The sequence below is a fragment of the Variovorax sp. MPBD4-3 genome, assembly GCF_058809745.1.
In genome coordinates, this window is the sequence record NZ_JBXASW010000050.1 from 1 (window position 1) to 45,756 (window position 45,756).

At 67.9% G+C, this 45,756-nt stretch carries 37 protein-coding genes; 5 read left to right on the plus strand and 32 right to left on the minus strand.

Annotated features, from left to right (window positions below; translation table 11 throughout):
• Both tagH and AC1RVW_RS23500 read left to right on the plus strand, forming a co-directional pair.
• The coding region (gene tagH, locus AC1RVW_RS23495; RefSeq protein ID WP_493202844.1) for a type VI secretion system-associated FHA domain protein TagH at window positions 1-704 on the plus strand (704 nt) is incomplete at its 5' end.
• Window positions 697-1,500 carry a PP2C family protein-serine/threonine phosphatase gene (locus AC1RVW_RS23500; RefSeq protein ID WP_106936128.1) on the plus strand — a complete coding sequence of 268 codons (804 nt, stop codon included), beginning with the start codon at window positions 697-699 and terminating at the stop codon, window positions 1,498-1,500. The genes tagH and AC1RVW_RS23500, both read left to right, overlap by 8 nt.
• 12 nt (window positions 1,501-1,512) lie before the next feature.
• Here the strand turns inward: AC1RVW_RS23500 and AC1RVW_RS23505 are convergent, their stop codons facing one another.
• The 28 genes from AC1RVW_RS23505 to AC1RVW_RS23640 form a co-directional block, all read right to left on the minus strand.
• Complete coding sequence (locus AC1RVW_RS23505; protein ID WP_106936129.1) at window positions 1,513-1,893, minus strand: DUF4150 domain-containing protein; 381 nt, start codon at window positions 1,891-1,893, stop codon at window positions 1,513-1,515.
• Window positions 1,894-1,908: 15 nt separating this feature from the next.
• On the minus strand, window positions 1,909-2,553 hold the full coding sequence (locus AC1RVW_RS23510) for a DUF3540 domain-containing protein (protein ID WP_493202847.1): 645 nt from the start codon (window positions 2,551-2,553) through the stop codon (window positions 1,909-1,911).
• A 52-nt stretch (window positions 2,554-2,605) separates the two neighbouring features.
• Entirely contained in the window at window positions 2,606-3,655 is a 1,050-nt protein-coding gene (locus AC1RVW_RS23515) for a pentapeptide repeat-containing protein (RefSeq protein WP_493202848.1), read from the minus strand.
• Complete coding sequence (locus tag AC1RVW_RS23520; RefSeq protein WP_493202850.1) at window positions 3,652-6,363, minus strand: DUF2169 domain-containing protein; 2,712 nt, start codon at window positions 6,361-6,363, stop codon at window positions 3,652-3,654. Before AC1RVW_RS23520 ends, AC1RVW_RS23515 begins: the two co-directional genes overlap by 4 nt.
• A gap of 18 nt (window positions 6,364-6,381) precedes the next feature.
• Window positions 6,382-6,813, minus strand: a complete 432-nt coding sequence (locus AC1RVW_RS23525) for a hypothetical protein (RefSeq protein ID WP_159053675.1) — start codon at window positions 6,811-6,813, stop codon at window positions 6,382-6,384.
• An 11-nt stretch (window positions 6,814-6,824) separates the two neighbouring features.
• Window positions 6,825-9,194: a type VI secretion system Vgr family protein gene (locus AC1RVW_RS23530; protein WP_493202852.1), complete on the minus strand. Its 2,370-nt coding sequence runs from the start codon at window positions 9,192-9,194 to the stop codon at window positions 6,825-6,827.
• A gap of 20 nt (window positions 9,195-9,214) precedes the next feature.
• On the minus strand, window positions 9,215-11,932 hold the full coding sequence (gene tssH / locus AC1RVW_RS23535) for a type VI secretion system ATPase TssH (protein WP_285411676.1): 2,718 nt from the start codon (window positions 11,930-11,932) through the stop codon (window positions 9,215-9,217).
• Window positions 11,929-13,101, minus strand: a complete 1,173-nt coding sequence (tssG, locus tag AC1RVW_RS23540) for a type VI secretion system baseplate subunit TssG (RefSeq protein ID WP_106936136.1) — start codon at window positions 13,099-13,101, stop codon at window positions 11,929-11,931. The genes tssH and tssG overlap by 4 nt, the downstream gene beginning before the upstream one ends.
• On the minus strand, window positions 13,098-14,969 hold the full coding sequence (tssF, locus tag AC1RVW_RS23545) for a type VI secretion system baseplate subunit TssF (RefSeq protein WP_081268114.1): 1,872 nt from the start codon (window positions 14,967-14,969) through the stop codon (window positions 13,098-13,100). Before tssF ends, tssG begins: the two co-directional genes overlap by 4 nt.
• A 127-nt stretch (window positions 14,970-15,096) precedes the next feature.
• Complete coding sequence (tssE, locus tag AC1RVW_RS23550; RefSeq protein WP_106936137.1) at window positions 15,097-15,642, minus strand: type VI secretion system baseplate subunit TssE; 546 nt, start codon at window positions 15,640-15,642, stop codon at window positions 15,097-15,099.
• A complete protein-coding gene (locus AC1RVW_RS23555) occupies window positions 15,639-16,502 on the minus strand; it encodes a type VI secretion system accessory protein TagJ (protein WP_409194625.1) in 864 nt (287 codons plus the stop codon). Before AC1RVW_RS23555 ends, tssE begins: the two co-directional genes overlap by 4 nt.
• Before the next feature lie 97 nt (window positions 16,503-16,599).
• Window positions 16,600-17,082, minus strand: a complete 483-nt coding sequence (locus AC1RVW_RS23560) for an Hcp family type VI secretion system effector (protein WP_081268111.1) — start codon at window positions 17,080-17,082, stop codon at window positions 16,600-16,602.
• Between the two features lie 47 nt (window positions 17,083-17,129).
• The gene (gene tssC / locus AC1RVW_RS23565; protein WP_081268110.1) at window positions 17,130-18,638 is read right to left on the minus strand and encodes a type VI secretion system contractile sheath large subunit; all 1,509 of its coding nucleotides are present in this window, start codon (window positions 18,636-18,638) and stop codon (window positions 17,130-17,132) included.
• A 26-nt stretch (window positions 18,639-18,664) separates the two neighbouring features.
• A complete protein-coding gene (gene tssB / locus AC1RVW_RS23570; RefSeq protein ID WP_081268109.1) occupies window positions 18,665-19,240 on the minus strand; it encodes a type VI secretion system contractile sheath small subunit in 576 nt (191 codons plus the stop codon).
• An 87-nt stretch (window positions 19,241-19,327) separates the two neighbouring features.
• The gene (gene tssA, locus AC1RVW_RS23575; RefSeq protein ID WP_106936139.1) at window positions 19,328-20,419 is read right to left on the minus strand and encodes a type VI secretion system protein TssA; all 1,092 of its coding nucleotides are present in this window, start codon (window positions 20,417-20,419) and stop codon (window positions 19,328-19,330) included.
• A gap of 132 nt (window positions 20,420-20,551) precedes the next feature.
• On the minus strand, window positions 20,552-21,745 hold the full coding sequence (locus AC1RVW_RS23580) for a fumarylacetoacetate hydrolase family protein (protein ID WP_081268107.1): 1,194 nt from the start codon (window positions 21,743-21,745) through the stop codon (window positions 20,552-20,554).
• A 74-nt stretch (window positions 21,746-21,819) separates the two neighbouring features.
• Window positions 21,820-25,590 carry a molybdopterin cofactor-binding domain-containing protein gene (locus tag AC1RVW_RS23585; protein WP_493202858.1) on the minus strand — a complete coding sequence of 1,257 codons (3,771 nt, stop codon included), beginning with the start codon at window positions 25,588-25,590 and terminating at the stop codon, window positions 21,820-21,822.
• Window positions 25,587-26,087: a (2Fe-2S)-binding protein gene (locus tag AC1RVW_RS23590; RefSeq protein WP_493202860.1), complete on the minus strand. Its 501-nt coding sequence runs from the start codon at window positions 26,085-26,087 to the stop codon at window positions 25,587-25,589. Before AC1RVW_RS23590 ends, AC1RVW_RS23585 begins: the two co-directional genes overlap by 4 nt.
• Window positions 26,065-27,234, minus strand: a complete 1,170-nt coding sequence (locus tag AC1RVW_RS23595) for an ABC transporter substrate-binding protein (RefSeq protein ID WP_493202862.1) — start codon at window positions 27,232-27,234, stop codon at window positions 26,065-26,067. Before AC1RVW_RS23595 ends, AC1RVW_RS23590 begins: the two co-directional genes overlap by 23 nt.
• A 43-nt stretch (window positions 27,235-27,277) precedes the next feature.
• Complete coding sequence (gene pncA, locus AC1RVW_RS23600) at window positions 27,278-28,003, minus strand: bifunctional nicotinamidase/pyrazinamidase (protein ID WP_081268103.1); 726 nt, start codon at window positions 28,001-28,003, stop codon at window positions 27,278-27,280.
• A 28-nt stretch (window positions 28,004-28,031) separates the two neighbouring features.
• Entirely contained in the window at window positions 28,032-28,766 is a 735-nt protein-coding gene (locus AC1RVW_RS23605) for an ABC transporter ATP-binding protein (protein WP_493202864.1), read from the minus strand.
• Window positions 28,763-29,545 (minus strand): ABC transporter ATP-binding protein, encoded by a 783-nt coding sequence (locus tag AC1RVW_RS23610; RefSeq protein WP_081268101.1) that lies wholly within the window; start codon window positions 29,543-29,545, stop codon window positions 28,763-28,765. The genes AC1RVW_RS23605 and AC1RVW_RS23610 overlap by 4 nt, the downstream gene beginning before the upstream one ends.
• Window positions 29,542-31,473, minus strand: coding sequence for an ABC transporter permease (locus AC1RVW_RS23615; protein ID WP_081268100.1), 1,932 nt, complete (start codon window positions 31,471-31,473; stop codon window positions 29,542-29,544). Before AC1RVW_RS23615 ends, AC1RVW_RS23610 begins: the two co-directional genes overlap by 4 nt.
• Window positions 31,474-31,554: 81 nt before the next feature.
• Window positions 31,555-32,760, minus strand: a complete 1,206-nt coding sequence (locus tag AC1RVW_RS23620; protein ID WP_081268099.1) for an ABC transporter substrate-binding protein — start codon at window positions 32,758-32,760, stop codon at window positions 31,555-31,557.
• Between the two features lie 139 nt (window positions 32,761-32,899).
• Window positions 32,900-33,484 carry an amino acid synthesis family protein gene (locus AC1RVW_RS23625; protein ID WP_493202868.1) on the minus strand — a complete coding sequence of 195 codons (585 nt, stop codon included), beginning with the start codon at window positions 33,482-33,484 and terminating at the stop codon, window positions 32,900-32,902.
• Window positions 33,485-33,525: 41 nt separating this feature from the next.
• Window positions 33,526-34,167 (minus strand): amino acid synthesis family protein, encoded by a 642-nt coding sequence (locus tag AC1RVW_RS23630; RefSeq protein WP_081268097.1) that lies wholly within the window; start codon window positions 34,165-34,167, stop codon window positions 33,526-33,528.
• 21 nt (window positions 34,168-34,188) lie between these two features.
• Window positions 34,189-35,106 carry a UPF0280 family protein gene (locus AC1RVW_RS23635; protein ID WP_106936147.1) on the minus strand — a complete coding sequence of 306 codons (918 nt, stop codon included), beginning with the start codon at window positions 35,104-35,106 and terminating at the stop codon, window positions 34,189-34,191.
• 8 nt (window positions 35,107-35,114) lie between these two features.
• Window positions 35,115-36,734, minus strand: coding sequence for a 6-hydroxynicotinate reductase (locus tag AC1RVW_RS23640; RefSeq protein WP_493202870.1), 1,620 nt, complete (start codon window positions 36,732-36,734; stop codon window positions 35,115-35,117).
• Between the two features lie 324 nt (window positions 36,735-37,058).
• Between AC1RVW_RS23640 and AC1RVW_RS23645 the strand changes: the two genes are divergently transcribed.
• The 3 genes from AC1RVW_RS23645 to AC1RVW_RS23655 are packed head-to-tail and all read left to right on the plus strand — an operon-like array spanning window position 37,059 to window position 39,761.
• Complete coding sequence (locus AC1RVW_RS23645) at window positions 37,059-37,832, plus strand: ferredoxin--NADP reductase (protein WP_081268094.1); 774 nt, start codon at window positions 37,059-37,061, stop codon at window positions 37,830-37,832.
• A 19-nt stretch (window positions 37,833-37,851) separates the two neighbouring features.
• Window positions 37,852-38,607, plus strand: a complete 756-nt coding sequence (locus AC1RVW_RS23650; RefSeq protein WP_081268093.1) for a TetR/AcrR family transcriptional regulator — start codon at window positions 37,852-37,854, stop codon at window positions 38,605-38,607.
• Complete coding sequence (locus AC1RVW_RS23655; protein WP_285411664.1) at window positions 38,562-39,761, plus strand: amidohydrolase family protein; 1,200 nt, start codon at window positions 38,562-38,564, stop codon at window positions 39,759-39,761. Before AC1RVW_RS23650 ends, AC1RVW_RS23655 begins: the two co-directional genes overlap by 46 nt.
• A 9-nt stretch (window positions 39,762-39,770) precedes the next feature.
• On the opposite strand, the gene AC1RVW_RS23660 is transcribed toward AC1RVW_RS23655, so the two are convergent.
• Genes AC1RVW_RS23660 through metH form a run of 4 tightly spaced genes read right to left on the minus strand, consistent with a single transcriptional unit; the run spans window position 39,771 to window position 45,738 of the window.
• The gene (locus AC1RVW_RS23660) at window positions 39,771-40,172 is read right to left on the minus strand and encodes a GtrA family protein (RefSeq protein ID WP_081268091.1); all 402 of its coding nucleotides are present in this window, start codon (window positions 40,170-40,172) and stop codon (window positions 39,771-39,773) included.
• Window positions 40,169-41,143 carry a glycosyltransferase gene (locus tag AC1RVW_RS23665; protein ID WP_493202873.1) on the minus strand — a complete coding sequence of 325 codons (975 nt, stop codon included), beginning with the start codon at window positions 41,141-41,143 and terminating at the stop codon, window positions 40,169-40,171. Before AC1RVW_RS23665 ends, AC1RVW_RS23660 begins: the two co-directional genes overlap by 4 nt.
• Window positions 41,140-42,969 (minus strand): ArnT family glycosyltransferase, encoded by a 1,830-nt coding sequence (locus AC1RVW_RS23670; protein WP_493202875.1) that lies wholly within the window; start codon window positions 42,967-42,969, stop codon window positions 41,140-41,142. Before AC1RVW_RS23670 ends, AC1RVW_RS23665 begins: the two co-directional genes overlap by 4 nt.
• 54 nt (window positions 42,970-43,023) lie before the next feature.
• Window positions 43,024-45,738 carry a methionine synthase gene (gene metH, locus AC1RVW_RS23675; protein ID WP_253819856.1) on the minus strand — a complete coding sequence of 905 codons (2,715 nt, stop codon included), beginning with the start codon at window positions 45,736-45,738 and terminating at the stop codon, window positions 43,024-43,026.
• Between the last annotated feature and the right edge of the window lie 18 nt (window positions 45,739-45,756).

Here is a 45,756-nt window from a genome sequence, read left to right on the forward strand (position 1 = left end):
CTCCACCGCCTCCCGCGCCACCGCCAGTGGTCGCCGCACCGGCCACGCCACCACCGCAGCCGCAACCCCCTGCACCCACTGCACCCACTGCCGACTCTTCGTCCGAAGCCCTCTTCAAGGCTTTCCTCGAAGGCGCGGGCGTGCCCGAGATCGCCGGCCAGCAGCCGCTCGACATCGAGGCCATGCAGCGCCTGGGCCGCATCATGCGGGCCTTCACCGACGGCACCATCGAGCTGCTGTCATCGCGCGCCATGCTCAAGCGCGAGGTCCGCGCCGAGATCACGATGATCGTGGACGAGGAGAACAACCCGTTCAAGATCCTGCCCAACGGCCGCGCGGTGCTGATGCAGATGTTCGGCGCGCGCATGCCCGGCTTCCTGCCGCCCGAGGCCGCCGTGCACGACGCGCTCGGCGACCTGCAGTCGCACCAGCTCGGCATGGTCGCCGGCATGCGTGCCGCGCTGCTCACGCTGCTGCAGCGCTTCGATCCCGCGGCGCTCAGCCGCGACACGCCGCACGACGGCGGCATCGGCGAGAAGTTGCTGCCCGGCGGCCGCGAGGCGCGCCTGTGGCGCCAGCTGCAGGCGCTGCATGCCGAGACCACGTCGGCCGTGGAGGACGATTTCCAGGCCGTGTTCGGCCGCGCCTTCCAGCAGGCCTACGACAAGGAGATGGAACGGCTGAAGGAGGCGCGCCGTGGTTGAAGCCGCCCGCTCTTCCTCGTCGTCCTTCGCCGTGCCGATCTCGACCTCGCAGTTCTCCTGCGTGGGCGAGCGCAGCGGCAACCAGGACGCCATCGGCTACCACCTCGACGAGCGCAACGGCTGCTTCGTGGTGAGCGACGGCGTGGGCGGCAACGCGGGCGGCGAGCTGGCCTCGCGCATCGCGGTCGACACCGCGCTCGACACCTTCGTCGACGACCCTTCTTTGGCCGCCGGCAACATCCAGCGCTGCGTGAAGGCGGCGAACGACGCCATCCTCGCGAAGCAGCGCGAACTGGCCGACCGCAGCCGCATGAGCGCGACCTTCGTTTCGCTGTTCGTCGACCGCGCGAGCAACCAGGCCTGCTGGGCCCACGTGGGCGACAGCCGCCTCTACTGGTTCCGCCGCGGCGCGCTGATGCAGCGCACCGAAGACCACAGCCTGTCGGAACGCTCGGGCGACGCCGCCGCGAGCCAGCACCACGGCGGCGAGCGCCTGGTGAAGACCAATCTGCTGTACCGCGCGCTCGGCGCGCGCGCCGCGGCCGAGGCCACCATCACCGCGACGCAGCGCCTGGCCGACGGCGACGCGTTCCTGCTGTGCACCGACGGGCTCTGGCAGCTGATCTCCCAGCAGGTGATGGAGCGCTCGCTGCAACTGGCCGACAGCGCCGAAGAATGGCTCGCGCTGCTGCGCCGCGCGGCCGAGGCCAAGGCCGACGAGACGCAGGACAACTACTCCGCGCTGGCCGTGTGGGTGGGCTTTCCGCAGCAGGTCACGCTGGCGGGGCCGGTCTGAATCGATGCGCCTTCAGGGCGCCAGCATCAGCACCTTGAACTGGCTCGGCACGACGCGCATGCCGACGATGTTGCAACGGTTCTGCACCGTGATGCTGGTGACCCGCGTGGCCGGCGTACCCTTGAGAAGCACCGTGAATGCGCCCGTCACATGCCGCGATTGCTGCATGAACGTCTGGGACACGACCCCGCCCAGCACCCCGGGCTGGTCCCCCAGGGTGATCGGCGTGGTCGTCGCCATGTTGTGCGCCGGCATCGCCATGAAGAGGATGTTCCAGGCATTCGGAATGGCCATCGGCCCCAATGCCATGTTCGGGTATGGAATGGGCACCGGCGACTTGCAGACGTCGGGGAACGCCATGTCCATCCCCATGAGCTGACAGTTGGCAAACATCTGGTACCTCCTTGCCTAGCCCATGTGGATCTGGGCCGCGTCCACTTTCACCAGCTCCTGGCCGGTGACCACCGTGTGGTGGCCGTGGATGCGCACCGTCTCGCCGGCCTTGTAGTCCATGTGGCCGGCTCGCACCTGGTCGACTTCATCCGTCAGGCGCAGCGTCTGGCGCGCCATTTGCACGATGCGGTCGGCCACGGTCTCGAAGACCTTGCCGACCAGCCGGACGCTTCCGGCCGCCGCCTGCACAGAGCGCGTGACCAGCCGCAGTTCGCCGATTTCGCACTCGCCCTCCTCCGTCTTGAGCACGAAGCGTTTCTCCGCGCGAAGCCTGAGCTCCGAAGCGCTCGCGATGGTCACACGGCCGTTGCCGCTGGGCGCGAAGGTGACATCGCCCGCCGCCTCGATGCAGCTCGATGACGCGTCGGCCTGCTCGATCACGGCGATCAGGTAGGCGCGCGCGCTGTCGGGACCGGACACCAGCACGGTGTCGCCGCTGGCCGGCTTGAGCAGGCAGCTGGCCGCGCGACGGCAGATCCAGGCGGCACCGTCCTCGTCGTCGACGGTGACGCGCCCGTCCGGCAGCAATGCGGTGACCACCCCCTGGAAATGGACCGGAGCCGTCAGCTTCGAGGCTTTGCGCAGTGAGACAACTGGCATGGAGATCTCCTTGTTTGATGGATGAACAGTGGAACGTGCAGGCTTGGCGACATCAGCCCGGATGCTGGATCTCCTGAGCCCTGAACAGCTCCGGATCGTTTTCGACGATGCCGCCGCTGCCCGAGAAACGCGCACCCGTGCGCTCTGCGCGATGAAAGCGGGTGCGCAGAAAGCGCGCATCGCGCAGATCCGCGCCGTGCAGATCGGCATAGGAAAAATCGGCGTCATGCAGGTCCGCCTCGCGGAAGCCGGCATTGCCTGCCTTTGCGCGATGGAACACGCTCAGTGGCAGGCGCGAGCGGCTGAAATCGGCTCCCTCGAGCTTGGCGTCGGCCCAGATCGACTGATCGAACACGGCGTCGCTGCAATTCGCTTCACGCAGATCGGCCTCGGGGAACATGGCCTGGGCGGCATCCGCGCCGCTGAAGTTCGCCCTGGTCAGCGTGGCGCCCTTGAAGTTGCTCTGCGTGAGCACGGCGCGGCTGAAATCGACGGCCGCCATCGCGCTGTCGGTGAACTGGCAGCGCAGGAAGGCCGTGTGCTGCAGGCGCTGACCTTCGAGATTGCACTCCATCAGGATCGAACCGTCGCATTGGGCCTGGGCGAACTGCACCGTGCGCAGATCCATGCGGAAGAACATCAGGTGCAACAGCCGTGCCCCACGGCAGTCGAGCTGGTCGACCGTTGATTCGGTGACGACGATCTGATCGCAGATGCTCGGCTTCAGCACAGCATGCCCGAGCTCGCACCGGGTGAAAGCCACGCGCTCCAGTTGCGCGTTCCCGAAATCCGCGCGGCCCAGCGAGGATTCGAAGAAGTTGGTGTCCTGCATGAACACGCGCCCGAGCTGCGCGGCCTCCAGCCGGCACCGGAACACGCGCGCGCCCTTCAGGCTGGCGGCCGACAGGTCGGCCTGGTCGAGATTGCATTGCGTCAGCGCACTGTCGTCGAGGCTGGCACCGCGCAGATTCGCGCGGCTCAGGTCGACACGCTCCAGCTGGGCGCCCGACAAGTCGATGCCGCCGAGATCCTGGCCCGCGAAACTCGCCCCCACCACCGGTTCGCCATGCCGGATCTTGTCCAGAAGTTCCTCGACTTTCATCGAACCGGCTCAGTCTTTCTCGCGGGCAAGGTCTTGGCGCCCTGGGTGTAGGCGCCGATGAAGGTGGTCGAGCCGTCGATGGCGGCCTGCGACACGTCGGCGCGGAACAGATTGGCGTCCTGCAGGCTGGCAAAGCGCAGATCGGCCTTCGAAAGATTGGCGTCGATGAGGCTGGCACCGCGCAGCGAGGCTTCGCGCAGGTCCGCGCGAATGAACAGGCTCTCGCCGGCATGCAATGCCTCCAGCCGCGCGCGCCGCAGGTCGCATTCGGAGAAGTCGCAGCCTTCGAGCCGCGCCCCCGCGAGATCGGCGCCGACCAATATGGCGCCGCGCAGGCCGCACTGCCGCAGCGAAGCGGCGCGGAACACGGCCTGCACCAGGCTGCAGCCATGCACGAAGGAACAGGTGACGAAGCTGGCCTCGGTGAAATCGACGCCCTCGTGCGCATCGACGGTGACGAAAGCACAGGCCTCCAGCGAGGCTCGCACGAAGGATGCCCCCTTGAAGCGGCACTCGATCCAGCTCACCTGCTTGAACGCGGCGTCGTCGAAAGCGATGTCTTCCAGTGCCAGCTTGACCATCGCCATCTGCTCCCACCGGGAGCCGCGCGCATCGCAGCGCGCCCATTCGCTTTCAAACAGGTCGGCCTGGTCGAACGCGGCACGCGCAAGCACGCAGGAGCGAAAAACGGTCTTGTTGCATCGCGTGTTCACGAAGCTCGCGCCCGTGAAGTTCACGCCTTCGCATTGCGCCCCACCCAGGTTGGCCTCGTCCAGCCGCGCATCGGTGAGCGAAGCCCGGACCAGCCGCGCGCGCGCGAGCACCGCGCGCGTGAAGTTGCAGCCATCGAGCCGCGCGTCGCTGAAGTCGACGTCTTCGAGGTTCGCTCCGGTGAAGTCGGCGCCTCGCAGATCCATGCCCGAGAGATTGGCGCCGACGAAGTTCATGCCCGCGAAACGACGCTCGCCGCTGGCCGCGGCCTCGAGGCGCCGCCGCAGCCGCCTGGAGCGCAAGCTGCTGGCCGGCGGCGCCGGCTCGAGCAGGTGCGCGCCATGGAGGTGGCCCAGGCGCACGCTGCGCCCGGCCTGTTCGCGCAGCCGCGCGCTTTCGGCGGCTTCCTCGGCGGTACGGGGTGTCGGGCGCTCGCGCGCCGCGTCTTCCTCCATGCGCGCGAGGTCGCGCAGCAGGCTGTCCGGGTCGAATCGGCGCTGCACAGGCTTGCCGGTCCGCGAAGCCACCTCGGCCATGGCCTTGTCGATGCTCGCCTTGATCTCGCCGGACAGCTCGCGCGGATCCATCTGCGACAGCGGCGGGATGTCGACATCGGGATGGGCGGCAGCCGGCATGCCCTGCGCGACGGCCTGGGCGCGGCCCTCGGCGCCGCGGGCGAGCGCCGTCTGGCGCATCTGCTCGAAGGCCCGATCGGCTTTTTCGGCGAAATCGGGCAGATCGTCGATGGAGGCCGGTGGCTGCAGGTCCGGCTCGGCCAGGGGCGGCAGATAGCGTTCGGGATCCAGGCCCTGTTCCAGCAGACGGGCGCGCAGGCGTTCGCGCTCGCGCTGACGGCCCGCGCGCAGGTTGCGCACCATCGGGAGCGAGGCGATATCGGGCATCTGCTCGCCTGCCCACGGCCCCATGACCTCCTTGGGCACCAGGTCGCTGTCGCGCAGGACCAGCACCGCCTTGGCTGGGTCGATGCGCTGCTGCAGCACCTGCTGGTAGTGGGCGACCGGCCGCGGCTGTCCGCGCAACTCGAGCGCGGGCATGATGTGCTTGACGTCGGCCGCGTCGTCTTCCGCGATGGGCGATGCGCCGTGCCAGACCAGGATGACCCGCTCGGCGTGCGGAAAAAACCAGGCCGTGCTCAGGCGCAGCGCGATCTCCGACAGCGCACCGCCGTCTTTCTGGAAGCTGGCGAAACAGCGCGCCTGCCAATCGGGCAGCTGGCCGCGCATCACCGGCTGCCGCGGGTGCATGTTCCACAGTTCGTAGGCGGCGCCCGGCGGCAGTTCGCTCTGGCCGGGCAAGCGCTGGTCGGCGGGCGCGGCATTGAAGTAGCGCCAGTCCATGTCATCGGCGAAACCGGGGTAGTCGTGCTGCAGCCACTGCTGGTCGTAGGCGCGCCCCATCAGCCCGAGCCGCTGCGGCCGATCGGGGGGCACCGCGCCGAAGCCCGCGGCCGCTACGCGCCGCCCGGGTGTGTCCTGGCGCGCGCCGGGCAACTCGACATTGGGAAGCCGGCGCGTACGGACGCCGTTGATCACTTCATCGAAGCTGCCGATGCCTTCCGGGTTTTCGGCCTCGCCCGGTCCGCCATAGGCGTGTGCCCAATCCAGCCTCAGGCGCTCGAACGGCTGTGCGGCGGTCGCCCGGCCGTCGAGCCAGTAGCGGTCACCGCTCACCAGCAGCGACTTGGCCTGGCCATGGAAGACGGCCTGGGCCGCGCACAGAGTCTTGTCGTCCTGGTGCGCCGTGTACGCATAGCCGCTGACCAGCCACTCGGGCTCGATCTTCGGCACGCCCATGTCCAGCACGTTGCCCGGCCCGATCTCGTCGGCCGCCAGCTTCCAGAGATCCTGGTCGGGCATCAGCAAAGGCTCCGGCGCCAGGCTGGCCATGGCGAAGACCGATACGCCCAGGAAGTCCCGCCGCTGCCGTCGGAAGGGCCGCGTGATGATGCTCAGTCGGAAGGGCTTGATGGTCTTCATGGCGGCAGCGCACCCGCTTCAGCGCACCGGCTGGTCGATGGCGATCTCGCGCGAGACCGGGTCGAAGCGCAGCTTCACGGAGCGCCCCGGCGCGAAGTCGGCAATCTTCACCGGGCTGATCGGGGCGACCAGTTCGGTCTCGTAGGCGGGCGATCCATCCCCGGGCTGCACCTGCAGCTTGAGCCGCACGAGGATGTAGATGCGCTCGACCCGCGTGGCGGTGTCATGGCTCTCGAGCACCACGCCCACGGCCGGCTGGCCGGTACGAAGCACCCGCTCGGCGCGATCGGTGCCCATCACCTGGCGGTTGACCGTGCTCTGCGTGCCCATCACGCGAAAGACCTGGCGCTTGGCCACCGTGGTCAGCACGAACACGATCAGCGCGATGACGGCGATGGGAACGATCAGGTACCAGTACTTGGTGAACCACACGGCGAGAAGATCCAACACGTGCCCCGGTTTCAGAGATAGACGGTGATTCCCCTGGGGTTCACCTTGATCTGCGACAAGTCGATCTTCATCGCCCTGTTGTCCGCCGTGAAAACCGTCTGGGTGGTGGTGAACAGGCCCATCGCACCACTGGAGGAATACACGTCGAACTTGTTGATGGCGCCCGTGAGCGAGTAGGCATTGAACCCCAGGTTCAGCCCGGCAATGCTGGTCACCAGCCCGTTCACGAACAGCGAAGTGCCGTTGAGGCTCACGTTGATCCCGTTGATCCCCATGTTGAAGCCCTTGAAGGCAATGCCCCAGTCCGTGAAGGTCACCTTCTTGGAGGACTTGTCCTCGACATGGGGCGCATCCAGCACGATCTTGGTCGGCGACTTGACCGTGATGTCCGCCGCGGTGCTCTCCAGGTTCATGGGGCCATCGGTCGTCGCTTTCAGCGAGGTGGTCGCATGCACCTTCTGCGCGCCCTTGACGAGATAGTCCTCGTCGCCGTCGACCGTCACCTTCTTGCCCTTGGTTTCCTCGGTGTACAGGCCGACCACCTTGGTGGTCTGGGGACCGGCGATGTCTTCCTTGAGCGAGGTACCGATGATCCGCTCTTCACCGCTGTCGACCGTGTCCTTGCGCTTTCCGGTGACATGGATGGTCTGGTTGCCGATGACGTCGACCTGCTGGTCGCCGCCATCCACCTTGATGAACTGGTTGCCGCCGTTGACGGTGATCGTCTGCGGCCCGCCCTTGTTCACCGTCAGCGTGTGCGGCCCGTTGACCGTCTCGTCGAGCGAGGTGTTGGTCGTGTAGGTGTCCGCGCCTTCGATCAGCGTGTCGCGCGTGCCGTCCACGGTGTGGGTTTCGTTGTTCTCCACGCTGAGGCTGAAGTCCTTCTGCGCGTGCATCTTGATCGACTCGCTGCCGGGGTCGTCGTCGATCACGAAATGGTTGGCCAGCTCGCCGTCGCCCTTGATGGTGCGGCTGATGAAGCCGCTGACCGTCGCCTTGGCCGGCAGTTCGAGCGGCGGCATCTGGTCGGCGTTGTAGACACGGCCGATGATGATCGGCCGGTCGGGGCAACCGGCGATGAAGTCGACGATCACTTCCTGCCCCACGCGCGGGTGGTTCACCGCGCCGAAGTTCGAACCGGCCCAGGCGCTGGACACGCGCACCCAGCATGAGCTGTCCTCGTTGCGCTGGCCGTAGCGGTCCCAGCGGAACTGCACCTTCACGCGGCCGTACTTGTCGATCCAGATGTCTTCACCGGGCGGGCCCACGACCGTGGCGGTCTGCGGGCCATGCGTGGTCGGCATCCGCGTGACGCGCGGCGCGCGGAACGGAAACGACGTGGGCTGCACGTCGAAGTCGAAGCTGTAGAAACCGTCGGGACTGCCCGTCGCATAGCCGCCCTCGCGCAGGTTGTACGTGACCGAGACGATCAGGTATTCCTTGTTGTCCTCGTCACGCGGCGCGTTCTGCATGTCGAAGCGGTAGCCGGGCGCCATGCCGCGCACGTTGCAGTGGCCGGTGTCGACTTCGGCCTGCGCCTGCGCTTCCTCGAGCCGGATGCGCGCGTAGTGCTCGCCCTGCCCCGCGTCGCTGTAGCCGCCGAGCCACTCGTACATCTCGTAGCGGCCGTGGTCGTTCTCGCGCGGCTGGCTGCGCGTGTTGAGCAGGTCGGCCTTGGGCTTCTTGAAGTCGAAGTCGTCGACCACGTAGGTGCCGGGGCGGATCTCCTCGGTCACCTCCCACTGGTCGATGACTTCGCGGCCCGTCTCGCCCGCGCGATCGCTGGCGAGGTAGCCGATGCGCGGATAGCCCGGCAGCGTGTCGTGCGCACCCATGTCGTCGGCCAGCACCAGCGTGTGCTGGTTCTCGTCGTGCCTGAAGTAGTAGTAGATGCCTTCGTGTTCCATCAGCCGGCTCACGAAGGCGAAGTCGGTCTCCTGGTACTGCACCGAATAGTCGCGCTGGCGGTAGGTGGCGCTGAGCTTCTTCTCGAAAGCGAACCCGTACTCGCCGAGCACTTCGTCCAGGATGTCGACCACCGACTTGTTCTGGAAGATCTTGCAGTCGCTGGTGCGCGTGAGGTACCAGAGCCATGGCCGCACGAGCGCCCGGTACACCACATAGCGCGACGAGCTCTCTTCGCGCCCGATCATCGTGAAGCGCGTGATCTGCCCATTGAGATAGCGCGGCGTCCCGTCGATGGTGACGATCTCGAGCGTGAGCGGCTTGCCGAGCACCGCCTTCATGTCGACGGATGTGTTGGGGCTCAGCAGGTCGACTTCGAACTCGAAGAGCTCCGACAGCGCTTCCTTGCCGTGCATCGAACGGAACAGCAGCTGGTCCGGTGGAAGCGGCGTGTGTGCGGTGACGACTCTGGCCATGCGGTGCTCCCTTTCTTCGCTCAGTGTTCGGAAAATTCGTAGTGGAAGTCGTCTCCCGCCGCGCCCAGCCGCACGGCGGCGAGCTTGCGCGCACTGACCGTGGCGCCGATGACTTCCTCGCTCAGCCGCGGGAGGATCGTGTGCGTGAGGATCGCGTCGATCATCCGGCCACCCGACTCAATGGCCGTGCAGCGCCTTGCGACCAGTTCGACCGCGCTGTCGTCGTAGGCCAATGCAATGCCGTGGTTCGCCTGCAGGCGCGCAGCGATGCGATCGAGCTGAAGCCGGATGATGCGATGCAATGCTTCCGCGTGCAACGGGTAATAAGGCACTACAACCAGGCGGCCGAGCAGCGCGGGCGCGAACACCTTCAGCAGCGGCTCGCGCAGCGCGGCGGCCAGCGGCTCGGGGTCGGGCCGCAGGGCGGGGTCTTCGCACAATTGCATGACCAGGTCGGTGCCGACGTTGGAGGTCATGATGATCACGGTGTTGCGAAAGTCGATGTGCCGGCCTTCGCCGTCTTCCATCCATCCCTTGTCGAACACCTGGAAGAAGATCTCGTGCACGTCGGTGTGCGCCTTCTCGATCTCGTCGAGCAGCACCACGCTGTAGGGCCTGCGCCGCACGGCCTCGGTGAGCACGCCGCCTTCGCCGTAGCCCACGTAGCCCGGAGGCGCGCCCTTGAGCGTGGAGACGGTGTGCGACTCCTGGAACTCGCTCATGTTGATGGTGACGAGGTTCTGCTCGCCGCCGTAGAGCGCCTCCGACAATGCCAACGCGGTCTCGGTCTTGCCCACGCCCGAGGGGCCGCACAGCAGGAACACGCCGACGGGCTTGTTGGGGTTGTCCAGCCGCGCGCGCGCCGTGCGGATGCGCCGCGAGATGGTCTCCAGCGCATCGGGCTGCGCGACCACGCGGGCCGAGAGAATCTCGCCGAGCTTGAGCACCGACTGCGCGTCGTCGCGCACCATGCGGCCGATGGGAATGCCGGTCCAGTCGGCCACCACGGTGGCGATGGCCTGGGCATCGACCGCCGCAAGAATGAGCGGCGACTCGCCCTGCAGCTGCACGAGCCTGTCTTGCGCCTGGGCAAGTTCGGCGCGGATCTCCTGCGCGGTCATCGCGGGCTCGGCATCCGACGTCTGCGCATCTTCCTGGGCATCTCCCGGGGCGTCGTCGGCCTGCGCCGGCACCGCCGCGGGCGAGAGTTGCTTGCGCAGCGCCACGATGCGCTCGACCAACGCACTTTCTTCCACGCGCCGCGTCTCCAGCAGCGCAAGCTCGGCCTGTGCCGCCGCCACCTCCGCCGCGATGTCTTCCACGCGCTGGTGCTCGCCCACGCCGATGGCCGCCTCGCGCCCCGCAATGCCCGACTCGATGCCCAGCACCTCGATGCGGCGTTGCAGGTCTTCGATGGCGGCCGGCAGCGCATGCTGGCTCAGCGCCACCCGCGCGCATGCCGTGTCGAGCAGGCTCACCGCCTTGTCGGGCAGCTGGCGCGCCGGGATGTAGCGGTGCGACAGGCTCACGGCCGCCTCGAGCGCGGCGTCGAGGATGAGCACGCCGTGGTGCTTCTCGAGCTCGGCCGAGATGCCGCGCAGCATCACCACCGCCTTCGGCTCGGTCGGCTCGTGCACCTGGATGGTCTGGAAGCGCCGCGTGAGCGCCGGGTCTTTCTCGATGTATTTCTTGTACTCCGACCAGGTGGTCGCGCCGATGGTGCGCAGCCGCCCGCGCGCGAGCGCCGGCTTGAGCAGGTTGGCCGCGTCGCCGGTGCCGGCGGTGCCGCCCGCGCCCACCAGCGTGTGCACTTCGTCGACGAACAGCACGATGGGCTTCGGGCTCTTCTCGACCTCGTCGATCACCTGCCGCAGCCGCTGCTCGAACTCGCCCTTCACGCCCGCGCCCGCCTGCAGCAGCGTGGGGTCGAGCACCCACAGCGACACGTCCTTCAGCGAAGGCGGCACGTCGCCGGCCGCGAGGCGAGAGGCCAGTCCCTCGACCACCGCCGTCTTGCCGACGCCGGCCTCGCCGGTCAGCAGCGGATTGTTCTGGCGCCGACGCATGAGGATGTCGATGATCTGGCGGATCTCGTCGTCGCGGCCGTACACCGGATCTAGCTCGCCCGCGCGGGCCTTGGCCGTGAGGTCGCTCGCGTACTTGGCCAGCGCGGAGCCGCCGGCCTGCGCGCCATCGCCCTGGTGCGCATTCGCCGAAGCCACGGCCGGCACGCCTTGCGCGGCGGCCGCGTCGTAGTCGTCTTCGGGCGAACCTTCGGTCCACGCCGCGAGTTGCGCCACCAGCACGTCGGGCACGATCTTGTCGAATTCGCGCGAAATGCCCGAGAGCACCTGCCGCAGCCCCGGCGTCTTGATGATGCCCGCGAGCAGGTAGGCGCCGCGGATGGATGTGGCCTCGAAGCGCAGGCTCGCATACACCCACGCGCGCTCGACCGCGTTGTCGACGTGCTCCGAGATGTCGCTGATCGAGGTGGCGCCGTGCGGCAGCCGGTCGAGCGCGCGCACCAGGTCGTTCTCGACCGCGTCGAGGTTCAGGCCCGCGCGCTTGATGATGCGCAGCATGTCGCTGTCCTGCAGCTGCAGTATCTGGTGCAGCCAGTGCACCAGCTCGACATAGGCGTTGCCGCGCAGCTTGGCGAAGGCGGTGGCGGTTTCCAATGCCTTGTAGAGCATCGGGTTGAGCTTGGAGAAAAGCGAGACGCGTCGGATATCTGTCATGAACTTGAGTCGGAGGGAGCCGCCGATGCGGAACGGGAAAACAATGCCTCGGGCTGGAACACCATGTCGCCCGCGTCGGTGTCCTGGAGGCGCGTGCCGAGCCAGCTGCCCCAGCCGAGTTGCTGCCCGCCGCCGAGCTGCATGCCGCGGGCGTCCTGCTTGCGCAGCAGGAGCCGAAGCTCCCACGCGAATTCGATGCCCACGTACTGGCGTACCCAGTCGACCACCTGCTGCAGGCGCCTGGTGCCGGGCAGAAGCTCCTGGAACTCCTGGTGCGACAGCGGGCCGAGCTCGACGCGGAACTTGCTCTGCGCATCGCGCACCGCGATGCCGACAGTGGCGCCGCCGCCCAGCCTGTGGTTGCGGCCCGAGTGGCCGAGCGTGCTGAGCTGGCGCTCGTCGATGCGCACCCAGTCGCTCACGAATTCCTCGATGCGCACGGGCACGTCGAAGTACAGCCGCAGGATCTGGATCAGGCCCTCGGGGTTGCGCGTCTGGCGCACGAGGTGGCCGGCCATGAACGTGCGCGCATGGTCGGCGATGCGGTCACGCCCCTTGAGGCCCGGCTGCCCCATGTTCATGAGGCTGGCGACGTAGTCGACGAAGCGGTGGCCGTCGGGGCGGTCCAGGCTGTTGACCGACTGCGCGTCGGCCCAGGCCCGGTAGAACAGCAGGATGAGCCGGTGATGGAACAGGTCGGCGAACGCGCTCAGCGTGTCGTCGGCATGGTGGCGCTTGCGCTCGCGCGCGTACTCGGTCATGTGCAGCGGCAGCGGGCCGTTGGGACCGAACAGGCCGAAGCCGTAGATCGAGATGCGCGGCGGACCGTCCTGCGATGCATCGACGCCCGCCACGTTCGACGGCGCGAAAGCCATCGAGGGTTCCTGCCCCAGGCGCAGCGGCTCGTCGATGGGGCGCGGCGCGCGGCCAAGCAGCGGATGGTCGCTGCGCGCATCGAGCCGGCGCAGCAGCATGAACAGGTCGTGCCCGAAAGGCTGGTCTACCAGCTGCGCCCAGAGCTCGGGGTCGGCCTCGGGCAGGCCGCGCGACACCGGCGTGGCTTGCAGGGGCTGCGGGACGCTGTAGCAGACATCGGTCGAGTCCTGCCCGGCCTCGCCGTCCCGCACCGGCAAGGCCCCCACGTCGTCGGTGAAGCCCTCTTCGCTCATACGGCGGGGCGGCGTCCGATGCGCGGGGTCCAGCGCGCGATTTCTCCGCGCTGCAGGCTGGACAGCGCGAACTCGGTGAATGCATTGAGCGACACGTGGCGGCTGAAGAACTGCTCCAGCACCGCGCCGAACAGGTACGGGCTCGCGCCGGAGAACGCGACCTCGTCGATCTTCAGCGCGATCTCCACGCCGCGCCCGAACACGATCGGCCCCGGTTCGGGCAGGCGGCGGAAGACCGGCGCCAGCGCCATCGAACGCACGCCCTGGATCTGCCGGCGCACGGCCGGATCGGCCAGGTTGCCATAAAGGTCGAGCATCTCGCGCAGCGCGGCTGCACCCTGCGTCGCGTCGACGTCGGTCAGGCTCAGGTAGTTGAGGCCGAGATGGCTGATGAGCCGCCAGGTGAGCGCGCCCTCGGCCAACGCCGGATAGGGTCGCGACGGCCCGCGCAGGATGCGTATCGAGCGCACCGGCGCCGACACGCGCAGCGTGAAATCGGACTCCAGCCCGGTCGGCAGCAGCAGCGGCAGGTCGCGGTTGGTGCACAGCGCGTCGAGCGTGATGTGGCGCAGGCTGTGCGGGAACGGCGCGTCATGCTGGTCGACCAGCGACACGTACACCTCGCTGCCGGTGTAGCTGGTGCGCGTGCCCTGTGCGCGGGCGCGGTCCGACACCAGGCGCGGCTCGCGGCGCAGCGAGAAGTAGGCGCCGAAGTCGCCGTCGTCCGCCGCGAACGAACCCAGGAAGGGCCGGAACTCGCGCTCTTCCGATCCGTTGGCCATGTGGCCGGTCACGCGCTCGACGGTGAAGATCTCGAAGTCGCGCGGCCGCGTGCGGTCGATGACCGCATGGTGCTCGTGCTGGCCAGGCCCGACCGGAATGCGGTCGCTGCGGCGCGGCACGAGGTTGATGATCGGCGTGCAGAACAGCGAGAAGTGCCTGGCATCGACCAGCCGCTCGAGGTCGGCATCGGCGCGGTCGAGCAGGATCACGATTTCCATCGTGTTGCCGCCCATGGCCTGTGCCGCCGCGCGCAGCTTGTTGACGCTGAAGAACAGGTAGCGGTCGGGGAAGGCGAAGTACTCGTGCAGCAGGCGGTAGCCCTGGAACGAGCGCGCGTCGTAGGGCAGCAGCGCCTGGTCGGGCGCGAAGCCTTCGTGGCGGATGGCATCGTCGCCGAGCGGCACGATGCGCGCGGTGCTGCCCGGGCCGCTGCGGCATACGGTGCCCACGGCATGGTGCGCCACGAGTTCGAGCACGCGCAGCGCATGCAGCTCGGCGCCCGACAGGAAGAACTCGAGCCGCTCCAGCGGCATCTCGGAGAAGCGCGCGCCGCCCACCGCTTCGAGCCGGATGGTGAGCGCGCTCTTCGCCTGGCGCGCAACCGCCGGCATGGCATGAGCGATTTCCGCCGGCACCGGGCCGATGCCGGCCTCGGCCACGCGCACGGGCCACAGCGTGACGGCGTGGCCGGTGCGGAACTCGCAAGCCGTCTGCTCGCCCTTGATCATGCGCCCGCGCAGGATGGTGTGGCGCGGCAGCTCGTAGCCGGCCTTCAGCGAGCCTTCGTTGAGGTTGCCGTCGATCTGCACCACGGCCATCGCGGGCAGCGGCGCGAGGAAGTTGGGGTACACCACCTCCAGCAGCCGCTGCGAGAAGCGCGGAAATTCCGCGTCCATCTTGAGCTGGATGCGCGCGGTGAGAAAGCTGAAGCCTTCGAGCAGGCGCTCGACGTACGGGTCGCTGACCTCGATGCCGCGCATGCCCAGGCGGCCCGCGATCTTGGGATAGCGCTGCGCGAACTCGGCCCCGAGCTCGTGCATGTAGGTGAGCTCGCGGTTGTAGTAATCCAGCAGCCGCGCATCCATCAGTAGCTCACCCCCAGGCTTCGCGCACTTCGTGTCGCTACGCCTCCCCCCTCACCGGGGGCAACACCAGTGGCCCGGCAAAGCCGGTTCCACGGTGTTTCTTGAACAGAAGGCAAGAGCCACTGCATCACAACCCTCCCGTGGGCCGCAGCACCATGTGGCCGCTCTCCAGGTCCAGTTCGGAACGCAGGATGAATTCGATCGGATAGGGCACCGACCACAGCGTGCCGCGGATCTCCAGCGCAAGCAGGTTGTGGTGCTCGAGGTCGGTCGCGTCGGTCACGCAGCGTACGTCGATGCTGTCCTTCATGATGCGCGGCTCGAAGTCGATGATGGCGGCGCGGATGGCGGCCTCGACATCGGCGAAGTCGACCTCCGACATGCGCCCGCCGGCCCAGCCGCGCACGCCGTAGTTCACCACCGAGCGGCGCGCGCGCGGCATGGCGTTGATGTCGTGGTCGGCACCGAAGTTGGTGGTGTTGAGCAGCCACTGCAGGTCGCGCAGAACCGAGTCGCGCAGCAGCTTGCCGCTCATGAGGAACGCGCCGGCGCGCTCCTGCCGGCTCTGCGGCGCCTTGTCGGTCAGGCGGTCCAGCAGCACGGGCTGGAGACGGTCGCGCGCAACGCTTTCCTGCGACTCGCCGTCGATGCTGTTGTCCATCAATGCGCTCATGCGGTGGCGTCCTCGCGCGTGATCTCGATCAGCCGCAGGTCGAGCAGCGAATGGTCGCCGGCCTCGCTGATCAGCGTGCGCTGGCCGACGCCCGCGTATTGTTCTTCGCCGGCCAGCGGCAGCCAGTCGGTGCGGCGGCCCAGCGTGGTCTCGTCGTCGAGCCCTTCGAGGCTGCCCGGGTAGCGCACGGGCACCAGCCCGTTGAGCGCGCGGCCGTCCTGCAGTTCGATCTCGGCCGGCGCCCACAGCAGGTCGACCAGGTGCTGGGGACGCGAGAACTTGATGCGGCGTACCTCGGGAAGCGGCAGCCATGCGTAGCCCGAAGGCGTGAGCAGTTCCAGCACGGGGCCGATGCGGACGTCGCCGTCGCACAGCCATTCGAAATCGCTGCGCTGCACGGGCTCGCCGTCGAGCGCCTGTACGGCGCGGGCGTCGGAGCGGTCGACGCCGGTCAGGGCGCCGCGCAATGCGGGTGCGTCCTGGCGCGCGCTCTCGCGCAGGGCCGCGGCCTCCTCGGCGCGCTCGGCCGGCAGGGCGGCGGCGGCAACGAGCTGCTCCACCCATTCCGTGTTGCCGCCGACGATGGCCGGCGCGCGTCCGCCGGCCCAGAATTCGGCGCGATGCCGTTCCCCCGCGAGCGCCATCGAACATGTGACGCTGGCGGGCGTGAACGTGGGATCGAGCTTGGTGGCGAGCTTGAGCTGGTCTTCGGCCCGCTGCCACTCACCGCGCAGCGCAAGAAAGTGGCACAGGGCGAGCCGCAGGCTGGCGTTCTGGGGATTGGCGCGGATCTGCCGCTGTACCCATTCGGTGTGCTCGGCCACGGAACGTTCGCCAAGCACTGCAAACCCATCGCCCATGAAGTGTCCTCATTGACTGACCGGCACCACGGCGCAGGGCCGTGGCGCGAGAAAGAGGGAAAGGGAAAAAGGCGGCCGCGCGGGCCGCCGAAGGAAATCAGGCTTCCTTGTTTTCCTTGATGTTCCAGCCCAGCACCGTCTCGGCGCCCTTGCCGCCCTTGTCGGTCTGTTCCCAGTACTGCTGCTTCACCTTCGCGGCCTGGAAGGCGTACTGCACGAACACCGCGTCGGAGCCCTGCTCGGCCGTGTACTGCACCGAGGTGACGAGCACTTCTTCGAGCGTGACGCGCGTGTATTCGATCTGCGAGCCGCCGGCCTTGCACACCGACACCTCGACCTTGCTCAGGTGCTTGCCGCTGGCGCAGTTCTTCATGACCGAAGGCGCCGCCTTGTCGATGCGCGCGAGCACCTGCAGGTCGTTGAAGCTCGCCTTGCCCACGCCACCGCCACCGCCGCTGACCATGTTTCCAGGCTGCGTCGCTCCCCATGCAAACGACTTGATGTCGGTCCAGTCCTTGTGGTTCGAATCCTTCGATTCGCCGTTTGCACCTTCGACGCGCATGAACATGTCTACTGCCATGATTAACCCCCAAAGTTATTTGCGCCCGGATTCGGGACGCTGTTGAATTAGCTGCTGTCCTTCTTGTTGGATGGCAGCTTCGAAACCAGCCGCAACGACACCGTCAGCCCTTCGAGCTGATAGTGCGGCCGGAGAAAAAACTTGGCAGCGTAGTAGCCGGGGTTGTCCTCGATGGCTTCCACCTGGACCTCGGCCGCCGCCAGCGGCTTCATTGCCTTCGTGTCCTGCGACGAGGTGCCGGGACTGCCGTCGACGTAGTTCATGATCCAGTCGTTGAGCCAGCGCTCCATGTCCTCGCGCTCGCGGAACGAACCGATCTTGTCGCGCACGATGCACTTCAGGTAGTGCGCGAAGCGGCAGCAAGCGAACAGGTACGGCAGGCGCGCCGCAAGGTTGGCGTTGGCCGTGGCGTCGGCGTCGTAGTACTCGGCCGGCAGCTGCAATGACTGCGCGCCGATGAAGGCCGCGAAGTCGGAGTTCTTGCGGTGCACCAGCGGCATGAAGCCGTTCTTGGCCAGCTCGGCTTCGCGACGGTCGCTGATGGCGATCTCGGTCGGGCACTTCATGTCCACGCCGCCGTCGTCGGTCGGGAAGGTGTGGGTGGGAAGGTTCTCGACCGCGCCACCCGATTCGACGCCGCGGATGGACGTGCACCAGCCGTACTGCTTGAACGAGCGGTTGATGTTCACGCCCATCGCATAGGCCGAGTTGGCCCAGGTGTAGCGGTTGTGCGCGGCGGAGTCGGTCTCTTCCTCGAACTCGAATTCATCGACCGGGTTGGTGCGCGCACCGTACGGCAGGCGCGCCAGGAAGCGCGGCATGGCCAGGCCGATGTAGCGCGCGTCTTCCGAATCGCGCAGCGAGCGCCAGGCCGTGTGCTCGGTGTTCTGGAAGATCTTGGTCAGGTCGCGCGGGTTGGAGAGTTCCTGCCAGGAATCCATCTGCATCACCGTGGGCGATGCGCCCGCGATGAATGGGCAATGCGCGGCGGCGGCGATCTTGGCCATTTCGCCGAGCATCTCGACGTCGGGCGGGCTGTGGTCGAAGTGGAAGTCGCCGATCAGCGCGCCGAAGGGCTCGCCGCCGAACTGGCCGTACTCGGCCTCGTAGATCTTCTTGAACAGCGGGCTCTGGTCCCAGCCGATGCCCTTGTGGCGCTTGAGCGAGCGCGCGACTTCCCGCTTGGAGGCGCACATCACGCGGATCTTCAGCTGCTCGTCGGTCTCGGTGTTGTTGACGAGGTAGTGCAGCCCGCGCCATGCGCCTTCGAGCTGCTGGAAGTCTTCGTGGTGCAGGATCTGGTTGATCTGCTCGGACAGCTTGCGGTCGATCTCGGTGATGATGGCCTGCACCGAGCGGTAGGCGTCGTTGGAGATGGTGACCGTGTTCTCCAGCGCCTGCACGGCGAGCGTCTTGACGGCGTTTTCCACCGCCTCGCGGGCCTGGTCGGTCTTGGGCTTGAACTCGCGCTGCAGCAGGTCGGAGAACTCGTTCGGCTCGAGCGCCTCGACGGTGGCCTGTGCGCGGGCGGCGCCTTGCTTGGGTGCGGTACTCATGGTGGCGATGTCCTTGCTGCGAGCGCTTATTCGGAAGAGTTGCCGGGCGTGGCGGTGCCGACCTTTTCATTGGCAGCTTCCACGGCCTTGGCCACCGCGGGGTTGGGCGCGGAAGCCAGCGACTTCAGCAGCGCCGGGTTCTGCAGCGCCTGCGCGATGAGCTGCTCGGCACCGTTCTTGCCGTCCATGTACGACAGCAGGTTGGACAGCTCCGTGCGTGCTTCGAGCAGTTGCTGCAGCGCGTCCACCTGCCGCGCGATGCGCGCGGGCGAGAAGTCGTCCATGCTGTCGAAGGTGATGTCGACGTTCATCTGGCCCTCGCCGGTGAGCGTGTTGGGCACCTGGAAGGCGACGCGCGGCTTGATGGACTTCATGCGGTCGTCGAAGTTGTCGATGTCCACCGGCATGAACTCGCGCTCGGCGAGATCGGGCATCGGGTCGATCTGCTTGCCCGCGAGATCGGCGATGACGCCCATCACGAACGGCAGCTGGATCTTGCGCTCGCTGCCATAGATCTCGACGTCGTACTCGATCTGCACACGCGGCGCGCGATTGCGCGCGATGAACTTCTGACCACTGTTCCTGACACGGTTGTCTGCCATAAGCGTCCTCTTGAATCTGAAATGCGTGCGGATCTCACCCTGCCGCGCGCCGGCACACAGCCGCGCGGCACCCTTGCCTTTTTCCTCTTACTGCGTGCCGCTCCCGCCGTTGAGCGGACGCCCCGCGAGGCTTTCTATTTTTTGCAATCCCTCGGGCACGAGTTCTTCGATGATCTGGAAGAAGTTGAGCTCCAGCAGCCGCTGTGCGCGACGTATCAGCATGGGCGACGGATGGCTTGGCTCCGTTCGCTCCAGGTACTGGCAGGCTTTCTCCAACAGCACTTGCACATCATCACGACTGGATATTTCAATATCTTTAATGCGGACGGCGCGTAGTCCTATGCCGACATTTTCGGCAGTACCGTTCGGCATCGGCTGCAACTGCTCATTCGCCTGCGTACCCGCTGTGGAGTGGGACGCAATGGGGTCGGCCTGGTCTGGCTGCGACTGTTCGGGCAACAGCTGGACCACGGTACGCAGCGATCGTTCGAGCCGCGAGAAGTCGGGCGCCCAGCTCTGGCCGAGCGCACGTTCGGAGGTCTCTCGAATGCGCTGCAGCAGTTCGAGCGCCTCGCGCAATGCCACCACGGGCGGCGCCGCCTTCTCGTGCGCGCGGCGTGCGGCGTCGCGCAGGCGGCCGATGCCGCCGGGGTAGTCGATCTGATCGGTCTTGCTCGAATCGAGCAGCGCTTCGACCTGCCGCAAGGTCATGGATGCGCCACCGTCGTCGAGCAGCCGTGCATCGCGCACGCTACGCCCGAGCCCTTCGGCCTCGGTCAGCGCGGCCAATGCGTTCATGCGCGGCAGAGGATCTTCGAAGCCGTCGTCGATCACACGCGGATGCACGTCGTCCCAGAATTTCTGCAGTACCGCATCGACGAGCTGCAGGCCTTCGACATAGCCGGGCAGGCCGCGGCTCTCGGTCCAGGCCAGCGTGAGCGGCACCAGCACGCGAAGGTCTCGCGTCCGCGTGCACAGCTGCCTGGCGATGCGCTCCACGCGCGCCCAGTCGGGCGGCTCGGCGGGAATGATGGTCGTGCCGAACTGCTGCTCGCGCTTGCCTGTCGTTGCCTGTTGCAACGCCATGAAGTCGGGGTCGTACTCCAGGTCTTCACCGCACGGATGCGGGCCTTCCACAGGCGACTGCAATAGTTCGATCTCGCTTTGCGACAACCTCAACTCCCTGTTCAACCATTCTTAAGGCTCGGTATCTTGAGGGGAAGCCAACGCGTGGTCAACAACAACGGAGTGCAACGTACTGTCTCTGAATCACAAAGGAGTACAACTTCTCGAAAACATCAAACAGAACGCCTACAACTCCGAAGACAGCAACCCACGCGCACCCAAATTGCGCATCAACGCACTGATACCGAAAGTCCACATCGGCGCCTGGTCCGCATGAACCACGCGATTGACCAATGCACCCAGCTCCGGCGCGGCAATGCGCACACGGTCGCCTACGACATGGGTGAATCCTTGCCCGGGCCCGTGACGATCTTGTGTCGGAGCGAACATGGTTCCCAGAAACAACATGAATCCGTCGGGGTAACCGTGATTTTTTCCCGTTGTTTGCGAGACAAGATCCAGCGGGTCTCGGCTGATCTTCGACAACGAACTCGATCCCTGCAGCGTGAAGCCTTCGGGCCCCGTCACTTCCAGCGCAACGGTGATGCGCCGCACGTCGTCGATGCCGAAGTGCGCATCGAACAGCCGGATGAAAGGACCGATGGCGCACGACGCGTTGTTGTCCTTCGCCTTGCCGAGCAGCAGCGCGCTGCGGCCTTCGAAGTCGCGCAGGTTGACGTCGTTGCCCAGTGCGGCACCGAGCGTTTCGCCGCGGCTGTTCACCGCGAGCACGACCTCGGGCTCGGGGTTGTTCCACACCGAGCCCGAATGGATGCCGACGTCGGCACCGGTGCCCACGGCCGCAAGCACCGGCGCCTTGGTGAAGATCTCCGCGTCGGGGCCGATACCGACCTCGAGGTACTGCGACCACACGCCCTGCGCGATCAGTACTTCCTTGACCTTCATCGCTTCGGGTGAACCGGGCACGATGTCGGCAAGGTTGTCGCCGAGCACGCCGCCGATGGCCGCGCGCGTGGCCTCGGCCTTCGACGCATCGCCGCGCGCCTGTTCCTCGATCACGCGCTCCAGAAGGCTTGCAACAAAGGTCACGCCGCTGGCCTTGATGGCCTGCAGGTCGCAGGGCGCGAGCAGCCAGGGCTTGGCCGCGTCGCGCACGCTCTCGTCGCTGTTGGCAATGGCTTCGTCGAGCGATGCGATGCGCGGCGCGCCCTGCAACGCACGGCGAACGGCCTCTGCAGGCGATCCCTTGGCTTCGAGCAGGTCGCTCATGGTCGGCGCGAGCTTCGACAGGTCGTACAGGCTGCCGTCGTGCACGCCCACGAGCACGGGGCCGACGCCCGGTTGCCAGAGGCGCCCGACGAGGGTGGCGCGCTCGGCGTCGCTGGGAAGGCTGGAAGAAGCGGAGAGGTTCAGTGGCATGGCGTGATGTCTCTTTGGATGGTGCTACGTGGCATCGTAGCGGCGCATCCGGGAAACGGCAGCCAAAGCCCCTGTCAGTGCCCCGCGGGGTGTGCCGGGGCGGCGCGCACGCGTGCCACCTGCGCTGGCAGGTCGGTCCACGCGGGCTCCTGCGGCGCGAAGCGCGCGCGCATGTAGCCGGCCAGCTCGGCGATCTGCCGGTCGTCGAGCGCTTCGCGGAACGCCGGCATGAAGCCGATGTCGCGCGTGGCGGGCTCGCGCACGCCGTCGAGGATGGTGCGCAGCAGGTTGTCGGGCCGCGCGCTCGTGAGGTTGCTGTTGAGCGCGAGCGGCGTGTTCACGCCGAGCAGCGTGGGGCCGTTGCCGTCGTGGTGGCATGAAGCGCAGGCGCTGTCGAACATGCGCTGCGCGGGGCCGAGCAGCTGGCCCTGCGTGCGCGCCGCGTTGTCGACCATCTGTTGCGCCACGGCCTTGGGATCCGCGGCGGGCTCCGGGTTGAAGGAGCCGAGGTAGGTGGCCATCGCGCGCACATCGTCGTCGGGCAGCTGCTGCATCTCGCGCACCACCTCGGCCATCGGGCCGCCGGCGATGCCGTGGCGCTGTGTGTGGCCGTGGCGCAGGTAGCGATAGAGCTCGTCGGCGTCCCACGGCACGGCGGACTTCGACAGATGCGTGAGCGCCGGCGCTTCCCAGCCGTCGACCATCGCGCCCGAGAGGAATGCGCCGCCGCCCTGCTCCGCGCCCAGCGCGTTGCGCGGCGTGTGGCAGGCGCCGCAATGGCCCAGGCCGTTGACGAGATAGGCGCCGCGGTTCCACTCGGCGCTCTGCGTGGCCACGGGCTGCATCGGCGTGGGGTCGTGGAAGAGCGCGTTCCAGCCGGCCATCAGCGGCCGCATGCTGAACGGGAACCTGAGCTCGGACTTCGGCGTTTCCGCGCGCACAGCGGGCATGGACATGAAGTACGCATAGAGCGCCTGCAGGTCGTCGTCGCTGGTCTTGGCGAAGGCTGTGTAGGGGAAGGCGGGGTACAGGTAGTGCCCGTCGCGCGAGACGCCTTCGCGCATCGCGCGCTGGAAGGCGCTGAACGACCAGCGGCCCAGGCCGGTGTCGGCATCGGGCGTGAGGTTGGTGGTGTAGAGCGTGCCGAACGGTGTGTCCATGGCGCGGCCGCCCGCGTTGGGCACGCCGCCGGGCGCGGTGTGGCACACGGCGCAGTCGCCGGCGGCGGCGAGCACCCGGCCGCGCTCGATGGTGGCCTGGCTGTAGACCGGCGCGGTGAGCGACACGGGCGCGATGGCCGAACGCCAGCCGAGCAGGCCCGCAATGACGCCGATGCCGCCGACGACGAGGGCTGCGCCAGTCGCCCACACGCCCTTGCGGCGCGGCCAGGCTGCATTGCTCCTTCCCCCTCTGGGGGACGGCCGGGAGGGGGGCACGGCAGCTTCACCATCGGAGCGCCGCACGCCCCCACCGCCGCCCTCACCCGGAGGGGCAGCGAGCAGACCCCGGTTCAATTCAGCCAGCACCGTCTCCGGCGTGAACGGCGGCGAGCGGAACCGCACCCCCGTCGCATCGAAGATCGCATTCGCGATCGCCGCCGTGCCCGGCACCGACGACGACTCGCCCGCACCCAGCGAAGGCTCGCCCGGCCGCGGCATGTGCATCACCTCGATCACCGGCACTTCGCGGAAGTTGATGATCGGGTAGCTGCCCCACTCGCGGCTCGCGACCACGCCCGAAGGCAGCACGCCCGGCAGCTGTGCACCGGCCTGCGCTTGGTGGTGCTGCTGCTGTTGCTGCTGCGGCGCGAACTGCACGCGCTCCTTCAGCGCCCGGCTGGTGGTCTGGATCACGTTGCCGTGCACCTGGTGCTCCACGCCCGCCGGGTTGATCATCAAGCCCGCGTCATGCCCCACCACCACGCGGCGCACATGCACCTCGCCGGTCTTGCGGTTGACCTCCACGTCGGCCACCCATGCGGCCCACGCCGCGCCGAAGCCCGGCCACTTGCTGTGGATGTAGCGCGCGTAGGCAAAGCCCTGGCCGAACAGGATGTCGCCGCCCTCGCCCAGCCCGCCGTCGGCGTTCTCCTGCGGGCCGGTGCGCATGCGCCAGCCGGCCTTCTGCGCGGTGGCCTGCACCAGCTCGGCCGCGCGCGGGTCCTGCAGGTAGCGCAGGCGGAACTGCACGGGGTCGACACCCGCCGCCGTGGCAAGCTCGTCGATGTACGACTCGTGCGCGAACGAGCTCGGCAATGCCGAGACGCCGCGCAGCCATGAGGCGCGCACGATCGGCGCCATGTCGTTCACCTTCACGCGCAGGTTGTCGTAGCTGTACGGCGGGCGCGCGGTGCGGTCGCCCATCTCGTAGGCCTGCGCCACCGGCTCGATGGTGCGCGTGAGCAGCAGCGCCAGCGTGGGCGCGCCGTTCGACGGATACGAGGTCTCGAAATCGTAGGCGGCGACGCGCCCGTCGGCCATGAGGCCGCCGTCGATTTCCATCAGCTGCGCGGCGCCCTTGGGCTCCCACGCATGCTCCTGCTCGCGCGTGAGCTGCACCCGCACGGGCGCACCCACGGCGCGCGCAAGCAGCGCGGCATCGGCGGCCACGTCGTCGGCGCCGTTGCGTCCGTAGCAGCCGGCCGCCTCCATGCGGACCACGTCGACCTGGACGTCTTCCACGCCCATGAGCTTCGCGAGGTCGGCGCGCAACACGTGCGGGTTCTGCGAACCGGCCCAGCAACGCAGCTGCATGCCGCTGCCGTCGGCGGGCTGCCACTCGGCCAGCGCGCACGACGGGCCGATGGACGCGTGCATCTGGTACGGCCACACGTAGGTGCGGTGCATCGGCTGCGCAGCGGCGGCGATGGCGCCATCGACATCGCCTTCGTCGACCAGCAATCGCTGCGTCGATGGGTTGTCGCGCAGCGCCTGCGCCACGTCGCGCAGGTCGGGCATGCCGGGCCACGGCTTCCAGGTGACGCGCAGTTCGCGCAGTGCCTGTTCGGCATGCTCCTCGCGCTCGGCCACGACGCCGACGAAGTCGCGGATGGCCACCACCGCGCGGATACCGGGGATGTGCGCGATCGAAGATTCGTCGACCGCCTCCAGCGTGTTGCCGATGAAGTCGCCGTGGTCAGCGCCCGCATACGGCGGACGCACCACGCGGCCGTGCAGCATGCCAGGCACGCGCATGTCGTGCACGAACACCGGCTCGCCGGCGAGCTTGGCCGGAATGTCGACGCGCGCCTGCCGCGTGCCGACCACGCGATAGTCCGCGGGGTCCTTGGGCTGTGCCTTGGGATCGAGCCGCAGCACGGTGCGCTGGCCCGCGACGAGATCCGCGTAGCCGACGTGGCGGTCCGGCGTTTCGGTGATACGCACGATGCCGTTGCGCACCTGCAGCGCATCGACAGGCACGCCGAGCCGTTCGGCAGCGCGCGCCAGCAGCCATGCGCGCGCCTGCGCGGCCGCGAGGCGCAACGGCTGCGCATGGAGCTGGATCGACGCGCTGGCGATGGTCGCGCCCTGGTTGGGCGCGCGCGCGGTGTCGCCGAGCATCATGCGCACGCAGGGCATGCCGAGGTCGAGTTCCTCCGCCACGATCTGCGCGAGCGCGGTCTGGATGCCGGTGCCCAGGTCGACGTGGCCGTTGAGCGCCGAGGCGCTGCCGTCGTCCCACACGGCGAGCAGTACTTCGTCGCCTTCGGCGGGGTTGCCGGCGATGAAGGCGGGCTGGCCCTTGGCCGGAGGCGGCGGTGGCGGCGTCTCGCGCAGCACCAGCAGCACGCCGCTGGCAGCGAGGAACTCGGCGCGCGTCCGAGGCAGGTCGGCGCGCCGCGTCATGGCGCTTGCCCGACGCGCATGCGCAGCGCCGCGCGCTGCACGGCATCGAGGATCTCGATGTGCGTGCCGCAGCGGCACAGGTTGCCCGACAGCTCGTCGCGGATGCGCGCTTCGCTCGCGTGCGGATCGCGCGCCAGCAGGGCCGCAGCCTGCATGACCATGCCGTTGAGGCAGTAGCCGCACTGCGCGGCCTGCGCGTCTTCGAAGGCGGCCTGCACCGGATGCCAGTCGCCGCGCGAGCCCAGCCCTTCGAGCGTGGTGACGGCACGGCCCGCCACGCCGTGGGCTGGAATCACGCAAGAACGCGCGGCCACGCCGTCGACGTGCACGGTGCAGGCACCGCACTGCCCCAGTCCGCAGCCGTACTTGGGGCCGTTCAGCCCCAGGTCGTTGCGCAGCAGGTGCAGCAGCGTCGCCTCGCGCGGCAAGCCTTCGATCGACTGCGCCTGGCCGTTGACCAGCAGGTGCAGCGGCTCAGCGCCGCAACTGGCCGTCACGGGTGTACATCTCCAGGTCCACGAAGGTCGAGCCGTTGTGGTTCTTCGCGCTGTATTCGACGGGGAAGTCGCCGAAGCGCGTGCTGCCGATGCTCTCAAGGCCGGCGATGAAGCCGTCGCGCGTGAGCCCCTTGCCCGCGCGGCGCAGGCCCTCGACCATCACGCGCGCGGCGATGTAGCCTTCCAGCGCGGTGTAGCTGTCGATCTTCTCGCCGAACTCGGCGCGGTCGCGCTGGTAGTCGGCCACGATGGGCACGCGCAGCGCCTGCGGCGGCGGCACGATGCTGGCCGTGACCAGCCCCGCGAGCTTGCCGTCGAGCCGCTTGGCCGAGCCTGCCGCGTCGGTGATGCCGACCGACAGCGTGTACAGCGGAGCGCCCGCGCCGCTGGCACGGTAGTCGCGCATGAACACCTCGACCATGCGCCCGGCCATGATCATCAGCACGGCGCCCGGCTTCGCATCCGCCAGGCCCGCGACGACCGGCTTCGCGTCTTCGGCGGCGATGGCCAACGGGAAGGTCTTCACCACCTTCACCTTGTGGTCGGCCGCCAGCTCCTCGCAGGTCGCGAGGTTCGACTTGCCGAAGGCGCTGTCCTGGTAAACCACGGCGATCGACTGGATGCCGATGGTCGACAGGTGGCTGATGATCTTGCGCAGCTCGAGGTCGTAGCCCGCGCGCACGTGGAACAGGTAGCGGTTGGTCTTGGTGCGGAACGACGTGGTGCCCACCAGCGGCGCGAACATCGGCACGCCGGCCTTCTCGGCGAGCGGCATCGCCGCGGCCAGGTTGCCGGTGGCCACGTAGCCGGCGAGCGCGAAGACCTTGTCCTCGTCGATCAGCTTCGCGGTGTTGACGGCGGTCTTCGCGGGGTCGTATGCGTCGTCGTAGGTGACGAGTTCGATCTTGCGGCCGTTCACGCCGCCCGACTTGTTGACGCGGTCGAAATACAGCTTGATGCCCGCGCGGTAGTCGACGCCGAAGTCCTTGGCCGGCCCGCTGAACACGGCCGACTGGCCGATGCGGATGGCGGTGTCGCTCACACCGTTCGTGCCGTTTTCCGCGCGTGCCGGCCGCAACAGGCCGGAGCCGAGGGCCATGGCAGCGCCGCCCGCCACCATGGCGCGCCTTGAAATGGAAAGCTTCATGCGTCGTGGGTCTCGTGCTTTTGTTGTTGTTCCCGGTGCGGGCTCAGGCGGCCTGGATGTCCGCGGACTGGATGCGCTTCACGCCCTTGGCCGTCATCTGCTTCCACGCGGCGGCCAGCGAGCCGTTGAGGTCGATGCCGCGCGTGGCGTCCTCGATCACGTAGGCCTCGAAGCCGGCCTTGCGCGCGTCCATGGCGGTCCAGGCCACGCAGAAGTCGGTGGCCAGGCCGGTGACGAACACGGTCTTGATGCCGCGCGCCTTCAGGTAGCCGGCCAGGCCGGTGGCCGTCTTGTGGTCGGCTTCCTCGAAGGCGGAGTAGCTGTCCATGTCCTTGTGGAAGCCCTTGCGGATGATGAGCTGCGCGGTGGGCACCTTCAGGTCCTTGCCGAGCGCGGCGTCGTCGGTGCCCTGCACGCAGTGGTCGGGCCACAGTACCTGCGTGCCGTAGCTGAGCTTGGTGGTCTCGAAGGGCTTCTTGCCGCTGTAGGTGCTGGCGAAGGAGGCATGGCCCGCCGTGTGCCAGTCCTGCGTGACGACGATGTTCTGGAACGCGGGCGCCAGCGCGTTGATGACCGGAATGACTTCGTTGCCGCCCTTCACCGCCAGCGTGCCGCCGTCGAGGAAGCAGTTCTGCACGTCCACCACGATCAGCGCGGCCTTGTCGCCGGGCTTGATCTTGCCCGCCGCGAAGGCGTTGAAACCGACACTGCCGAGGCCGCCTGCCAGCCCGAGGGCGGCGGCGGATTTCACGAGGGTTCTGCGATGCATGGCGTGGACTCCGGGGGTTGAAGAAAAATCAGACGCTGAGGTAGGCGCGGCGCACTTCGTCGTTGGCCGCAAGCTCGGCCATCGTGGCGTGATAGCGGATCTGGCCCTTCTCGAGCACATAGGCGCGGTCGGACACCAGTTCGGCGAAGTGCATGTTCTGCTCCGACAGCAGGATGCTCACGCCCTGCGCCTTGAGCTCCAGGATCATGTTGGCCATCTGCTCGACGATCACCGGCGCCACGCCTTCGGAGGGCTCGTCCAGCAGCACGAGGAAGGGGTTGCCCATGAGCGTGCGCGCCACGGTGAGCATCTGCTGCTCGCCGCCGCTCATGCGCCCGCCGGGACGGTTGGGCATTTCGCCGAGATTGGGGAACAGCTTGAACAGGCGCTCGGGCGTCCACAGCGGCGCGTCGGTGCCGTCGGCCCAGCGGCGCGCGGGCTGCTTGCCGACCTCGAGGTTCTCCATCACCGTGAGGTCGGTGAACACGCGCCGGTCTTCGGGCACGAAGCCCAGGCCCAGGCGCGCCGCGTGGTGCGGCTCGCTCTTCGAGATGTCGTGGCCCAGGAAGCGCACCGCGCCGCGGCGCTTGGCGAGCATGCCGATCAGCGCCTTCAGCGTGGTCGACTTGCCCGCGCCGTTGCGGCCCATGAGCGCGACCACTTCGCCGCGCCGCACTTCGAGGTCCACGTCATAAAGAATCTGCGCGGCCCCGTACCAGGCGCACAGGGCCTTGGCCTGCAGGAGGGGTTCACGGTCGCTCATGCAGCTTCTCCAACGGCCGCAGCCTTCTTCTCGAATGTCTTGCCCGTGCCGAAGTACACCTCCTGCACCTTGGGATGGTCGCGGATCTCCAGCGGCTTGCCCTGCGCGATGAGCCGGCCGCGCGCCAGCACGATCATGCGGTCGGCATACGCGAACACCACGTCCATGCTGTGCTCGGTGAAGAGCACGGCCATGCCGCGCTGGATGACCAGCTCCTTGGTCAGCGCCATGAGCGAGTTGCGCTCCTTGGGCGCCATGCCGGCGGTGGGCTCGTCCATCAGCAGCAGCTTGGGGCTGTTGGCCATGGCAATGGCGAGTTCGACGCGCTTCACGTCACCGTACGCCAGCACGCTGCAGGGCCGGTCGGCCTGCGACTTCATGCCGACCTGGTCGAGCAGCGCCAATGCCTCGTCGCGCTTGTGGTCGGCCGCGCGGCGCCACATCGAGAACAGCTTGCGGTCATGCGAGAGCAGCGCCATCTGCACGTTCTCGACCACGGTGAGCGAAGCGAAGGTCTCGGCGATCTGGAAGGTGCGGCCCACGCCCATGCGCCAGATCTCGCGCGGCTTGCGCCCCACGAGTTCCTGGCCGTCGAGCGTGATGGAGCCCTGGTCGGCCTTGAGCTGGCCGTTCACCATGTTGAAGGTGGTGGACTTGCCCGCGCCGTTGGGGCCGATGAGCGCGAGCAGTTCTCCCGGCGGCAGCTCGAAGCTGATGCCGTCCACGGCCTTGACGCCGCCGAAAGACTTGCCGAGATTGTCGACTTTGAGGAGGCTCATGCCTTCACCTCCTCGAGCTTGGCTTTGTCGGCATCCGCGTCGTGCCGGGGTGAGCGCCAGCGTTCGGCCAGCTGCTTGATGGAACCCGCGATGCCCTGCGGGAACAGCAGCACCAGGATGAGGATGATGGCGCCGAGCATCGCGCGCCAGTAGTCGGTGTTGCGCGCCACGGTGTCGTGCAGCCAGGTGAAGGTGACGGCGCCGACCACCGGACCCGCCAGCGTCTGGATGCCGCCCAGCAGCACCATCACGAGGCCGTCGACCGACTTGCCGACCGACAGGCTCTCGGGCGAGATGCTGCCCTTGGAGAACGCATACAGCGCGCCGGCCAGGCCCGCCACCGTGCCCGCGATGACGAACGCCGCCCACTGCATGCGCTTGACGTCGATGCCGATGGCGTCGGCGCGCAGCACCGAGTCGCGGCCCGCGCGCAGCGCATAGCCGAAGGGCGAGAACAGCACGCGCCGCAGCCACCACACGCCGGCGCCCACGAGCACCAGCGTGAGCCAGTAGTAGGCCTGCTTGTTCGACAGCCACTCCGAGGGCCACACGCCCGTGAGGCCATTGCTGCCGCCGGTGAAGCTGTCCCACTGGTAGGTGATGGCCCAGGTGATCTGCGCGAAGGCCAGCGTTAGCATGGCCAGGTACACGCCCGACAGCCGCACCGCGAACCAGCCGTAGACCAGCGCGCCGAGCGCGGCGACCACGGGCGCGACGAGCAGCGCCACTTCCATCGGCAGGTGCAGCGAACGCACCAGCAGCGCCGCGCCGTAGGCGCCGAGGCCGAAGTACGCGGCATGGCCGAACGAGTGCATGCCCGCCGGCCCCATGATGAAGTGCAGGCTGGTGGCGAACAGCGCGGCGATCAGCAGGTCGATCATCAGCACCATCGTGTAGGGCGAGTTGACGGTAAGCAACGGCAGCGCGGCGAGCATCAGCGCGAGCACCGCCGCGGCCACGAGGTAGGCATTGCCAGGCCGGCGCAGCGGCTCTTCCTGCATGCCCACGTAGCGGCTCGGCGCCTGCGGCCGGCCGAACAGGCCCCAGGGGCGCCAGACCAGCACGATGGCCATGACGAGGAAGTCGACCATCAGCGTGAGCTTGGAGAACGACACGTCGATGCCGAAGATCTGCACCACGCCGAGCCAGATGCACACCGCCTTGATCTCGGCAATGAGCAGCGCGGCCACGTAGGCGCCGGGCAGCGAGCCCATGCCGCCGACCACCACCACCACGAAGGCGGCGCCGATGGTGTTCAGGTCCATTTCGAGCGTGGCGGGTTCGCGCGGCAGCTGCAGCGCGCCGCCCAGGCCCGCAAGCAAGGCGCCGAGCGCGAACACGGCGGTGAACAGCCAGGCCTGGTTGACGCCCAGCGCGCTGACCATCTCGCGGTCTTGCGTGGCGGCGCGCACCAGCGTGCCGAAGCGCGTGCGGGTGAGCAGCAGCCACACCAGCCCCAGCACCAGCGGGCCGACGACGATCAGGAACAGGTCGTAGGAAGGAAACTGCCGCCCGAGGATTTCGACCGAGCCCTTGAGGCCGGGCGCGCGCGGGCCGAGCAATTCGTCGGGCCCCCAGAGCCACAGCACCGCGTCCTTGATGACGAGCACCAGCGCGAAGGTCGCGAGCAGCTGGAACAGCTCGGGCGCCTTGTAGATGCGGCGCAGCAGCACCACCTCGATCAGCGCGCCGAGCACGCCCACCGCCACCGCCGCGATCAGCAGCGCGGGCCAGAAGCCCAGGCTCGAACCCAGCTTGTCGACGAGCGTGTACGCGACATAGATGCCCACCATGAAGAACGACCCATGGGCGAAGTTGACGATGCGCGTCACGCCGAAGATCAACGAGAGACCGGCCGCCACGAAGAAGAGCGAGGACGCGCCGGCCAACCCGTTGAGCAACTGAACAACGAAGCCTGAAAAGCTCATGAAGGACCCTGAGGAAACTGGAGACATCCGCGCCTGTCGCCGTCAATCAGCGGCGGCAGGCGCGTTGCAGGAGCCGTGCGGTCAGTCCGCAGGGCGCATCTTTTTCACTTCTTCGTCCGAAGGCTGGAACTTGGCGCCGTCGAGGTAGACATAGTCGACCATCACGCCCTTGCCGCCGTCGTTCTTGGTCTTGCCCACGTACGCGCCCATGGTGGACTGGTTGTCCTGCGCGCGGTAGTTGATCTTGCCGAAGGGCGTGTCGACCTGCAGGCCCTTGAAGGCGGCCACCAGCTTCTCGGTGTCGGTGCCGCCGGCCTTCTGGATGCCGGCCACGATCGAGTGGATGGCGCTGTAGCCCACCACCGAGCCCAGGCGCGGGTAGTCCTTGAACTTGGCCTGGTAGGCGTCGAGGAAGGCCTTGTGCTCGGGCGTCTTCACGCCGTTCCACGGGTAGCCGGTCACGATCCAGCCGTTGGGCGCCTCGTCCTTCAGCGGGTCGAGGTACTCGGGCTCGCCGGTCAGCACGCTGACGACTTCACGGTCCTTGAACAGGCCGCGCGTGTTGCCTTCGCGAACGAACTTGGAGAGGTCGGCGCCGAACAGCACGTTGAAGATGGCGTCGGGCTTGGCGTCGGCCAGCGCCTGCACCACGCTGCCGGAGTCGACCTTGCCCAGCGGAGGCGCCTGCTCGGCGACGAACTCGACGTCGGGCTGCGCGGCCTTCAGCAGCGTCTTGAAAGTGGCGACCGACGACTGGCCGTATTCGTAGTTGGGGTACACGACGGCCCAGCGCTTCTTCTTGAGCTTGGCGGCCTCGGGCACCAGCATCGCGACCTGCATGTACGTGGAGGGGCGCAGCCGGTAGGTGTACTTGTTGCCGTTGCTCCAGACGATCTTGTCGGTCAGCGGTTCGGCCGCCAGGTAGAAGAACTTCTTCTGCTTGGCGAAGTCGGCCAGCGCCAGGCCGGTGTTCGACAGGAAGGCGCCAGCCAGCACGTCGATCTTCTCGCGCGAGATGAGTTCTTCGGCCACGCGCACGGCGTCGCCGGGGTTGGCGTTGTCGTCGCGGCTGATGAGCTCGATCTTCCTGCCGTTGATGCCGCCCTTGGCGTTGACCTCGTCGACCGCGAGCTCCATGCCCTTCTTGTAGGGCTCCAGGAAGGCGGGCTGCGCCTTGTAGCTGTTGATTTCACCGATCTTGATCACGCCCTGCGCGTGCGCGGGGACGAGGGCCGTGGCCAGCGTGACGACGGAGGCGGCGCAGAAAACATGGCGCAATGGATTCATCGAGAAGCTCCTGGAAGGGACAAGAAAAACGGGGTCTTTGCGGGAAACACCGCGGAACCGGCTTTGCCGGGCCGCTGGTGTTGGCCCCGGCGAGGGGGTTGGCGAAGCGACGCGCAGTGCGCGAAGACTGGGGGTGTACTCATCTGAGGCCGTCTTCGCCCTTGATCTCGCTGGCCTGCAGGCCGCCGATGCGCGGCAGCGGTCGGCCGCTGTCGGTGACGGCAACCGCCACCACGATCTCGTTGGCGCGCGGCGCGTCGCTCACGCGGGCTTCCACCGCGTCGAAATGACTGCGCACGAAGGCCGCGTCCTTGTGGCCCAGCGGCACGTCGATGGCGGTGCCCAGCGAGCCGCGCTTCTTGGCCGAAGGCACAAGCGCCGCGCCTTTCTCGACCGCCACGCGCAGCGGCGCGCCGAGCTTGGGATGCAGGATGGCGGCGGCATGCTCGAGCTCGCCGTTCTCGCCGACGATCGCGGCCTTGCCGTAGCTCTGTGCCTGGCCGGGCTCGATGCCCAGCGCCTTCACGGCCTTCTGGCCCAGCAGCGCGCCAAGCTCCTCGCCGATGGCGATCAGGTCGTCGAGGTTCTCGCTGTAGCGGCTGGCGTAGGGGTTCTCGATCACGGCGATGGCAACGGCGCGGCGCGTGGGTGGCGTGATGTCCTTGCCCATTTCGCGTCGGGTTTCATCGACCTGGACGACGAGCTTGCGGATGTTGGCAGTCATGTTCTGTGTTCCTTGTCTTGTCTCTGTATGGATGCCGCGGCTCAGCGCAGGCCGTCCCACTTGCTGATGTCCTTGGCGAGCAGGCCACCGACGCGTGCGTGGATGCGATATCCGGTGCTCATCGCGAGGATGAAGACGATCTCGTCGGCCGCCGGCGCGCCGGGCACGCGCACCTCGATGGCGTCGAACTGGCCGCGCACGTAGCTGGCGTTGATGTTGGTGAGCGGCACGTCGAGCGCGGCGCCGGGCGGGCCGACCTTCTTGGTCGAGGGCACGATCGACAGCGCGTTGCCGGGCTGGCCCGTCTTTTCCTCGGGCTTGCCCGCGGTGTAGGCCGCGCGGTCGCCCTTCCAGCCGAGCAGTTCGCGCATGGCATAGCCGCCGGGCACATGCCACAGCGCGCCGTGCTCCAGCTCGCCGTCGGCGCCGACGATGGCGCCCTTGCCGTAGGTGGCGATCTGCTCGAGCGGCACGTCCATGGCGTCGTGCAGGCGGTGCGCCATGTCGACGCCCACGGGGTCGAGCAGCGCCATCATCGGCAGGATGTCGGGCTCGTAGCGGCCCGCGAAGGGATTGGCCAGCACCGCGCCGATGGCACCGCGCACCAGCGGGGTGTCGGCGCGCGGTCCGAACTCGTGGTGGATGTGCTCGACATGGGTGAAGACGCGGCGGATTTCGATCATGAAAAAGAACCTTGCTTTTCGTTAAGCAAATACTGAACCAACTGTTCTCGGCAGCTCTGTCTCGAGCGCCTTCGAGCATAAGGGTTCGACAAGACGCCACTGCCCCTGGCAAACGAGTAGAGCGGCCCATACGAGCCCGCCTTTTTGCAGGACTTTGGCGCACACCGCGCCCGTATCGAGTGCGCTGCGCACCTGCGCGGGGGGCAGCGCGGGCACGTCGACGGTGACGAGGGTGTCGCCTAGGTCGCTGTCGTCCTTGCATTGGCTGGCGGGGCGGCGCGCGATGGCGGCGTCGTCGACATCGACCGCGTTGGCGATCACCGTGGCGGCGGCATCGGCCTGCGCCGCGGTGGCGGCCAGCACCGTCACGCTGTCGGCGATACCCAGCGAGAAGCTGCGCCCGCGCCAGCCGCTGGTGGCGACGCCGCGCACCGGCTGCTCGGCGCGCAGCTCGAACCGGCCGTCGGTGGTGAGCAGGCCGCCCTCGCCGGCCATGTGACTGCGCAAGTCGAAGCGCGCGAGGTCGGCGTACACGCCCACGCGCGCCGACTGTCCGGGCGCGAGATGCAGCGCGATGTCGCCGCCGTTGTTGATCCATGCGCGCTCGATGCCGGGGCGCTCGTAGAACGCGATGAGCTCCTGCGCAACGGAGCCGGCCACGGCCGCCATCGGCGTGATGAACATCGGCGAGAAGGCGGCGCACGCGTCCCACATGCGGCGCGCGACCACGTTGCGCGGCCGCATCCTGTCGGTCACGGGCAGGCGCAGCAGCGGCAGTTCGCGCACCAGTTCGTCGAGCACGTGGACGAAGCGCGCCCAGGCCGCGTCGTGCGCGGTGGCCACGGCGTACGGGTCGCCATGCGCCTCGGCCACGATGTCGATCGGGCCGTGGTTGAAGTGCCAGCGCCCTTCGCCGAGCGCGCTGCGTTGGGCGGTCATGGCTGGCCTCAGCCGAGCATCGGTGCGTGGCCCAGGGGCCACGGGTTGGCGTCGTCCATGGCGAGCCATTGGCGCGCGAGCGGCGCGCCGTCTTCCTGCCAAGCACCGCGCGCGAGCGCCTGCTCGAGCGAGAAGATGTGTTCCATGTGGCCGCCAAGCGCCTCGTAGTCGTCGCGCCGCATGCTGAATTCGATGGGCGCGACGATGGCCGGCGTGGGCACGGTGCCGAAGCTGTTGTCGGGCATGCGCATGACGTCGGCCATCACCGTGATGCCGCCGCCGGGCCACACATAGGCCGGCGCGCCGCCGCAGGTGACGTTGACCAGCGCGCGCTTGATGGCGCGCGTGAGCAGCACCGGGTTCTCGGTGACGCCGGCGCGCAGGCTGCCGCCCGCACCGCCGAGGAACAGCACGGTACACAGGGAAGGCTCGCAGTTCTCGCCGATGCGCTCGACGATGCGGCGCACCTCGGGCGGCATCGGCTGCTCGACGGGCTGGAGCGCGTCGTCGAGCACGTACCACTGCGCGTGCTCGCCGGTGGTCGAGGTCATGAGCAGGCGCAGGCCGGGCCGGGCCACGCCCTCTTCCCAGCCTTCGATGATCGCGAGCGGATCGGCGATGTCGGTGCCGCCCCAGCCGTTGCCCGGGTTCGCCACCTGGAAGTAGCGCCCCGGCGTCGACTTGCGCCCCAGCATCTGGATGCCCGAAGGCGCCATGTCGAGGCAGCGGCCGGCCTGGTGCTCGGTGAGCACGCCGGTGATGTGGTCGTCGACCACCACCACCTCGTCGGCCACGCCGGCGAACTGCCGCGCGAAGATGCCCACCGCTGCGGAGCCGCAGCCCACGCGCATGCGCTGCTCTTCCACACCGTTGACGATGGGCGCCTTGCCGGCCTGGATGACGAGCGTGGAGCCGCCGTCGATGGTGCATTCCACCGCCTTCTTGTTGCCCAGCAGCTGCATCAGCTCGGCCGTCATGCGGCCTTCCTTCTTGCTGCCGCCGGTGAGGTGGTGCACGCCGCCCAGCGACAGCATCTGCGAGCCGTACTCGGCCGTGGTGACGTGGCCGACCACCTCGCCGCGGTAGCGCACGTTGGCCTGCTCGGAGCCGAGGAAGCGGTCGGTGTCGATCTTCACCTTGAAGCTGCAGTAGCTGAAGATGCCTTCGGTGACGACGGTGACCATGTCGACGCCCTTGGCCTTGGAAGCCACGATGAAGGGCGCGGGCTTGTAGTCGGGGTAGGTGGTGGAGGAACCCACGCCGGTGACGAAGACTTCGTCGGCGTGCAGCAGGTCGCCGTTCCAGTCGGGCTCGGCCGGGGCCCCGGCGGGCGTTGCCCCGGGGCGGTCGAAGGGCACCAGCACCGGAGCCTCGCTTTCGACCGCGCGGCGCAGCAGCACCACGGGGTCGACGCGCACCAGAACGCCTTCGCGGTTGGCGTAGCGGTCGCAGGCGCCGGTGCGGCCGTCGGAAATCTGGCACAGCACGGGGCAGGCGTTGCACTCGACCTTGGCCGTGCTCATGCGCTCGTTGCGCGGCGGCGCCTTGCCGAAGGCGCCGCTGCCGGCGTCGGCCACCACGGGCATGTCGATGCCGGGCAGTCCGTCTGTCTTGGTGTGTTCTGTCATCGGGGCGATCTCGTGGGCGTGTCGGTCGTGTGCGAAGGTGCAAACCAGGAAGCCGGTCTTTGCAACAAACGTGCCGTCCGCCCGCTTGTGCGCCGAGTTCCGTTTGTGTAGCATTCCCTACACTTTCATGTTGCGTTCACTACATTCGAGGGCAATGTAGCAAACAGGCCCGATGCTTGCAATGGTGTTTTCTCGCGATGTTCATCGGGGTTTTTCCGACCAACGACAATGGAGGGTTCGAAGCCGGCCGACGGCCGCATGCCCCACAGGCGTGCATTTCGGCTCAGCCACCTTCCTCCGTCCCAACCAACTCTTGAGTTTCGTATGAGTGCATTCAGCGAAGAACGCGTCCTGAGCGTCCACCACTGGACCGACCGCCTGTTCACCTTCACCACCACGCGCGACCCGTCGCTGCGCTTCTCGAACGGTCATTTCACGATGATCGGCCTGAAGGTCAACAACAAGCCCCTGCTGCGTGCCTACAGCATCGTGAGCGCGAACTACGAGGAGCATCTCGAGTTCCTGAGCATCAAGGTGGAAGACGGCCCGCTCACCTCGAAGCTGCAGCACATCCAGGTGGGCGACACCATCATCGTGGGCCGCAAGCCCACCGGCACGCTGCTGATCGACTACACGCTGCCGGGCAAGCGCCTGTACCTGTTCGGCACCGGCACCGGCCTCGCACCGTTCATGAGCATCATCCGCGACCCGGAGACCTACGAGAAGTTCGAGCAGGTCATTCTGGTGCACGGCGTGCGCCAGGTCGACGAACTGGCCTACCACGACCTGGTGACCGACCACCTGCCCAAGCACGAGATCCTGGGCGAGATGATCGCCAACCAGCTGCTGTACTACCCCACCGTCACGCGCGAGGAGTTCCGCAACCAGGGCCGCATCACCGACCTGATCGAGAGCAACAAGCTCACCGACGACCTCGGCCTGCCGCCGCTCAACGTCGAGGAAGACCGCGTCATGCTGTGCGGCAGCCCGGGCCTGCTGGTCGACCTGAAGCACATCCTGGAAAAGCGCGGCTTCAAGGAAGGCAACACCAGCACGCCAGGCGACTTCGTCGTCGAACGCGCCTTCGCCGAAAAGTAGGCAGGACGTCGCGCGCACGATGGCCGACAGCCGCTCCACCGCCAAGCCCAAGCCGCAGCGCCGCACGGGCGTGCGCGAGGCGGCCGCGCAGGCCACGCGCGACAGCATCCTGAAGTCGGCGACCAAGGTGTTCGCCAAGTACGGCTACGACGGCGGCAGCGTGGAGAAGATCTCCAAGGCCGCCAAGTCGTACGACCGCATGATCTATTACTACTTCGGCAGCAAGGAAGGCCTCTTCATCGCGGTGCTCGAAGGCATCTACCAGCGGATGGACGACGCCGAGGCCGCCATTGCGCTCGACGCTTCGCGGCCGGTGGAGGCGCTCACCGAAGTCATCCGCTTCGTGCTGGGCTACTACCGCAAGAACCCCGAGTTCGTCACGCTGCTGAACACCGAGAACCTGCACAAGGGCCGGCACATCTCCAAGTCGCTGCGCGCTCGCGAGTATTCGTCGCGCGCGGTGGCGATCATTGCGGAAATCCTGGCCAGCGGCGCCGCGCAGGGCCTGTTCCGCAAGGACCTTGTGGCGCGCGACATCTACCTGCTGATCGCGTCCACCGGCTATTTCTACACCTCCAACCGGCACACGCTCACCGCCTTCCTCGGCGAGCCGCTGGAGTCGCCGGAGGCGATCACGCACTGGGAAGACTTCGTGATCGAGACCGTGCTGCGCACCGTGCGCGCGGACGACGTACAAGACAACACCCCACCCCACGAGGAAAACACGAAATGGCAGAAATCGCAGCCGGCGGCAAGTCGGGCAAGGTCGTCATAAAGAACATCGGGCTGCTGCTCTCGGGCGACATCGACAAGCCCATCCTCGATGCCGACACCATCGTGGTGAACGACGGCCTGATCGTCGCGGTCGGCAAGGAGAAAGACTGCGACCTCGAAGGCGCGAAGACCGTCATCGACGCGAAGAAGACCTGCGTGGCGCCCGGCCTGATCGACAGCCACGTGCACCCGGTGTTCGGCGACTGGACGCCGCGCCAAGGCCAGATCGGCTGGATCGACTCGACCATGCACGGTGGCGTGACGACCATGATTTCCGCCGGCGAAGTGCACCTGCCCGGCCGCCCGAAAGACATCGTCGGCCTGAAGGCCCTGGCCATCACGGCGCAGCGCGCGTTCGACAACTTCCGCCCCGGCGGCGTGAAGGTGCTGGCCGGCGCGCCGGTCATCGAGAAGGGCATGGTCGAGAGCGACTTCAAGGAACTCGCCGAAGCCGGCGTGGGCCTGCTCGGTGAAGTGGGCCTGGGCTCGGTCAAGGCCGGCTATGAAGCGAAGGAGATGGTGGCCTGGGCGCGCAAGTACGGCATCCAGAGCACCATCCACACCGGCGGCCCGTCGATTCCCGGCTCGGGCCTGATCGACAAGGACGTGGTGCTCGAAGCCGACGCCGACATCATCGGCCACATCAACGGCGGCCACACCTCGCTGCCCGAGGCGCACGTGTGCGAGCTGTGCGAGAAGAGCTCGCGCGCCATCGAGATCGTGCACAACGGCAACGAGAAGGTCGCCATCGCCGCGGCCAAGGCAGCACTCGAGCTCAAGTGCCCGCACCGCGTGATCCTCGGCACCGACGGGCCCGCGGGCTCCGGCGTGCAGCCGCTGGGCATCCTGCGCATGGTGGCGATGCTGTCGTCCATCGCGAACATCCCGGCCGAACTGGTGTTCTGCTTCGCCACCGGCAACACCGCGAAGATCCGCAAGCTCAACTGCGGGCTGGTCGAGGTGGGCCGCGACGCCGACTTCGTCTTCATGGACCGCGCGCAGCACTCGCCCGCGCCGGGCCTGCTCGAAAGCGTGCAGCTCGGCGACATTCCGGGCGTGGGCATGGTGATGATCGACGGCATCGTGCGCTGCGGCCGCAGCCGCAACACGCCGCCTGCGACCGAGATCCCGGTGGTGGTTTCAGGCGCGCACTGACCGGCGGCCTCAGCCGCCGCGGTGCGAGCGAAACACCAGGTAGCGCGCCGACAGGAAATTCGCGCTCATCCCGGCAAGGCTGCCCATGGCCACGCCGAGCGCGGCGGCCCAGCGGCCTTCGACCCAGTGCAGGGTCAGCACGTAGGCGCCGTAGTTCAGCACCGCGCCGGCGGTCATGGTGGCGAGGTAGCCGAAGTACTCACGCCAGATGGAGCGGCTGGCCGCCGCGCCGGCCGCGAAGGTGTAGCGGCGGTTGAAGGCCCAGGTGGTGGTCGCCGCCGCCAGGAACGACACCACGCGCGCGACGTACCAGCCCAGCAGCGGCGCCAGCAGGTACAGCACCACCACGTCGACGACGAGCCCGATCACGCCGATCAAGGCGAACGACAGGAACTCCCGGCCGATCTTCATCGGTGGACAGCCGCGCGCACGCCCGGAATAGCGAGGTAGCGCAGCCGCTTGGCCTCCCGCCGCCCGAGCGTGATGGCGTGCATCACGATGCCGCAGACGAAGGACAGCATCGCGGCCAGCATGGCGCCCGTCACCAGCACCGCCGTAGGAAGGCGCGGCACGAGGCCGGTGTGCATGTAGGTCATGAAGAGCGGCACCGCCAGCACGACCGAGAGGGCCACCAGCAAGCCCCCGATGATCGAGAAGAACTGCAGCGGCCGTTCGCTCACGAACAGCTTGCAGATGGTCTTGAGGATGCGCCAGCCGTCGCGGTAGGTCGAGAGCTTGCTCTCGGAGCCCTCGGGCCGCGTGCTGTAGGCGGTGCTTTCTTCCGCGTAGGGCATGCGCAGCTCGAGCGCGTGCACGGTGAGTTCGGTCTCGATCTCGAAGCCGCGCGACAGCGCCGGGAACGACTTGGCGTAGCGCCGCGAGAACACGCGGTAGCCCGAGAGCATGTCGGTCAGGCCGCCGCCGAAGAGCTGCACCACGGCGCCGGTCAGCAGCCGGTTGCCGAAGCGGTGGCCCGCACGGTAGGTGAGCGCGTTCCGGCCGTCGTCGACGCGGTTGCCGACCACCATGTCGAGGTTGCCCTCCACCAGCCGGCCGATCAGCCGGCGCGCGGCGGCGGCGTCGTAGGTGGCGTCGCCGTCGGCCATGACGTAGACGTCGGCCTCGACGTCGGCGAACATGCGCCGCACCACGTTGCCCTTGCCGCGCGCGGCCACGTGCGTGACGACGGCGCCGGCCGCGCGCGCGACGGCGGCGGTGCCGTCGCTGGAGTTGTTGTCGAAGACGTGGACTTCGGCCTCGGGCAGCGCCGCGCGAAAGCCCTCGACCACCTGCGCGATGGCCAGCGCCTCGTTGTAGCAGGGGATGACGACTGCGATGCGCAAGGGATGGCGGGCGTGGGCGTGGGGGTCGGCGTCGGTCATGGTGCGACGGGGAGGATACGGTAGACGCGGCTGCCGTCCTGTTCGAACTGCACGGCGAAGTACTTGTCGAAGTCGACCCGGGCGCTGAACACGGGCACGACGGAGTCCGGCAGCACCACGGCGACGAAGCCCAGCCCCGCGAGCTTGCGCGCGAGGTCGCCGCCCGACAGCTTGCCGAAGTCGGTGTAGCGCCAAGGACCGAGGGTGTCGCCCCAGATCGGGTTGGGGCCGTAGTAGATCGCCTCGTTCAGCGCGACCTGGTAGACCCGGCCGGTGGCGTTGCGGCGCAGGTAGTCCATGGCGGCATAGCCCGGCACGTGCTTGCGCAGGAAGGCTTCGCGCGTCTCGGGTGTGACCGAGATCATGCCGACCTTGACCGCGGTCTGGCGCACCGCCACGGCCGCCAGCACGGCCAGCAGCAGCACGGCCACCCAGTCGCCCATGCGGGCGCCGGCGCGGGCGGTGTCGCGGCTCATGGCGCCTGTCGCGACCGCAGCACCGGCCTCGCGCTCGTCCTTGCGGCCGAACACGCGGCGCAGGCCCGACGAGATCCAGCCGAACAGCACCTGCCAGCCGACGGCCGAGACCAGGGCCAGCAGCGGGAACGACGCCATCAGGTAGCGCGGGTAGCGCGAGGTCGCGACCCACACGGCCACCGAGTAGAGGCAGAACCAGCCCGCCGCGCGCACGGCGGCGGAGCGCTTCCACAGCACGCCGAAGGGCGCGAGGAAGAACGACCAGATCAGCGCATTGGGCATTTCGGCGTGCACGCGCACGTCGGCCACCTGCTGCACGTAGTCGGCCGGCGTCCATTCGGTGAAGCCGAACACACGCGCGCCGATGGGATTGAAGGGATCGCCCGTCATGACGAAGTTGCGCGCATACCAGTAGATGCACGGCAGCAGGAAGCACACCAGCGCGAGCGCCCAGGCCTTGGGGCTGCGCTCCTGGCGCACCACGAACAGCGCCACCAGCGGCATGAAGACCAGCGCCTGGTACTTGGAGCCGGCCGCCACGCCGAGGAAGAAGGCCGCGAGCCCCAGCCAGCGCATGCCGCCGTGCACCGGCCTGCCGGGCTGCGACTCGCGCCACCACCACAGCGCCACGCAGGCCGACAGCACGAACAGCGCCACGCCCATGTCGATGAGCGCGTTGGAGTAGTCGCCGAGCCCCAGCCAGACGGCCGCGCCGATGCAGGCGGTGAGCCGGTTGGCATGCTGCATGCCGAGGCGGTAGAGCATCACCACCGACAGCGCACCCGCCAGGGCGTTGAGGAAGTGCGGCAACACGTCGTCGCCCAGTTGCAGCGCGGCGGCATACAGCAGGTTGTAGTTGTACGGGAACCAGGGGTAGCGCAGCCAGTCGTGGATGCCCAGCGTGCCCTGCTGCGCGACCTGCCGCGCATAGGGCAGGTGGTACATCAGCTCGTCGAAGGCGAAGGGCGGCGCGAGCGGCGCCACCAGGGCGGGCAGCGCGACCAGCGCCAGCGCGATGGCGGCGATGCGCTCGTAACGGGTCCAGGGCGCGGCGGCCTCGCCGGAACGAAGGGCACGCCGCTCGCGCAGCCAGCCGGGCAGCTGGATCGCGGCGGCCGCCACGCCCGCCAGCACCAGTGCCAGCGTGGCCCCCGGCCGGAAGGCACCGAAGATGGCCAGCGCCTGGAACGCGCAGATGAAGAGCCCCATGCCCAGGGCCACGGCCATCGCGGCCTCCAGCCAAGCGTCACGCCGGGGCGGCGGAGCCAGGCGGCCGAGCAATGCGCGGCCGAAACCCCAGCTGCTGGTGATGAAGACCGCCAGTGCCGCGTAGTGCGCGGCCGCGAATATCAATTTCTGAATAGCAACTCCCGGTGCCGGTCGGCTGGGGACCGGCCGGCGGGTTCAAAGATTGGGTGCCAGCAGGCGCTCCAGGTCGGCCTCGCTCTCCTTGCGCCGCGCGGCCTGGTCCTGCAACTGGTCATGCCCGATCTTGCCGACGTTGAAGTAGGTGGAATCGGGGTGACTTAAGTAAAAACCACTCACGCTGGCGGCGGGCATCATAGCGAGGCTTTCCGTCAGGGTCATTCCAATGTCCGCGCAGCCCAGAAGGTCGAACATCGGCCGTTTCACGCTGTGGTCGGGGCAGGCGGGATAGCCGGGCGCGGGGCGGATGCCGCGGTATTTCTCGGCAATCATGTCGTCGTTGCTCAGGCTTTCGTCGCTCGCGTAGCCCCAGAGGTCGGTGCGCGCGCGGTGGTGCAGCGACTCGGCGAAGGCCTCGGCCAACCGGTCGGCCAGGGCCTTGAGCATGATGGCGGAGTAGTCGTCGAGGTCGTCGATGAAGTACTTCTCTTTTTTCTCCACGCCCAGGCCGGCCGTCACGGCGAACACGCCCACGTAGTCCTTCAGGCCGCTCGCCTTGGGCGCGACGAAGTCGGCCAGGCAGCGGCTCGGGCGCATCACGCCGTCGATCACCTGCTTCTCGGTCTGCTGGCGCATGCCGTACCAGGTGAGCGCGACCTCGCTGCGCGTCTCGTCGGTGTAGAGCTCGATGTCGTCGTCGTTCACCGTGTTGGCGGGCCAGAAGCCGACGATGCCGCTCGCGCTGAGCCAGCGGCCTTCGATCAGGCGCTTGAGCATGCGCTGGCCGTCGGCGTACACGCGCACGGCCTCGGTGCCGACGATCTCGTCCTTCAGGATGGCCGGGAACGGGCCGGCCAGGTCCCAGGTCTGGAAGAACGGCCCCCAGTCGATGTACTTGGCAAGCTCGGTCAGGTCGAAGTTCCTGAACACGCGCCGGCCGATGAACTTGGGTACCGGCGGCGTGTAGCTCGACCAGTCGATCGGCGTCTTGTTGGCGCGCACCTTGGCCAGCGGCCACAGCGGCACCTGCTTCTTGTTGGCGTGCTGCTGGCGCACCTTCTCGTAGTCGGCGTTGATCTCGTCGATGTACGCGGTCGCCTGGTCGCTCAGCAGGCTTTGCGCCACGCTCACGCTGCGCGAAGCGTCGGGCACGTAGACCACCGGGCCTTCGTAGTGCGGCGCGATCTTCACGGCCGTGTGCACGCGGCTGGTGGTGGCGCCGCCGATGAGCAGCGGGATCTTCCTGATGCGGAAGTGGTCGTCCTTCTGCATCTCGCCGGCCACGTACTGCATCTCTTCGAGGCTGGGCGTGATCAGGCCCGACAGGCCCACGATGTCCGCGCCCTCGACCTTCGCCTTGGCCAGGATCTCGTGGCACGGGACCATCACGCCCATGTTCACCACTTCGAAGTTGTTGCACTGGAGCACGACGGTGACGATGTTCTTGCCGATGTCATGCACGTCGCCCTTCACGGTGGCGATGATGATCTTGCCCTTGGTGCGCACGTCGCGGCCCGCGGCTTCGTCCTGGCGCTTTTCTTCCTCGATGTAGGGAATGAGGTGGGCCACGGCCGACTTCATGACGCGCGCCGACTTCACCACCTGCGGCAGGAACATCTTGCCCTGGCCGAACAGGTCGCCCACGATGTTCATGCCGTCCATCAGCGGGCCTTCGATCACGTGCAGCGGACGGCCGCCCTTGGCGAGGATCTGCTGGTAGGCCTCTTCGGTGTCCTCGACGATGAAGTCGGTGATGCCGTGCACCATGGCATGCGACAGGCGCTGGTTGACGTGCACCGGGTTCTCGGGCGTGCCGCGCCATTCGAGCTTCTTGCTGTCGTCCTTGGCACCGCTCTTGGCGGTTTCGGCAACCTCGACGAGGCGCTCGCCGGCGTCAGGGCGGCGGTTGAGCACCACGTCTTCCACGCGCTCGCGCAGCGTCGGCTCCAGGTCGTCGTACACGCCCACCATGCCGGCGTTGACGATGCCCATGTCCATGCCGGCCTTGATGGCGTGGTACAGGAACACGGTGTGGATCGCCTCGCGCACCGGGTCGTTGCCGCGGAAGCTGAAGCTCACGTTGCTCACGCCGCCCGACACCTTGGCGCCCGGCAGGTTCTCCTTGATCCAGCGCACGGCGTTGATGAAGTCGACCGCGTAGTTGTCGTGCTCCTCGATGCCGGTGGCAATGGCGAAGATGTTCGGGTCGAAGATGATGTCTTCCGGCGGGAAGCCCACCTCGTCGACCAGGATGCGGTAGGCGCGCTCGCAGATCTCGATCTTGCGCGCGTAGGTGTCGGCCTGGCCCTTCTCGTCGAAGGCCATGACCACGGCGGCGGCGCCGTAGCGCTTGACCAGCTTGGCCTCGTGCTTGAACTTGTCGACGCCCTCCTTCATGGAGATGGAGTTGACGATGCCCTTGCCCTGGATGCAGCGCAGGCCGGCCTCGATGACCTCCCACTTCGAGCTGTCGACCATCACCGGCACGCGCGCGATGTCGGGCTCGCTGGCAATGAGGTTCAGGAAGCGCACCATGGCCGCCTTGCTGTCGAGCATGGCTTCGTCCATGTTGATGTCGATCACCTGCGCGCCGTTCTCGACCTGCTGGCGCGCCACGGCCAGCGCCTCTTCGAACTGGCCGTTCAGGATCATCCGCGCAAAGGCCTTGGAGCCGGTGACGTTGGTGCGCTCGCCGATATTGACGAACAGCGTGCCTTCGCCGATGGCGACTGGCTCGAGGCCGGACAGCTTCATGGGCGGGGGTGCCAGGGG

Excerpts from the sequence above, each read along its gene's own strand:
- tssC (WP_081268110.1), bottom strand. The coding sequence starts at position 18,638 with ATGAGTACCGCACCCAAGCAAGGCGCCGCCCGCGCACAGGCCACCGTC.
- AC1RVW_RS23645 (WP_081268094.1), top strand. The coding sequence starts at position 37,059 with ATGAGTGCATTCAGCGAAGAACGCGTCCTGAGCGTCCACCACTGGACC.
- AC1RVW_RS23640 (WP_493202870.1), bottom strand. The coding sequence starts at position 36,734 with ATGACAGAACACACCAAGACAGACGGACTGCCCGGCATCGACATGCCC.
- AC1RVW_RS23520 (WP_493202850.1), bottom strand. The coding sequence starts at position 6,363 with ATGAAGACCATCAAGCCCTTCCGACTGAGCATCATCACGCGGCCCTTC.
- AC1RVW_RS23585 (WP_493202858.1), bottom strand. The coding sequence starts at position 25,590 with ATGACGCGGCGCGCCGACCTGCCTCGGACGCGCGCCGAGTTCCTCGCT.
- AC1RVW_RS23560 (WP_081268111.1), bottom strand. The coding sequence starts at position 17,082 with ATGGCAGTAGACATGTTCATGCGCGTCGAAGGTGCAAACGGCGAATCG.
- AC1RVW_RS23515 (WP_493202848.1), bottom strand. The coding sequence starts at position 3,655 with ATGAAAGTCGAGGAACTTCTGGACAAGATCCGGCATGGCGAACCGGTG.
- tssG (WP_106936136.1), bottom strand. The coding sequence starts at position 13,101 with ATGAGCGAAGAGGGCTTCACCGACGACGTGGGGGCCTTGCCGGTGCGG.
- AC1RVW_RS23665 (WP_493202873.1), bottom strand. The coding sequence starts at position 41,143 with ATGACCGACGCCGACCCCCACGCCCACGCCCGCCATCCCTTGCGCATC.
- AC1RVW_RS23620 (WP_081268099.1), bottom strand. The coding sequence starts at position 32,760 with ATGAATCCATTGCGCCATGTTTTCTGCGCCGCCTCCGTCGTCACGCTG.
- AC1RVW_RS23580 (WP_081268107.1), bottom strand. The coding sequence starts at position 21,745 with ATGCCACTGAACCTCTCCGCTTCTTCCAGCCTTCCCAGCGACGCCGAG.
- AC1RVW_RS23625 (WP_493202868.1), bottom strand. The coding sequence starts at position 33,484 with ATGACTGCCAACATCCGCAAGCTCGTCGTCCAGGTCGATGAAACCCGA.
- AC1RVW_RS23660 (WP_081268091.1), bottom strand. The coding sequence starts at position 40,172 with ATGAAGATCGGCCGGGAGTTCCTGTCGTTCGCCTTGATCGGCGTGATC.
- tssH (WP_285411676.1), bottom strand. The coding sequence starts at position 11,932 with ATGACAGATATCCGACGCGTCTCGCTTTTCTCCAAGCTCAACCCGATG.
- AC1RVW_RS23510 (WP_493202847.1), bottom strand. The coding sequence starts at position 2,553 with ATGCCAGTTGTCTCACTGCGCAAAGCCTCGAAGCTGACGGCTCCGGTC.
- AC1RVW_RS23530 (WP_493202852.1), bottom strand. The coding sequence starts at position 9,194 with ATGGCCAGAGTCGTCACCGCACACACGCCGCTTCCACCGGACCAGCTG.
- AC1RVW_RS23635 (WP_106936147.1), bottom strand. The coding sequence starts at position 35,106 with ATGACCGCCCAACGCAGCGCGCTCGGCGAAGGGCGCTGGCACTTCAAC.
- tssB (WP_081268109.1), bottom strand. The coding sequence starts at position 19,240 with ATGGCAGACAACCGTGTCAGGAACAGTGGTCAGAAGTTCATCGCGCGC.
- AC1RVW_RS23630 (WP_081268097.1), bottom strand. The coding sequence starts at position 34,167 with ATGATCGAAATCCGCCGCGTCTTCACCCATGTCGAGCACATCCACCAC.
- tssE (WP_106936137.1), bottom strand. The coding sequence starts at position 15,642 with ATGAGCGCATTGATGGACAACAGCATCGACGGCGAGTCGCAGGAAAGC.
- AC1RVW_RS23655 (WP_285411664.1), top strand. The coding sequence starts at position 38,562 with ATGGCAGAAATCGCAGCCGGCGGCAAGTCGGGCAAGGTCGTCATAAAG.
- pncA (WP_081268103.1), bottom strand. The coding sequence starts at position 28,003 with ATGCATCGCAGAACCCTCGTGAAATCCGCCGCCGCCCTCGGGCTGGCA.
- AC1RVW_RS23615 (WP_081268100.1), bottom strand. The coding sequence starts at position 31,473 with ATGAGCTTTTCAGGCTTCGTTGTTCAGTTGCTCAACGGGTTGGCCGGC.
- AC1RVW_RS23610 (WP_081268101.1), bottom strand. The coding sequence starts at position 29,545 with ATGAGCCTCCTCAAAGTCGACAATCTCGGCAAGTCTTTCGGCGGCGTC.
- metH (WP_253819856.1), bottom strand. The coding sequence starts at position 45,738 with ATGAAGCTGTCCGGCCTCGAGCCAGTCGCCATCGGCGAAGGCACGCTG.
- tssF (WP_081268114.1), bottom strand. The coding sequence starts at position 14,969 with ATGGATGCGCGGCTGCTGGATTACTACAACCGCGAGCTCACCTACATG.
- AC1RVW_RS23505 (WP_106936129.1), bottom strand. The coding sequence starts at position 1,893 with ATGTTTGCCAACTGTCAGCTCATGGGGATGGACATGGCGTTCCCCGAC.
- AC1RVW_RS23605 (WP_493202864.1), bottom strand. The coding sequence starts at position 28,766 with ATGAGCGACCGTGAACCCCTCCTGCAGGCCAAGGCCCTGTGCGCCTGG.
- AC1RVW_RS23595 (WP_493202862.1), bottom strand. The coding sequence starts at position 27,234 with ATGAAGCTTTCCATTTCAAGGCGCGCCATGGTGGCGGGCGGCGCTGCC.
- AC1RVW_RS23555 (WP_409194625.1), bottom strand. The coding sequence starts at position 16,502 with ATGGGCGATGGGTTTGCAGTGCTTGGCGAACGTTCCGTGGCCGAGCAC.
- AC1RVW_RS23650 (WP_081268093.1), top strand. The coding sequence starts at position 37,852 with ATGGCCGACAGCCGCTCCACCGCCAAGCCCAAGCCGCAGCGCCGCACG.